Raw genomic sequence first — 54691 nt, forward strand, 5'->3', positions numbered from 1 at the left:
CCCCGCGTCCGGTCCTGCTGCCTGTTGCTATGCCATTGGTTGATTTGACTGAGGCATAATGCGCCCAGGCATTCTCTTTCGTGCGCTCATCCTTGCGCTGCTTGTCCTCCTGCCCATGGGCTCCGCGCAAGCGCAGGGGAAAGATAGCGGATCGCGCGATGCCCTGGCCCCGGGTTCCGTATTGTGGCTGAAGACCGAATGGCCGCCGGTTTTCACGTCGAGCGGCAAGGGCTTCGGGGACCAGGCCATGGCCTGGCTGATCGAACGCCTGCCGGCAGACTACAGCCACGAGATCCGCACCCTGCCGCTGGCCCGCCTGCTCAAGCAGATGGAAGACCCGCTTGCCACCATCTGCACCAGCAACCTGCTGCGCACACCTGCCCGGGAAACGCAGTTCCTGATCAGCCGCGATATCATGCGTATGCCGGCGCTTGGCCTTGTGGTGCGCAGCAGTGACGTGGCGGCCTTCGCGCCGCTCCGCGACAGCCGTGGTATGATCGAATTCCGTCGTGTATTGGAGCAGACCCAGCTCGACGGCGTGTTCAACGAAAACCGCTCCTACGGACCGGCGCTCGATGCCCTGTTGCGCGCGGCACCGCCATCAGCACCGGTCGCGCGGCTGCCGAAAACAAGCGGCATGGTTTCCATGCTCGCCGCCAACCGGGTCGACTGGGTTCTGCTTTATCCGTTTGAGGCGATCTGGCTGGCCCGGCAGGAGCAGACCGCGCCGGTGCTTGCCACCTTGCCGATCGCCGAGCTGCCACCTTTCAACGATGGTGGCGTCACCTGCAACCGTACACCGACGGCGGCACGGCTGGTCGCGGATATCGACCGCATTCTCGCGGCGCATCCCGATGAGCCCTGGCTGAAGCCGATGCTTGAATGGCTAGATCCTGAAACGCGCAAGCGGGTCAGCACCCGCCGCTGAGTGTCAGCCCCCGAAGCTGGCAGGATCGAGGCCCACCTGTTGCCACAGAGCGGCCGGCGTGACGCCGGCGGCGCGCTGGTCGCGCAGCGTCGGCGCATTCTTGCGCTTGGCCAGTCGTTCGCCGCTGTCATCCAGCAGCAGAGGATGATGCGCATAATCCGGCACCGGCCAGCCGAACAGGGCCTGCAGCAGGCGGTGCAGATGGGTGGCGGCAAACAGGTCGCTGCCGCGCGTTACCAGCGTGATGCCCTGCAGGACATCATCATGGCTGACGCAGAGGTGATAGCTGGCCGGGATCTCCTTGCGCGCCAGCACCACATCGCCGAAGCCCTGGATCAACAGATCCGGCGTTACGCTTTGCGCGCCTGCGGTTTCGTCATGCCAGTGCAGCGGCCAGCGGCCGGCCTGCTGACAGGCTGCTGCCATGTCGAGGCGCAATGCATAAGCCTCGCCGCCCGCCATGCGCGCCTCGCGTTCGGCACCGCTCAAATGCCGGCAGGTGCCGGGATAGACAGCGCCCTCAAAGCCATGCGGCGCCTGACCTGCTGCATTGATCTCGGCCTGGATTTGCTTGCGGGTGCAGAAACAGGGATAGAGCAGGTCGCGCTGGCGCAAACTGTCGAGCGCTGCGGCATACTCGGCAAAATGCTGCGACTGCCGGCGCACGGGCTGTTCCCAGCTCAGACCCAGCCAGGCGAGATCCTCGAAGATGGCATCGGTGAGTTCCGGCCGGCAGCGCGTGGTGTCGATATCCTCGATGCGCAGCAGGAAGCGGCCATGGGCCTGGCGTGCGCGCAGCCAGGCGATGCCGGCCGCATAGGCGTGCCCGGCATGCAGATAGCCGGTCGGGCTTGGCGCACAGCGTGTAACGGTGTCAGACTGCATGGGCGATTCTCATGCGATAGCTTATGGCAAACCTTCCGCCTCCCGCAAAGCCCGACATCCGCAAGCGCACCAAAGCGGCGCTGGAGCAGCTCTGTGCCCGTGAGCCACGGTTTGCCGAGGCTTTCTCTGCCGTCGGTTTTATTGCCGACCGTCGCCGGCCAGCCGATTTTGCCAATCTGTGCCGCATCGTCATCGAGCAGCAGATTTCAGTCGCCGCAGCCGCCACCATCTGGGGCCGGCTGGAAGCTGCCGTGCAAGGCCGTGCCAATGGCGTGTTCAGCCCGGAACGGCTTCTGAAACTGAGCGAGCCGCGCCTGCGCGCCTGCGGCCTGAGCGGCCCGAAGGTGCGCTATGTGCGCAACATGGCGCAGGCGGCAAAAAGCGGCGCGATCGATTTCAACCTCTTGCCAAAGCTGGAGGACAGCGCCGCGATGACGATGCTGACCGAAGTGAAGGGCATCGGCCGCTGGACGGCGGAGATTTTCCTGATGTTCGCGCTGGATCGTGAGGATATCTGGCCAGCGCATGATGTGGCCTTGCAGGAGGCCATGAAGCGGCTGTTCGGTCTGAAGACGCGGCCGGATGTGAAGAAGATGGATAAAATGGCCGAGGCCTGGCGGCCGCATCGCGGCGTCGCCGCCCGGCTGTTATGGCGCTATTACGCCGTGACGGCCAAACGCGCCACCACCGATCGAGTGGAGGAGAAGACGGCATGATCGACGGCCCCCGCCTGGCCCCGGCCAAAGGCCCCGCCCGCAAGCTGGTGGTGCTGATCCACGGCTATGGCGCCGATGGCGACGACCTGATCGAACTGGGGGCGCAATGGCGCAGCACATTGCCCGAGGCGGCCTTTGTCGCGCCGCATGCGCCGGCGATGATCCCCGGCTTTCCGCCCGGCATGGGCGGCGGCCGGCAGTGGTTTGCACTCGATGCCTATGACCCGAACCTGTTGCGCCGCGACCCGCACCAGACCGCGGCAGTCTATGCCACCATGCAGCGCGCCGCCGAACAGGTGGCGCCGGCGCTGGAGCAGTTTGTGGATGCCGAACTCAGTCGGCACCATCTCGGACCGGGCGATCTGGCCCTGGTGGGCTTCAGCCAGGGCACCATGATGGCCCTGCATCTCGGCCTGCGCCGCGCCCCCGCTCCGGCTGCCATCCTGGGCTATTCCGGGGCGTTGCTGGGCGGTGCCGGCCTGGAGCAGCAGATTCGCGGTCGGCCGCCGATCCTGCTGATCCATGGCGATGCCGACGAGGTGGTGCCGATCGAGGCCATGCATGCGGCACTGAACGCACTGAACGCGGCCGGCTGCCCCGCCCGTTTCCATGTCAGCCGGGGACTGGGCCATGGCATCGATGGCCCGGGACTGGCGCTCGGCGGCGCCTTCCTCGCCGAATCGCTGGCCCGCGCTACATAGACTCTGCCCGCCCGGTGTGGATAACCCGGCCAGCTTACAAAATAAGGTGGTTGTCATAACGCGGTAACCCCGCATATGGTAAGGGGAATACGTCGTAGCGGAACTGGGGAAGCAATGAACCCTGAGAGTTGTCCGGCGTTGGTTCTGAATGCGGATTATCAGCCGCTGTCTTACTTCCCGCTGTCGGTCTGGCCCTGGCAGGAAGTGGTCAAGGCGGTCTGCATGGATCGCGTGACCATCCTCTCCGAATACGATCAGGAAATCCGCTCTCCCAGCTTCCGCATGCGGCTGCCCAGCGTGGTGGCGCTCAAGCGCTATATCGCTCCGGCACGGCGGCCGGCCTTCACCCGGTTCAACCTGTTCCTGCGTGACCGGTTCTCCTGCCAGTATTGCGGCAGCCGGCATGAACTGACCTTCGATCATGTGATCCCGCGCTCGCGCGGCGGCCTCACCCGCTGGGACAATGTGGTGGCGGCCTGCGCGCCCTGCAATCTCACCAAGGGCGGCCGCATGCCCAACGACTGCCACATGCATCCGCGCATCCGTCCGCATATGCCGACCGTGCAGGAGCTGCAGCGCAATGGCCGCGGCTTCCCGCCCAACTTCCTGCATGAGAGCTGGCGCGACTTTCTCTACTGGGACAGCGAGCTGGAGCCGTAAGGCCCCAGAAAGAGCAACGGGCTTTAAACGCGCTCGGACAGCCAGATGGCGCCGCGCGTGATCGCCTTGATGCCGCGCGACAGCAGCGGATAGGCCGGCGCCTCGCTGGCGCCTTCGTTGCGCGCCGTATCGCGATGCTCGATCTCGTCGGCGCGGAATTTCTCGATCGTGGCGCGCAGTTCCGGCTCGGCATCACCGAGGGCTTCGACCTGCCGGGCGTAATGCGCGTCGATCACTTCCTCGACCGCCTCGGTGCAGGCCATCGCCGCCTTCTCGCCCAGCAGGGCGGTGGCTGCCCCCATGGCAAAGCCGCCGACATGCCACAGCGGGGTCAGCAGGGTGGGGCGCACCCGGCGCTGCGGCAGCAGGCGGTTAAACGTATCCAGATGCTCCAGCTCCTGCTTCAGCATATGGCGGATGGTCGGCGTCGAGGGCGCCGTCTTCAGTACGGAAAGCTGGCCTTCGTAAATCCGCTTGGCGCCATACTCACCGGCATGATCGACACGCAGGATACGCTCCAGCTGGGCGCGCGGATCGGGATCGCCAGCCAGTCGCCGTTTCTGCATCACGGGGTTCCTTGTGCGGCGCGCCTTGCGGCCAGCAGGGCGAAAGCGGCAAGGGCGGCCGACCACAGCGCATTCCAGCCGGCCATGGAGAGGCCCAGCACGCGGATCGCGGCCTCGTCGCAGCGCACCACAGGGGCTGCCATCAGCTGGGCGCGCAGGTCTTCCAGCGTGGTGGCGGTGGAGGTGCTGCTGCAGCTGGTCAGGCCCTGCCACCATTTCCATTCGACGCCGGCATGAAAAACGCCAATAGCCCCGGTGATGGCAAAGCTGAGGGCTGCCAGCCCGAGCAGAGGGGCGCGCCAGCGTGGCAGTGCCAGGGCGGCGAGGCCGAAGACCAATGCGGCAATATGCGGCCAGCGCTGCCAGTGGCACATCTCGCAGGGCGGCAGGCCGAAGCCATATTGTGCAATCAGCACCAGCGCCAGCGTGCCGCCGGCCGCCAGGGCGACCAGCAGGCCGGAGCGATCAGGTTTGAGCAGGCTGTCGATCATGATCAGAAGAGATAGCGCACGGCGACGAAACCGCCAACCAGCGCGACCACGAAGATGATGCCGAGGATATTGAGTCGCTTCTCGATGAAGTCGCGGATCGGTTCGCCGAAGGCCCGCAGCAGGCCGGCAACCAGGAAGAATCGCAGGCCGCGGGTCACGATCGAGGCGATGATGAACACGCCCAAGCTGAAATGCGCCGCGCCACTGGCGATGGTGACGATCTTGTAGGGGATCGGCGTCAGGCCCTTGATCAGGATGATCCACACGCCCCATTCGGCATAGGCTGCCTCGAAGGCCTGCCATTTCTCGCCATAGCCGTAGAGGTCGATCACCCAGCGGCCCAGCGTTTCGAGCAGGAAATAGCCGATGGCATAGCCGAACAGGCCGCCGATCACTGAGGCAACGGTGCAGATGAAGGCGTAGTAGAAAGCGCGCTGGCGGTTGGCCAGGCACATCGGGATCAGCATCACATCCGGTGGGATGGGAAAGATCGAGCTTTCGAGGAAGGACACCACGGCAAGCGCCCGGTTGGCATTGGGCCGGGCGGCCTGGCGCATGGTCCAGTCATAGAGGCTGCGGAACACGGTTCTGTCGATCTCCGGAGACGGGTATCGTGTATGCCGGAGGCTTGGCGGCTTGTCCATGCGCCGGGCAGTCGCAGGGCCATGACAAATCGGTGTTTACCGGGAGTTTTCGTCAGCGGTCCGGCAGTTGATTCAGGCGTGGCGTTCGGTAATATCCGGCCCGCGTTGCCCCAGTGGTGAAATTGGTAGACGCGACAGACTCAAAATCTGTTATCCGCAAGGGTGTGCTGGTTCAAGTCCGGCCTGGGGCACCACCAATCCTTCAATCATAAGTGCCTAGCGGGCCCTGGCCCGGAACCGCGCGATATCGGTCATCGCGGTGTCGCGCAGGCGCACCACGTCATTGTCCGCCGTCACCATCGTATAGCCCAGCGCGAACATATCGGCCCAGGTCATGCCGATGCGCGGCACGGTGCCGAATGGCTTGCCGGTCTTTTTCAGCGCTGCTTCGGCTTTCGCCAGCAGCGCAATCACATCGGGGTGGTCGAACTCGCCCAGATGGCCGATCGAACCCGACAGGTCGAACGGCCCGACAAACAGTGCATCCACGCCGTCCACGGCGGCGATCTCGGCAATGGCATCGACGGCCGTGGCGGTTTCGATCTGGCAGACGATCAGCAGGTTGTCATCGGCCGCCTTGCGATAGGCCGGGCCATCCAGGCCATAATTGGAAGCGCGGATCTGGCCGATGGCGGAGCCGCGTACGCCGCGCGGCGGATAGCGGCAGGCCGCGACCAGTGCCTTGGCCTCGCCAGCCGACTGCACATTCGGGATCACCACGCCCTCGACGCCAACATCCATCACCTTCTTCAGATAGACCGGGTCGTGGGAGGGCACGCGCACCAGGCAGGTCGTTGTGCTGTTCGACAGCGCCTGCAGATGCCCGACCAGGGTTTCCGGTGTGCCGCGGCCATGCTCCTGGTCGATGATGACGAAGTCGAAACCGGCAAGGCCGAAAATTTCGCTGGTCGCCGCATTATCCAGCGTCACCCAGGGGCCGAGCACCTGTTCACCGGCGAGCAGGCGGGGCTTAAGGCTGTTTTTTCTCAACACAACGGGCCTCGGTTCATTTCATCAGTTGCGGCAGCCACAGGCTGATCGCGGGGAAATAGGTTACCAGCCCGAGGCTGAGCAGCAAGGGTGCCAGCCAGGGCAGGATGGCCATTGTCGTGCGTTCGAGACTGAGATTGGCCACGCGCGCCAGCACGAACAGCACCAGCCCCATCGGCGGATGCAGCAGGCCGATCATCAGGTTCAGCACCATCACCAGGCCGAAATGCACCGGGTCGATGCCGAGCTTGAGCACGATGGGCAGCAGGATCGGTGTCAGGATGGTGATCGCGGCGGTGGGTTCGAGGAAGCAGCCGACAAACAGCATCAGGATATTGACCAGCAGCAGGAACATCATCGGGTTGCTGGTGAAATCGAGCACCCACTGGGCAATCATTTCGGTGGTGCGCGATGCGGCCAGCACCCAGCCGAAGACGGATGCTGCCGATACGATGAACAAGACCGTCGCGGTGGTCTCCACGGTCTCCTGCGATGCCTTGACGAACATCTTCCAGTTCAGGGTGCGGTACCAGACCAGGCCGAGGAACAGCGCCCAGACGCAGGCGGCGATGGCGCCTTCGGTGGCGGTGAACAGCCCCGAGGTCATGCCGCCGATCAGCAGGATGGGGGTCAGCAGCGGCAGGACGGCGGAAAAGCGGAAGACCTTGTCCATCACCAGCAGCAGGACCAGCGCGACGATCACGGTCGTCCGCGGCGGGGCACCCCAGTCGATGGCGAAGAAGACCAGCGTGGGCATCAGGATCAGCACGGCGAGTTCGGTGAAGACGCCTAGGATGCGGCGCCATTCAAACGGAATGTCGCCACCCCATTTGTTGCGCCAGGCAAAGAAACTGACGGTCAGCATCATCAGTGCCGCCATCACCACGCCGGGCAGGATGCCGGCCAGGAAAAGCTGGCCGATCGAGACGCTGGCCATCATGCCGTAGATCACGAAGGGCAGGGATGGCGGAATGATCGGCCCCAGCGTGGCAGACGCCGCGGTGATGCCGACGGCGAATTCCACGTCATAGCCATGTTCCTTCATGGCGCGGATCTCGATGGTGCCGAGGCCGGCGGCATCGGCCACCGCGGTGCCCGACATGCCGGCAAAGATCACCGAACCGACCACGTTCACATGGCCCAGGCCGCCGCGCATCCAGCCGACCAGACCAAGCGCGAAATTGTAGATGCGATTGGTGATACCGGCGGAATTCATCAGGTTGCCAGCCATGATGAAGAATGGTACGGCCAGCAGCGGAAAGCTGTCGAGGCCGGAAAACATCCGGTGGATCACCACGAAATCCGGTGCGATACCCGTGCTCATGATGTAGATCAGCGCGGCACCGGCCATGGCGATGGCGACGGGAATGCCCGATCCCATCAGGGCCAGGAACATCAGCTTGAAGGCGGTGGCACTCACGGCGGACCTCAGTTCGTATCGGGGCGTTCAAGCACACTGTAGCCCTGGCGCCAATGGGTGATGGCCACCTGCACGGCGCGGCCGGTCATCAGCACGAAGCCCAGCAGAACCACGCTGTAGACAATGCCCATCGGCAGATCGACCACCGACATCGGCTGGAAGCCGATGCGCTGAATCAGGTTCCATGTCATCCAGCAGGCATAGGCGAAGAAGCTGATGCGCAGCAGGTCGATCACGGTCGACATGCCCCGCACCAGCTTTGCCGGCAGGATGTGATAGAAGAAATCGACCTGGATATGGTTGTTCTTGCGCACGGCGCCGACGGCGCCGATGAAAACGACGCAGATCAGCAGATAGCGTGCGATCTCTTCGGTCCAGGCGGCGGAATCGTTGAGCAGGTAGCGGGTGAAGAACTGGTAGAAGACGGTGGCGCCGAGCACCCAGAAGATGCCCATGGCGAGCCAGTCCTCGAAGCGGTAGGGCTTCAGGTCGACTTCGGCATCGGCAATGTTGAACTGGCCGTGCTCGTCGAGCACGGCCTCTTCAATACCGGGAGGCGGCTTGGTCTCGGTCATGCCCGGCGCCCGCCTTACTTCAGCGCCAGGATGCGGTCGTAATCATTGCGCTGATAGCCGAAATCCTCCGGCTTGGAGTTGGCCAGCACCGCCTTGCGGAAGGCTTCCTTGTCGACGGTGTGAATGGTGGTGACATTCAGCTTCTTGATCTCGTTCATCAGCTGGGTGTCCTGTTCACGGATCTGCTGGCTGGCGAGCAGGGCGCCGGCCTGCATCGCCGCCACGAAGATCTTGCGGTCATCGGGCGAGAGTTTTGCCCACAGGCCGCCACTGATGATTGAGTTGAGCGAGTCGATCACATGCCCGGTCAGCATGATGTGCTTCTGCACTTCATGGAACTTGCGCGACCAGATGGTGTTGAAGGCATTCTCCTGGGCATCGACCACGCCGCTCTGCAGCGCCAGATACACCTCGGCCAGCGCGATCGGCGTCGGATTGGCACTCAGCGCCTTGGGGAAGGCCATGTAGGCGGCGGCATCGGGCACGCGAATCTTCAGGCCGCGCATGTCTTCAGGCTTGAGCACCGGCTTGTTGGAGGTGACCTGGCGCTCGGCGGCGTAGGTCAGTGCCACGATATGGTTGCCGGTGGCCTTGCGGTAATCCTCGGCGAATTCCTTGTAGATGTCGCTGCGGGCATAGGCCATCACATGGTCGAAATCGCGGAACACGAAGGGGAAGTAGGCGACACCGATACGCTTGGCGACCTGGGCCTGGAAGCTGGCGGCGCTGATCGTCATGTCGACAGTGCCGAGCGACAGGCCCTGGTTGAGGTCGGATTCCTTGCCCAGCACGGCCGAGGGGAAGAGCTGGATCTTGTACTTGCCGTTGGTCTGCTTCTCGATCTGCTCGGCGGCGAAAACCGCGCCCTTGTGATGCGGTTCGCCGGGTTCGTAGACATAGGCCCATTTCACCGTGGTCTGCGCTGCGGCAGGTTTGGCGAGGGCCACAGCGCCAAGCGCGGCGATGACGGCGAGCGACAGGCTGAGCGGGCGGAAAACGCGACGATTTAACATGGTCATGGCAGGCTCCGTGGGTTGGATCTTCGGATGACGCGTAATCAGGATGCAGCCAGCCATTGCCGTTCCGGGGCAAAGGCGGGATGCCGGGTGATGAACGTGCTGTAATCAGTAAATGCAGCGGTCAGATCGAGTGCGGGCTGCCAGCCAAGGGTCGCCATGCGCGCGATGCTCTGTGGTGCGCGGTCGAAGCCCGGATTGACGATCACATTGGCTTCACTGGCGGCGATCCGCCACTGGAAGTCGGGCAGGACTTGCGCGATCTGCTCACACCACTGTGACATCAGGAAACGTTGGCCGGAGCCGATATTGCAGACTGCAAACGGCACACTGGCCGCATCGGCCAGCATGAGCAGGGCGCGGCCGGCATCGGCGGCATAGAGCCAGTCGATGGTGACATCGCGCGGCAGTACCGCTTCACGGCCGCTGCGGGCCAGTGCCAGGCATTGCAGCAGGGCAGACAGTGCATCGCGCTTGCCGCTGCGCCATTCCCAGCGGCCGAACTGCGGGCTGAGCCGGGCGATGGTCAGGTTGAAGGGCTTGAGTTGCTGCAGCCGGGCCAGGCCGCGCTCCAGCGCCAGCTTCGACAGGCCATAAAGATTGAACGGCTTGAGCGGCGTGTCTTCATCGATGACTGCGAAATCGTCAGGCACCATGCCATAGGCCGATACCGACGAGACGGCGACGATGCGGGGAATGCCGCGCGCGACAGCCTCGCTGATGCAGTCCAGCGTGGCAGCTGTATTGACGGCAAAGACAGAGCCCGGCGCATCGCGCTCACGCGCGGCATCGGGCGTGATGGCGGCGGCCTGGATCAGGGCAGCAATGTTGGGTTCCGCCAGGAAGCGGGCGCGATCGGCTGCCATGGTGAGATCGCCGACATGTTCCACCAGTTTGCCGGGCAGCGCGGCAAATGCGTGTTTTGCGGCTTCAGGCAAAGGCTGCAGATCGAAGGCCACCACGCGGCGGCCAGCGGCAAGCGCCTGCTCGACCACATTCAGGCCGATGAAGCCACTGGCGCCGGTGATAGCCAAAGCCGGAGCGGACGCCGGGGCGGGAAGCGGAACTGACATGGGAAACGTGGCCTGGCTGGTTTTGTATGCAGGCTGTATACGCAAGAAAAGTGCCAGAGTTCAGCCACTTATTTTGAACGAGTCGCGCCGGATATGGCTCAGAATGGCGGCAATTGTTCGAATGCGGCTGCTGCCTAATTGGGCGTTTCACCCATCAACTGTGGGTGCGGGTAACAAGCAGGCAACAAAAAAACCGGAGCCCACAGGGTCCGGTTTTCTTGGATATCAAGGTCGAGGTTTAAGGCTCAGTGCTTTTTCACTGCGTCCCGCACGGCATCCTTGGCGCCGCCCACGGCATTCTGCAGTTTGCCCTCGATCTGATCGGCCTTGCCTTCAGCTTTCAGCTTGGCATCTCCGGTCAGGCGACCCACGCCTTCCTTCAGGTTGCCTTTGGCCTGCTTGGCCGTACCTGCGATACGATCCTTGTCCATGATGCGCTCCTGTCTGTTGCAGTGACGCAGATAAAACGCACTGCACCCCGGGATGTTCCGAATTGAAGCAGCGAAAGGGAGTTTGCTGCTCAGGTTACTGCTTTTTTCGCAGTTAATCAGACTGCGGCATTGTTTTTAGGAACATGTCGATGGCGAAAGAGTTGTAGGATTTGTGTGAAGCAAAGGGAGATGTCGCATGGCACAGACCGGGATGGAACGGCCGCTACAGATTGTCTTTCGCAACATGGAAAGCTCACCTGCCCTTGAAGCAGCGATCCGCCAGCGGGTCGAAAGGCTGCAGCAGCATGCCCATATCATTGGCTGCCGCGTGGTCGCTGAAATCCCGCATCGCAGTGCCGGTGGTGCCAAGCTGCCGCTGGCCATCTCGGTCGAAGTCGAATTGCGCGGCCGTCCGGTGATCGTCGTAAAAGACAGCGAAGCGCGGCGTGAATCCAAGGGCGACCAGTTGGCCGTGGTGACCCATGTTTTCGAGGCGGTCGAGCGGCAGTTGCGCGAGACCTCGCATTCCCGGAAGGGTGCCACCAAGCGTATCGCCGAGGATGGCTCCATCTCGCTGGGCTAGCGCCGCCAGATGGCCTGATCCACAGCCACTGGCCTGACGCCAGCCAGACGGCCTGCCAGCCAGACGGCCTGCCGGCCTGGCTGCGACCCCGGCACGCCATTTCATGAAAATTCAGCCCTGAAAATATGGGTTTTCAGGCGGGATTCTGCTGTCTTGCCATCCCGGCAGAAATCGTTATGCTTCATAACAATTATACATCAATCAAAAAAGATAAGCACCATGCGTCTCGATCCCGCCGACCGCCACACTGCTGCCAATCTCGGCCTGCCGCCAACGCTGTCGGTCAGCGTGGAAGGCGATATTGCCGTGCTGAAGCTGCAGCGCGTGGAAAAGCGCAACGCGCTGGACAATGTCACTGTGCTGGGCCTGCAGGCGTTTTTCCTGAATCCGCCAACCGGGGTGAAGGTGGTGGTGCTAGATGGCGAAGGCGAGCATTTCTCTGCCGGCCTCGATCTCAGTGCGACCCAGGAGCTGTCCTCCACCGACGGCGTCTTCCATTCGCGCATGTGGCATGAGTCCTTCCGCCATATCCAGTTTGGCAAGGTGCCGGTGGTCTCCGTGCTGCATGGCGCTGTGATCGGCGGTGGCCTGGAACTGGCGGCCTCCACTCATGTGCGGGTGGCCGAAGCCTCGGCCTTCTATGCACTGCCCGAAGGCCAGCGTGGCATCTTTGTCGGCGGTGGCGGCTCGGTGCGTATCCCCAAGCTGATCGGCACGGCCCGCATGATGGACATGATGCTGACCGGCCGGGTCTATAACGCCGAAGAAGGCCATGCGCTGGGTTTGTCGCAATACCTGGTCGGTCCGGGTGAGGGTATGGCCAAGGCGATGGAACTGGCGCAGAAGATTGCCGCCAATGCGCCGATGACCAATTTTGCCGTTATGCATGCGCTGCCGCGCATTGCCGACAGCTCACCAGAAGCCGGCTACATGATGGAGGCGATGATTTCCTCCATCGCCCAGGCCGATATCGAAGCAAAAACGCGCATCAAGGATTTCCTCGAGAAGCGCGCCGGCAAGGTCGGCAAGAAGTAAGTCTACCGGCCCGACCGCGCGTACCGCGGCGGCCATACCCCATCAGAGGGGCCCCGGCAGAGGGCGACAAAACAGACTCGGGAGGAGTCACTGCGTATGAGTCATCCGCATCGCCAGGTCAATTACGGCCGCGCCGATACTGAATTCACCCGGTTGCCGGATGGCACCATCCTGATGCGCTCACCAGAGCCGCTGGATGCCTATCCCGACAAGCTGACCGAGCGCCTGTTGCATTGGGCCAAGCTGACCCCTGAGCGCACTTTCATGGCTCAGCGAGCGGGTGATGGAACATGGCGCCGGCTCACCTATGCCGGCCTGCTGCGCAATGTGCGCGCCATCGGCCAGGCCCTGCTGGACCGCAAGCTGTCGGCCGACCGGCCGGTGGCAATCCTGTCCGACAACGATCTGGAGCATGTACAGCTGGCTCTGGCGGCGCAGTATGTCGGCGTGCCATCGGCGGCGATTTCCCCGGCTTATGCGCTGGTCTCGACCGACCATGCCAAACTCAAGCATGTGCTTGGCCTGCTGAAACCTGGCCTGGTCTTCGCCAATGACGGCACGCGCTATGCCGCCGCGCTCAATGCCGCCGTACCGGCCGATGTGGAAATCGTGGTGACGGTCAATCCGATCAGCGGCCGGGCCGTGACCGGGTTCGATGCGCTGCTGACATCGCAGCCGGCTGAAGCGGTCGAGCAGGCCCATGCCGCTGTCACGCCCGATACGGTGGCGAAATTCCTCTTCACCTCCGGTTCCACCGGCATGCCCAAGGGCGTGATCAACACCCAGCGCATGCTGTGCAGCAACCAGCAGATGATCGCGCAGTCGCTGCCGGTCTTTGCCGAGGAGCCGCCGGTCTTCATCGACTGGCTGCCGTGGAACCACACTTTCGGCGGCAACCATAATATCGGTATCACGCTCTATAATGGCGGTTCGCTCTATATCGACGATGGCAAGCCGGTGCCGGCCCTGATCGAGCGCACGGTGCGAAACCTGCGCGAGATCGCGCCGACGGTCTATTTCAATGTCCCCAAGGGCTTTGAGATGCTGGTGCCGTATCTGCGGGACGACCGGGCCCTGCGCGAAAACTTCTTCAGCCGCCTGAAGATGATCTTTTTCTCCGGTGCCGCCCTGCCGCAGCATGTCTGGACCGCGATGGAAGACCTGGCGGTCGAAACCATCGGCATGCGGATTCCGATCATCAGCGGACTGGGCTCCACCGAGACGGCACCCTTTGCGCTCTGTGCCAACTGGCCGGTCGACCGCTCCGGCATCATCGGTCTGCCGGTGCCAGGTCTTGAACTGAAACTGGTGCCGAACGGCCAGAAGCTGGAAGTGCGCGTGCGTGGCCCCAACATCACGCCGGGCTATTGGCGCATGCCCGAGGTCAGCGGCAAGGCCTTTGACGAGGATGGCTATTACAAGATGGGCGATGCCGCCCGCTTCATTGACGCCGACAAGCCCGAGAAGGGCCTGATGTTTGATGGCCGTATCTCCGAAGACTTCAAGCTCACCAGCGGCACCTGGGTCAGTGTCGGGCCGTTGCGCGGCCGCTTTATCGCCCATTTTGCACCTTTCGTGCGCGACGTAGTGATCGCGGGCCATGATCGCGACACGCTCGCCGGCCTGGTGATCCTGGATCTCGATAACTGCCGTGCGCTCTGTCCGGATCTGCCGGCCAACGCCGGTCTTGCCGAGGTTGCCCATGACCCGAATGTCCGCAGGCGTTTCGCCGAGCTGCTGGCGAGTTTCGCGCAGCAGGCCACCGGCAGCGCCAGCCGCATCGAGCGCATTGTCCTGATGGATGAGATGCCCTCGCTGGATGTCGGTGAAGTCACCGACAAGGGATCGATCAACCAGCGTGCCGTGCTCGATCACCGCGCCGCACTGGTTGCTGACCTGTATGCCGCCCAACCGTCTTCCCGCGTCATCACTGCCAAGGAAAGCATTGCCCATGTCGCCTAAACCCGGTCTCGCCCAAGCCTATGACGATATCTGGCTGCTCGATGGCATGCGCACGCCGTTTGCCGACTACATGGGCGCGCTGTCTGACGTGTCGCCGATTGATCTTGGTATCAAGGCGGCCAAGGAAGTGCTGAAGAAGGCCGAGATGCCGGCTGCAGATATCGGCACCGTGGTGGCGGGCAACATGGCGCAGGCTTCCTATGATGCCTATATGCTGCCGCGCCATGTCGGGCTCTATGCCGGCGTGCCGGTCGAAGTGCCTGCGCATCTGGTGCAGCGCGTCTGCGGCACCGGGATTGAGGCGATCATGCAGGCGGCCGGCCAGATTGCCATGGGCCAGACCGAGACGGGCCTGGTGGTGGGCGCGGAGTCGATGAGCCGCAATCCGGTTGCCGCCTATACCCATCGCAACGGTTTCCGTCTCGGCCAGGTCGAGTTCAAGGATTTCCTCTGGGAAGCCCTGATTGATCCGGCACCTGGCATTATGATGGGGGATACGGCAGAGAATCTGGCGCGGGAATACCAGATCACCCGTGAGGAAGTGGACTCTTACGCGGCCGAAAGCTTCGACCGCGCCGTGAAGGCAAAAGCAGACGGCTATTTCAGGGGCGAGATCGCACCGGTCGCCAGCGAGGAATTCGCCCTGCCGGGCTATAACAGCCGTGGCATCAAGATGAACCGCAAGGCCCCGGAGATCAGCGAAGACAGCCACGTGCGGCCCTCGCCCGTAGAAGCATTGTCCAAGATCCGGCCGGCTTTCGGCGGCGTGCAGACCGGTGGCAATTCATCCGCCGTGGTGGATGGTGCCGCCGCCGCCATTGTCGTGTCCGGCAATTACCTCCGCGCCAAGGGCCGCACGGCTTTGGGCCGCGTGGTGGCGGGCGCCAGTGTGGGGGTGCGGCCGGAAATCATGGGCATCGGTCCGGTGCCGGCGATCCAGGCGCTCTGTGCCAAGGTTGGCATCTCAGTGGATCAGATCGACCGCTTCGAGATCAATGAGGCTTTCGGCGCGCAGGTGATGGCCTGCATGCGCGCGCTCAACATCCCGCGCGAGAAGCTGAATGTGAATGGCGGTGCGATTGCCATTGGCCATCCGCTGGGCGCCACTGGCGTGCGCCTGTCGGTGACGGTGGCGCGGGAGTTGAAGCGGTCGGGGTTGCGCTATGGCGTGGCCTCGGCCTGCATCGGCGGCGGGCAGGGGATCGCCCTGCTGATCGAGAATCCCGACGCGGCCAAGAAACACTAGGCCGGAAACGCTAGGCCAGGGCCGTCAGTTTATCCAGAAGGCCGAGCAGCAGCTGCTTGTCGGCGCTGCCCAGCACGGCCTCGACCCGCTTTTCATGCTGGCCCACCAGGTGGCGATAGGCGTCCTTCAGGAAACCTTCGCCCTTGGGCGTCAGATACAATGCGTTCGAGCGGCGGTCCCCGGGTGCCGGGGCGCGGCGGGCCAGCTTGCGCTGCTCCAGTTCATCCAGCAGGGCGACGAAATTGGCGCGGTTGATGCCCAGTGCCTCGCTGACGCGTGACTGCTTCAGGCCCGGATTGGCGGCGATGATCGCCAGCACCGAGAATTGCGCCGGCCGCAACTCGAAACCTTTCATCGCGACCAGGAAATCCTGGAAGACGGCGAGCTGGGCGCGGCGCAGGCGATAGCCCAGCAGGTTGTCGAGCAGGCCGAGATCGACCGGCTGCTTTTCCTCAGGGATTTCGGCTGTGACGGGAGCGGACTTGCGGCGGGGAGCGGCCATGGCTTCCGGTTTAGACAATATCGGCCGGCCTGACAATCGACATGGCGAAATTCCGATAATCGGTTTCCAGTATTGTTGTCTTATATAACAAAAATGGACTGCCGGTCTTGACCGCGCAGGCCCGGCTGCCAGAATGCCTGAAATAGTTGGGAGGCAAACCAATATGAAAACCAGCATCCATCGCGTGCCCGTCGAATGGGGCGATGCCGATCCAGCCCGCATCGTGTTCTATCCGCGCTACTTTGCCTGGTTCGATGCCTCCACGCGGCATCTGTGGGAAAGCGTTGGCATCGATATGCGCACCATCTTCGACCAGCATGGCGTGGTCGGCATCCCGATTGCCGAGGCGAATGCCAAATTCCTCAGCCCGTCGAAATTCGGCGACGTGATCGAGGTGCATTCCTCCATTCCCGAATGGGGTGAGAAGCATTTCCTCGTCGTGCATAAGGTATTCAATGCCGGGGTGCAGGCGGTGGAAGGTTACGAGCGCCGCGTCTGGGCGGCGGAACGGCCAGACAAGCCGGGACGGCTCAAGGCCCTGCCGGTGCCGGATGCGATTCGCAAACTCTTTGAGTAAGGGTCAGGCCAGCGCCATGCGGATGCCTTCGGCGGCATACAGCAGCGGCGAGAGATAGCGTTGCTGCATCTCTTCCGCCGTGATGCGGCTGGCATGGCCGCTGACATTCATCGCTGCCAGCACGCGGCCGGACTGGTTGCGGATCGGCACGGCAATCGAGCGCAGCCCGATCTCCAGCTCCTGGTCCACCATGGCAAAGCCGTCGCGACGCGCCTCGTTGACGCGCTCGCGCAGCGCCGCCGGGTCGGTCACGGTATGCGGGGTGAGGGGCTTGAAGCTGCTCTCGCTGAAAAACTGCTCCAGTTCGCTGGGCCGCAGGTCGGCCAGCAGCACGCGACCCATCGAGGTGCAGAAAGCGGGCAGGCGGGTGCCAATGCCCAGTGCGACCGACATGATGCGCTTGGTCGGCACACGGGCGACATAAACGATGTCGCTGCCTTCCAGCACCGAGATCGAGCAGGATTCATTCACCTGCTCGGTCAGCCGCTCCATGAAGGGCTGCGCGCGTTCCCAGATATGCATCGAAGTCAGGAAGGCAAAGCCGAGTTCCAGCACGCGCGGGGTGAGGCGGAAATACTTGCCGTCGCCGGTGACATAACCGAGTTCGCACAGCGTCAGCAGATAGCGACGCGCGGCGGCACGCGTCATATCGGCGCGGCGGGCCACCTCGCTCAGGGTCATCTCGTCGTTGTCGCGGTCGAAGGCGGTGATGACGCGCAGGCCACGGGCAAGCGAGGTCGAGAAATCCCGGGCGTTGATGGTGGTTGACAAGGCCGCGTGGCCTCCCTGTAATGTTTGATTATATAACTATTGTGCGTTATCCGCACAATAAGTCAAGAAATTGTCGAACTCTTTGACACAGATCAGCGCAAGACCACCGGCGACCGGATATAGTCGCCAGCGGAGTATGACGGAGGAAACCATGTCCCAATTGATCGGCTATAAACGGCCGGCAGCCGGCACCCAGCCGAATTATCTGCACGCGCCTTACCAGTCTTCGATCAAGCGCGCCCCTGGCAAGCCGCTGGTCAAGATGACCCAGACCCTTTCCGAGATCACCGGGCCGGTTTACGGCCATGACCGGGTTGGCCCGCTCGACAACGATCTGACCAAGCAACATGCCGGCGAGCCGCTGGGCGAGCGTATCGTGCTGTCCGGCCGTCTGCTCGACGAGGACGGCAAGCCGGTGCCGCATTCGCTGATCGAGATCTGGCAGGCCAATGCCTGTGGTCGCTATCCGCATCCGGGCGATCAGCATGACGCGCCGCTGGATCCGAATTTCACCGGTTATGGCCGGGCCGTCACCGACTCGGAAGGCCGCTACCGCTTCGTCACCATCAAGCCCGGTGCCTATCCCTGGCGCAACCATCACAACGCCTGGCGTCCGCAGCACATCCATTTCTCGCTGTTCGGGCCCAGCTTCATGACGCGCCTGGTCACCCAGATGTATTTCCCGGGTGACCCGCTGCTGCCGTTTGACCCGATCTTCAACTGTGTCACCGATCAGCGCGCGCGCGACAGCATGGTCTCGAAATTCGATTTCGAAACCACGGTGCCGGAATTCGCGCTGGGCTATCAGTGGGACATCGTGCTGCGTGGCCGCGACGCCACCTACATGGAAAACAAGTAAGACGGCCGGAGATACCTGAAATGACCTTGATGCCCACGGCTTCGGCCACTGTCGGTCCCTACCTGCATATCGGCCTGGTGCCGCTTTCGGTGAACGACATCGCCAAGGACGCCAGCAAAGGCGAGACGATCGTGATCAGCGGCCGGGTGCTGGATGGCGAAGGCCAGCCGGTTCCCGATGCCCTGATCGAATTCTGGCAGGCCAATGCGGCCGGCAAATACGCCCATCCGGAAGACACCCAGGACAAGCCGCTGGATGGCAAGTTCACCGGCTTTGGCCGCGTGCCCACCGACAAGGAAGGCCGCTACAGCTTCACCACGGTGAAGCCGGGCGCCGTACCGGGCCCGGGCAACACGCTGCAGGCGCCGCATATCGTGATCTGCCTGTTCATGCGCGGCATGCTCAAGCACCTCTATACCCGCATCTATTTCTCGGACGAGGCGGCAGCCAATGCCAACGACCCCGTGCTGGGCGTGATCGAGGATGCGGCCCGGCGCCCGACCCTGATTGCCGATCGTGCATCCGGCAAGGCGGAGTATCGCTGGGACATTCGCATGCAGGGTGAAGGCGAAACCGTCTTTTTCGATTGCTGATCCGCGTCCGGGTCAGCAACATGCTGGCATGACCCATCCGGATTCCCCTGCATCCCTGAACCTGTTCGGGCCGCTGTTCCACAGCCCTGCCATGGCCGCGATCTTCACCGACCGCGGCCATCTGCAGGGCATGCTCGATTTCGAGGCCGCGCTGGCGCGCGCCGAGGCGAAAACCGGCGTGATCCCGGCAGCCGCAGCCGGCCCGATCGCCGCGCAATGCGATGCGGCGCTGTATGATCTGGCTGCCATTGCCGATGGCGCCACCCGTGGTGGCAACAGTGCCATTCCGCTGGTCAAGGCGCTGACGGCAAAAGTCGCGGCCAAGGACAAGGATGCGGCCGGCTTCGTGCATTGGGGCGCCACCAGCCAGGATGCCATGGATACCGGCCTGGTGCTGCAGCTGCGCAGCGCGATCGGTCTGATCGAAGCCGATCTCGCCAGACTTTCCGAAGCTTTGGCGGCGCTTGCCCAGAAACATCGTGAAACGCCCATGGTGGGCCGCACCTGGCTGCAGCATGCCCTGCCGGTCACCTTTGGCCTCAAGGCTGCCGGCTGGCTCGATGCCATTGAACGCCATCGCGAGCGCGTGATCGAACTGAAGCCGCGCCTGCTGGTGCTGCAATTCGGTGGTGCTGCCGGCACGCTGGCAGCCCTTGGCGACAAGGGCCTGGTGGTGGCCGAGGCGCTGGCCGCCGAGCTGAACCTCACCATGCCGGCTACGCCTTGGCATGGGGCCCGCGACCGCGTGGTGGAACTCGCCACGGTGCTGGGCCTGCTCACCGGCAGCCTGGGCAAGATGGCGCGCGATGTGGCGCTGCTGATGCAGACCGATGTGGGTGAGGCCTTCGAGCCAGCTGGCGAGGGGCGCGGTGGTTCGTCCACCATGCCACATAAGCGCAATCCGGTGGCCTCTGCCGCCGTGCTGGCCGCCGCCACCCGCGTGCCGCATCTGGTCGGCAGCCTGCTCAGCGGCATGGTACAGGAGCATGAGCGCGGCCTCGGTGGCTGGCATGCCGAATGGACCGTGCTGCCCGAACTGCTGCAGCTCAGCGCCGGCGCACTGGCGCATATGACCGAGACCATGGCCGGACTGGAGGTCGATGCGGCGCGGATGCGCGCCAATCTCGATGTCACCAATGGCCTGATCATGGCGGAAGCCGTGGCCATGGCGCTGGGGGCGCAGTTCGGCAAACAGGCCGCGCATCATCTGGTCGAAGCCGCCTCGAAGCGCGCCGTGGCCGAGAAGCGCCATCTCCGCGATGTGCTGGCCGAAGACCAGGCCGTGCAACCCCACCTCAAAGGCGAAGCGCTGACAAAGCTGTTCGATCCGCTGGGCTATATCGGTGTTGCCACCGCCCTGATAGATCGGGTGCTCGCCAAACGCCGTCGATAACACCAAAAAAACATATCGGAGGAGTCCATGCCGCAAATCGCCACTGATGATGGCGTCGCCCTGCATTACCGTTTCGACGGTCCCGAAGGGGCGCCGGTTCTGGTGATGTCGAATTCGCTGGGCACCGATCTCAGCATGTGGGAGCCGCAGATGCCGGCCCTGGTGCAGGCTTTCCGCGTGCTGCGGTATGACACCCGCGGCCATGGCCAGTCGGGACTGCCGCCGGCGCCCTATCAGGTCGACCGCCTGGGCAAGGATGTGCTGGCCCTGATGGATGCGCTGGCGATCCCCAAGGCGATGTTCTGCGGCCTTTCGATGGGTGGTATGACCGGGATGTGGCTCGGTGTGCATGCGCCGCAGCGCTTCACCAAGCTGGTCTTGTGCAACACGGCTGCCAAGATCGGCACGCCGGAGGTCTGGAACACCCGCATCGCCGCGGTTGAGAAGGGCGGCATGGCCGCCATCGTGCCGGGCGTGATCCAGCGCTGGTTCACCGAAGGTTTCATAAAGGCGCAGCCGGCTGAAGTGGAGCGGATTTCCGCCCAGTTGCTGGCGACCAGGCCGGAAGGCTATTGCGGTGCCTGTGGCGCCGTGCGCGACATGGATCAGCGCAGCAGCATTGCTGCCATCCGCACCCCCACCATGGTGATCGCCGGCACGCATGATCTGGCAACCACTGCGCTGGACGGGCGGTTTGTCGCCGAGACAATTCCCGGTGCCCGCTATGTCGAATTCCCGGCTGCCCATCTTTCCAATGTCGAGCTGGCGGCCGATTTCACCAAGACGCTGATCGGCTTCCTCGCCGGCTAGGAGAGACTGAAATGGATGACAAGGAGCGTTACGACGCCGGCATGAAGGTGCGGCGCAGTGTGCTGGGCGATGCCCATGTCGACCGCTCGCTGACCAAGATCAACGACTTCAATGGCGACTTCCAGAACTTCATCACCCGCTATGCCTGGGGCGAGATCTGGACCGATACCACGCTGGACCGCAAGACGCGCAGCTGCATGGTGCTGTCCACCATGATCGCGCTGAACCGCATTGACGAGTTCAAGCTGCATGTGAAGGCTGCCTTCAACAACGGCCTGACCAAGGCCGATATCCGCGCGGTGATCAAGCAGGCGGCCGTCTATTGCGGCGTGCCGGCCGCCAACAGCGCCACCCACTGGGCCGAGGAAGTCTTCGCCCAGATGGAGAAGGACGGCCATAAGTTCTAAGGCGGCGGAGCGTCGGCCAGTAAAGAAAAACGGCGCCGTGAGGCGCCGTTTCCATTTCAGACGATGCTGCTGGTTTTCAGTGCGTGGTCGCTTTGGCCTGCTGGCCGCTGCGCTGGCCACCGCCATGGGAGCGCTGCCCATGACCCTGGCCCTGGCGCTGCTGCCGCTGACCGTCGGAGCGGCCGCCTTCGGAACGCGGGCCGCCGTGACGCTGACCGTTGCCGCGCGGATTGTTGCGGTTCTGACCATGCGGACGCTGCTGCTGCGGCCGGCTTTCGTGACGCGGTTCGGCGGCGGTGGCTGCGGCCAGCTTCTCGTCGCCGCGACGGTCGGTGGCAGCAATGCGCTGGCGCGTCACCTTCTCGATGTCGCGCAGATAGGCGCGTTCGTCCTGCGAGCAGAGCGAGATCGCCATGCCGTCCTTGCCGGCGCGCGCGGTGCGGCCGATACGGTGCACATAGCTTTCCGGCACGTTCGGCAGTTCGAAATTCACCACATGGCTGACGCCGGTGACATCGATGCCGCGGGCGGCAATATCGGTGGCGACCAGCACGCGGATGCGGCCGGCCTTGAAGTCGGCCAGGGCGCGCTCGCGCTGGCTCTGCGACTTGTTGCCATGGATGGCTGCGGCCGGCACGTTGCCGCCGGCCAGATGGCGGGCGACACGGTCGGCGCCATGTTTGGTGCGGGTGAAGACCAGGGCGCGGGTGATGTCGGGGTTGGCCATGATCTCCAGCAGCAGGGCGCGCTTGCGCTCGGCTTCGATGAAGATCACCTGCTGGTCGATACGCTCGACCGTGGTGGCGGCCGGGGTGACCTCAACGCGCACCGGGTCCTTCAGGAAGCCGGCGGCGAGCTGGGCGATGTTCTGCGGCATGGTGGCCGAGAAAAACAGGCTCTGGCGCTGCTTGGGCAGGGCCTGCGAGATGCGCTTGATCGCATGCACGAAGCCGAGATCCAGCATCTGGTCGGCTTCATCCAGCACCACGGTTTCGACGGCGTCGAGGCGCAGGGTGCCCTGCTGCATATGGTCCATCAGGCGACCGGGCGTGGCGACGAGCACGTCGACGCCGCGGGCCAGGGCCTGCACCTGCGGGTTCATGCCGACGCCACCGAACACGGTGGCGACGCTCAGCTTGGAGTCGTGGCCGTAGGAGCGGAATTTCTCGGCAATCTGCGAGGCCAGTTCGCGCGTCGGGCTCAGGATCAGTGCACGGCAGGTCTTCGGTGCCGGGCGGCGGTTGCCGGCGGCCAGACGATGCAGGATCGGCAGCGCGAAAGCGGCGGTCTTGCCGGTGCCGGTCTGGGCGATGCCGAGCAGATCGCGGCCCTGCAGCACGGGCGGAATGGCCTGGGCCTGGATCGGGGTGGGCTGGGTGTATTTGCCGGCGGTGATGGCGGTGAGCAGGGCCTGGTTGAGGCCAAGATCATTAAAGCTGGTCAAAGGGAAATCCTTGAAACAAAGCATACGACGGCGCGGGGCGTGAATCGCCTGCAGCGCAACGGTCGGACGCGGGGACCGATGAAACGCCCCGCGTGACCTGGGTCGTAATGAAGAGAGACTGAAGGCACCCGGCAGGACGAAAGAGCAGTTGGAGCGCTCCTCGTTCACGCGGCCTGGCGCGAAAGGCTATCGACGCTGATTAGTCCGTGGACGGCAGCCGGTATATGGAGTCTCAAACGCCTGCCGTCAAGCGAAATAACCGGTAATTGTCAGAAACCGTACAATTCTGCTGGATTATCAACGAAGATTTTCTTGCGGTCGGCTTCGTTCGGCGCCCAGTCGAGCATCAGGTCGAGCAGGGCGGCTTCGTCCGGATAGCCGAATTTGGCGGCCTGGGCATGCGGGAAGTTGCTGGCCCAGATCATGCGCTGCGGCGCATGTTTGATCAGGGCCTTGGCCAACACGCCGACATCCTCGTAGTTCGGCTTGCCGCTCAGCGAGGTCTCGTAACAGCCGGCCAGCTTGACCCAGACATTGCCGGTATCGATCAGGCGCAGCAGGCACTGGAAGGACGGATGGTCCACCGGCACCGGCTCGATGAACTTGCCGATATGGTCGATGATGATCTTCACCGGCAGGCGCCTGATCATCGCTTCATGCTCGGGCAGCTCGCGACCGTTGAGCTGCAGCAGCATGCTCCAGCCGAACGGCTTGATGCGGGCGGCCATGTCTTCGGCCACATTCAGCCCCAGCGTGCCGCCGAGCAGGTTCATGATGCGCAGGCCGCGCGCGCCGCCCTTGGTCAGGCGCTCGAGTTCTGCATCGGCGACGCCCGGCTTCACCACCACCACGGCGCGGGCCTTGTCCGGCCCCAGTTCGGCGGTGGTGTCCATCACCAGGCGGTTGTCATCGCCATAGGCATTGGCCTGCACCACGATCACCCGTTCAAGCCCGAGCCAGTCCATCACCTGACGGTATTCTGGAACACCGACGGGCGGCGGGGTCGGCGTGTTGGGCACGGTGGCGTAGCGGTCATCGTAGAAATGGATATGGGTGTCGCAGGCGCCCCTGGGCATCTGCAGCTTCGGCTTCGGGCCGGTGAAAACGCGGGTGTATTCCATGGTGGACTCCAGAATCAGGCGACGCGATAGCGTTGCAATGTCTCGTCATCGGGGGTGAAGCCGATGCCGGGGGCATCGGGGATGGCGATGCGGCCCTGCTGCGGCAGCGGAATATCACGACCGCAATAGGCTTCGGGCTTCACATACATGTATTCAAACAGGCCGATTGGTTCGAGATGGGCGGCCAACTGGAGCGTTGCCCAATAGCCGGGTCCGAAATAGGGCGAGTGCGGCATCACCGTCTTGCCAAGTGCTGCGGCATGTTTGGTCGCTTTGACGAATTCGCTGACGCCGCCGATCTTGATCACGCTGGGCTGCGGGAAGGTCAATGCCGCCGAAAGCCGGGCGAACTCCATCGCCGTGCAGGCATTCTCGCCCGCCGACAGCGCGACACCAAAGCGGCTGAGCGCCTTGTGGGTTTCGTAATCCTCGGGCGGGAAGGTGGGTTCCTCCACCCAGTAGAGGTCGAGCGCCTTCATCTTCGGCAGCATCGCCTCGGCCTCCGTGAGGCTCCAGGCGCAGTTCACGTCGGTGGTCAGCCGGATATCCGGCCCGATGGCGGCGCGGGCGGCCGCAATCGGATCATAGGCGATTTCATGCAGCTTGATGTCGCGATAGCCTTCCGCCACCGCCCGTGCGGTCATGGCGGCTATCGGTGCGGCGCCGCCATAGCGCACCAGACTGGCATAGGCCGTTACGCTTTCGCGCACCCGTCCGCCCAGATGCGCTGCCAGGCTTTTGCCCGCCTGTTTGGCGGCAAGATCCCACAGCGCGATATCGATGCCGGAAATGGCGAAGATGGTGATGCCGTAGCGGCCCCAGATATGCAGATCCTGCTGCAGCTTCAGGGTGAAGGCGGCAACATCGGTGATGTTCTGGCCAATCACCAGCGGCGCCACCGTATCCTGCAGCAACGCGCGCACGGCGCTGGCACAGCCATAGGCAAAGGCCTCGCCCCAGCCGACCAGACCATCCTCGGTCTCAATGCGGATCAGCAGGGTATCGAATTCGGTCCAGCCGCGCCGCTTGGCGCGCGGCCCCTCATAGAGATCGCTGAATGGGATCTTCAGCGTGACCGTATCGACGCTCTTGATCCGCATCGGTTCAGGACAGCTTTTTCAGTTTCTCGAAATCGCCGGCGAATTCCTGGCTGCAGAACGGGCTGCCGCCCTGGAAGTAATCGCCCACCGGGTCTTTCGGCAGCTTCTTCTGCGCTTCCACCGCTTCGGCGGCGAAGTCTTCCGATTTCCCGCTCGGCTTGTAGCCCAGCGAAAGCGCGTGGCTGTTGTCCCACCAGGCGCGTTTGTTGTCAGACATGCCGTAAACGACCTCATACACCAGGCCGGGTTTTTCCAGGCCGATCCGGATCAGCTGCACAAGATCATCGGGCTTCAGCCAGATCGCCAGCCGGCGCTCGTCGATCGGCTTGTCGCCGAAATTGCCGATGCGGATCGAGAGCACGCCGATATTGTGCTTGTGCGCATAGAGCGAACCGAGGCCTTCGCCGAACAGCTTGCTGAGGCCATAGCGCGTATCGGGCTTCGGCACGGCTTCGATGCCGATCTTCTTGCTGCGCGGGTGAAAGCCCATCACATGGTTGGACGAGGCGAAGACAACGCGTTTGACGCCCTGCTTGCGCGCGGCTTCGAACAGGTTGTGGCAGCCGATGATATTGGCGCTGAGGATGGTTTCCCACGGGCCTTCGACCGAAAAGCCGCCCAGATGCACGATGCCGTCGACGTCTTCGCAGGCCTTCTCGATGGCGGCGGCATCGGCCAGGTCGGCCGGGATGAAGGTCTCGTCGCTGCGCAGGTCGGCGGGCGCCTTGAGATCGCTCAGGATCAGTTCGGGATACAGCGGCTTGAGCAGCTGGCGCAGCCGGGTGCCGACGCCACCGCTGGCGCCGGTAAGCAGAACACGCTTCATCGTCATTTCCTCCGTCGTCCCGCTTACTGCGGGCCCATCTTGTCGATCAGAACCTTGAGCATTTTATGCTCTTCTTCGCTGCAGTCGACCAGTGGCGTGCGGACCGGGCCGGCATCATAGCCGACCAGCTTGGCGCCGGCCTTGATGATGCTGACGGCGTAGCCGGGGCGGCGGTTGCGGATTGCCGAATAGGGCATGAAGAAATCGTCGAGAATCCTGGTCCAGGTCGCGGTGTCATCGGCTGCGATCGCGCGATAGAAGTCCATCGCCGTCTTCGGGATGAAGTTGAACACGGCCGAGGAATAGACCGGCACGCCCATCGCCTTGTAGGGCGCGGCAAAGAATTCGGCAGTCGGCAGACCGCCCAGATAGGAAAAACGGTCGCCCATCTTGCGGCGCACGGCGACCATCAGTTCCAGATCGCCGATGCCGTCCTTGAAGCCGATCAGGTTCGGGCACTGCTCGGCCAGTCTGGCGAGATGGTCCGGGCCGAGGCGGCAGACGCCACGGTTATAGACGATGACGCCGATCTTCACGCTCTTGCAGATCGCGGCGACATGGCGGCTGACGCCTTCGGCATCGGTCTCGATCAGGTAATGCGGCATTACCAGCAGGCCGGCGGCGCCTAGGCGCTCGGCCTCTTGGGCATAGGCGATGGCCTGGCGGGTGCCATAGCCGGTGCCGGCAATGATCGGCACCTTGCCCTTGCAGGTATCAACGGCGGTCTTGATCACGGCGCTGTATTCATCGGGCGCCAGCGAGAAGAATTCGCCGGTACCGCCGGCCGCGAACAGCGCGCTGGCTCCATAGGGCGCCAGCCATTCCAGGCGGCGGCGATAGCCCTTCGGCTCAAAATTGCCGGCCGCATCGAAATCGGTCACCGGAAAAGACAGCAGACCGGTCGAAATCGCGGCCTTGAGGGCATTGGGTTCCATCAGTTCACCTCTGTACCAAAGAAATAGCGTGGAGAAGGGGTCAGGCGCCTCTGGGCAGCGCGGGCGATGACTCGCGCGACTGCTCCATGGCCTTGCGCAGCCGCTCGCGGCTGTTGCTCAGATGCAGCCGCATGGCTGAGCGGGCGGCATCGGCATCCTGCCGGGCGATGGCCTGGTAGATGTCTTCATGTTCGCCGTTGACGCGGTTGAGATAGGCGCTGCGGTCATCGGCGAAGAAACGGAAGGTCTGCACCCGCGCACGTGGGATCATCAATGCGCCGAGATAGCCGAACAGATGGGTGAAATGCTGGTTGCCGGTCGCTTCGGCAATGGTGTGGTGGAAATCCAGGTCCGGCGCCACGGCATCTTCCGAGGCTTCGATCGCGAGCGCCATGCGGTCGAGCGCACCGCGCATCGCCTCCAGATGCTCCGGCTTGCGGCGTTGGGCGGCCAGCGCGGCAGCTTCGGCCTCCAGGCCGATGCGCAGCTCCAGCACGTTGATCACTTCGCGGATCAGGTCGAGATTGGTTTCGTCGATCCGGAAGGGCTGGTTCGCGGCAGCCGCCAGCACGAAAGCACCGACACCTTGCTGGGTCGCCACCAGCCCGGCGGCACGCAGCGACGAGATCGCTTCGCGCACCACGGTGCGGCTGACGCCGAATTCCTCGATCAGCTCCTGTTCGCTGGGCAGCTTGTCGCCGGGCTTGAGCGCGCCCTTGGCAACCCGCTCGGTCAGCGTCTTGGTCAGCTGCGAGGTCAGGGTCTCGCGTCGGCGGAGTGCCGTCACAGGAAGTCCTCCATTGGTCGGATTCGAGAATTATCATCCTTCAGCTTGTATGACAACTGATGGGTTATGGCTTTTTAGCCTGATGGCAGATACTCCAGGGTACGGACCGATTCGCTGCGGTGCAGCAGGTTAAATCCATATAATCAGCTGTTAAATCTGCAGGCTTGGTAAAATTTTACCAGCCCTCTGGATCGGCGTTGACTTCAATTCGCAGAAGTGTTGTATGATAACACGACGACTAACCTATGTCGTGAACGGGCCGGCACCAAGCCGTCCTGCAAGGGAGGAGACCAAAATGAAGACTCGTATTGTCGCTCGCGCTCTGCTCGGGCTGGCGGTGGCGGCCGGTTTTGCCGGCGTGGCCTCGGCCAAGGAATTCCGCTCATCGGACGTGCATCCGATGGACTATCCGACCGTCCAGGCCGTGGCCTATATGGGCAAGTTGATCGGTGAGCGCACCAACGGCAAGCACAGCGTCAAGGTGTTTGGTCAGAGTGCCCTCGGCTCGGAGAAAGACACGATCGAGCAGACCAAGCTCGGTGCGCTGGACATGGTTCGTGTCAACATCTCGCCGTTCAACAACATCGTGCCGGAAACCATCGTTCCCGCGCTGCCCTTCGTCTTCAAGTCGAAGGATCATATGCGCCGCGTGCTCGACGGCCCGGTCGGTGAAGACATTCTCAAGGCGCTGGAGCCCCAGGGTTTCGTCGGCCTCGCCTTCTATGACAGCGGCTCGCGCAGCTTCTACACCACCAAGAAGGCGATCAAGACCGTCGACGACATGAAGGGCATGAAGATCCGTGTCCAGCAGTCGGATATGTGGGTCGCCATGATGCAGGCGCTGGGTGCCAATGCCACGCCGCTGCCCTATGCCGAAGTCTATACCGCGCTCAAGACCGGTGTGGTGGATGGCGCGGAAAACAACTGGCCGTCCTATGACAGCTCGCGCCATTACGAAGTGGCCAAGATGTACAGCCAGACCGAACATTCGATGGCGCCGGAACTGCTGGTCTTCTCCAAGCGGGTCTGGGACGGCCTGGCCAAGGACGAGCAGGACATCATCCGCAAGGCGGCCAAGGAGTCGGTGCCCTACATGCGCAAGCTGTGGGACGATCAGGAAGCCAAGTCGCGCAAGACGGTCGAAGGCGGCGGCTCGCAGATCATCAGTGATATCGACAAGAAGTCGTTCCAGGACGCGATGAAGCCGGTCTATGCCAAGTTTGCCGGTGACGCCAAGCTGCAGGCTCTGGTCAAGCGTATCCAGGACACCAACTGACCGTCGCCTGAAACACTGCAGCACTGAGATTGCAAAGCCGGGAGTATCCATGCTGAGTTGGTTAAGCCCCATCAACGCCTGGATATCCCGGCTTTGTATGTATGTCGCCGTGACGGGTCTTCTGGGCATCGTCGCGGTCGTCACCTACCAGGTCTTCGGCCGCTATGTGCTGAACGACACGCCCACCTGGGCCGAGAGCCTGGCGCTGGTCTTCGTTCTCTACGTCACCATGTTCGGCGCCGCTGTCGGTGTGCGCGATGCCGGCCATATCGGCCTGGAATCGGTGCTGGTGATGGTGCTGCCCGAGCGGCACCGGATCTGGGTGGAAATCCTGATCCATCTGCTGGTCGGCACGTTCGGCATGGTCATGGGCTGGAATGCCTGGGTGCTGGCCGAGTCGGTGATGCCCTACAAGATTCCCACGCTCGGCCTTTCCGAGGGGCTCAACCACCTGCCGCTGGTGATTGCCGGCGTGCTGATCACCCTGTTCTCGCTTGAGCATATTCTGGCCCTGGTGCAGGGCGAAGAGGTTCGCCCGTCATGGCACTGACAATTCTGGCCGTCAGCTTTTTCGGCTTCCTGGTTCTTGGTGTACCCGTAGCCTTCGCCATCGGCCTCTCGGCCATTGCCACCATCGTCTATGAAGGCCTGCCGCTCGCCGTGGTGTTCCAGCGCATGGCCGCTGGCATGAACATCTTTTCCTTCCTGGCGATCCCGTTCTTCATCTTCGCCGGTGAACTGATGCTCTACGGCGGCGTTGCCGACCGCATCGTGCAGTTCGCCAAGAATCTGGTCGGCCATATCCGTGGCGGCCTGGGCATGTCGAATGTCGTGGCCTGCACGCTGTTCGGCGGCGTTTCCGGTTCGCCGGTCGCCGATGTCTCGGCGATGGGCGCGGTGATGATCCCGATGATGAAGAAAGAGGGATATGACGCCGATTACGCCGTCAATGTGACGACGCATGCCTCGCTGGTCGGCGCTCTGATGCCAACCAGCCACAACATGATCATTTATTCGCTCGCCGCCGGCGGCAAGGTTTCGATTGCTGCCCTGATCGTGGCCGGCATGATCCCGGCTGCGCTGCTCACGCTCTGCATGCTGGTCGCGGCCTATCTGGTGGCGATCCGGCGTGGCTATCCGGCCGGCACCTTCCCCGGCTGGCATGTGGTGCTGCGCTCGGGTGCGGCCGCGCTACCCGGCCTGTTCGTGGTGGTGATCATCATCACCGGCATCCTGACGGGCGTGTTCACCGCCACCGAGTCTGCCGCCATCGCCGTGGTCTATGCCATTCTGCTGGCCACACTGCTCTACAAGTCACTGACCTGGGAACATCTGATCAAGGCGGCGGCCAAGGCGGTGAAAACCACCGGCATCGTGCTGCTGCTGATCGGCGTGTCGAACACCTTCGGCTATCTGATCAGTCTCTACAGCGTCGCCGACCTGACCGGCCAGGCGCTCTCGGCCATCACCACCAATCCCTGGATGGTGTTCCTGCTGGTCAACGTGATCCTGTTCGTGCTCGGCACTTTTCTCGACATGGCAGCCACCATCTTGATCTGCACGCCGATCTTCCTGCCGATCTGCATGCAATACGGCATGGGGCCGGTGCAGTTCGGTATGCTGATGCTGATCAACTGCGCGCTGGGCCTGAACACGCCGCCGGTCGGCACCACGCAGTTCGTCGGCTGCGCCATCGGCGAGGTCTCCATCGGCCATGTGATGAAGACGATCTGGCCTTTCTACGGCGCCCTGATCGCGGCGCTGTTCCTGGTCACTTATGTGCCGCAGTTCTCGCTGTTCCTGCCCAACCTGATCCTCGGCCCGACCCACTAATTACACATAATTTCGTAAAAGGCTTGGCTCCGGGGTTCCTTCGGGCTATGGCTTAGGCCAGCCAGAAGGAACCCCGAATGTCTGCCGTTAAGTCCCGCGACTGGGTCAACGAAGCCCTGCGCCGCATCGATGCCGATTTCAACCGTTCGGCCGATACGCATCTATTTCGCCTGGAGCTGCCGGCGTTTCCCGGCCTGACGCTCTATTTCAAGGATGAGTCGAGCCATCCGACCGGCAGTCTGAAACACCGGCTGGCACGCTCGCTGTTCCTTTACGGCCTGTGCAATGGCTGGATCGGACCGCAGACCACCATTGTCGAAGCCTCCTCCGGTTCGACCGCGGTTTCCGAAGCCTATTTCGCCCGGTTGCTGGGCCTGCCCTTCGTCGCGGTGATGCCGAAGACCACCTCGGCGGAGAAGATCGCGCAGATCGCATTCTATGGCGGCCGCTGCCATCTGGTTGAGCAGGCCAGCCATGTCTATGCCGAGGCCGAGCGGCTGGCACGGGATTGCGGCGGCCATTACATGGACCAGTTCACCTATTCCGAGCGCGCCACCGACTGGCGCGGCAACAACAACATCGCCGAATCGATCTTCGAGCAGATGGCGCGCGAGGAAAACCCGGAGCCGGCCTGGATCGTGGTCGGTGCCGGCACCGGCGGCACCTCGGCCACCATCGGCCGTTATCTGCGCTACCACCGGCTGGATACCCGGCTGTGCGTGGTCGATGTCGAGAATTCGGTGTTTCACGATTTCTGGCATGGCCGCGATCCCGGGCTGGTCTGCCCGAAATCCTCGCGCATCGAGGGCATCGGCCGGCCGCGTGTCGAAGCCTCCTTCATGCCCGATGTGGTAGACCGCATGATCCGCGTGCCCGATGCCGCCTCGCTGGCCGCCATGCGGCTGCTGTCGGGCCTGCTCGGCCGCCGCGTCGGCGGCTCTACCGGCACCAATCTTGTTGGCGCCCTGACGCTGCTCTGCGAATTGAAGGCCCAGGGCGAACGGGGCAGCGTGGTGACGTTGCTCTGCGACAGCGGCGACCGCTATGCTGGCAGCTATTATGACGATGCCTGGCTCGCGGCACAGGGCATCGATATTGCCCCCGATCTGGCACGCCTGACCGGGATCGTGAACGATGGCTGCTGGCAGGGCTGAGCGGATCGCGTTAGTCTCGGGTGGTTTCTGAAAGGCTCCACCGATGTCCGAAGCTGCCCTGCCTGACTCCGTCGATCTGCTGATCGTGCCGCGCCTGCGCGACCTGGGGGATGGCTTCACCGTCCGTCGCGTGCTGCCCTATGCCAAGCGGCGCCATGTCGGCCCTTTCGTGTTTTTCGATCATATGGGACCGGTGCAATTCGCGCCCGGCCAGGGCCTGGATGTGCGGCCGCATCCGCATATCGGCCTGGCCACCGTTACCTACCTGTTCGAAGGCGAGATCATGCATCGCGACAGCCTTGGCGTGATCCAGCCGATCCGGCCCGGTGATGTGAACTGGATGGTGGCGGGTCGCGGCATCGCCCATTCCGAACGCACGCGCGATGAAATCCGGCAATCCGGCGCAGCGCTGCATGGCATCCAGTCCTGGTTCGCCCTGCCGAAAGCCCATGAGGAAACCGAGCCGACCTTCCATCACCACCCGGCCAGCAGCCTGCCAGAAATCGAGAAACCCGGCGCCCGCCTGCGCCTGATTGCCGGCAGTGCCTTCGGCGCCACGTCACCGGCCCAGGTCTTTGCACCGATGGTGTATATCGACGCCCAGCTCAGCCCTGGCGCGACGCTGCCGCTGCCCGATGATGAAGAGCGCGCCGTCTATGTTGCCATCGGCGAAGTCAGCCTTGACGGTACGGTTTATGAAAGCGGCACCATGCTGGTGCTCAAGTCCGGTGCGCAGCCCAAGATCGCCGCCCGCGGCGCGGCGCGGCTGATGGTCCTGGGCGGTGCGCCGCTCGATGGCGAACGGAATCTGTGGTGGAATTTCGTGTCGTCGTCCAAGGAGCGTATCGAACAGGCCAAGGCCGACTGGCGCGCAGGCAACTGGCCCAAGGTGCTGGGTGAGACGGAATTCATTCCGTTGCCTGAAGGAATGTAATGGAGGGCATGTGAAACGCGCGTCGCCCCGCAGTGAAGAGACCTATCGCACGCAGCTGCGCGCACTGCAGATTGAATTGGTGCGGCTGCAGCGGCACCTGATCACCAGCGGTGGCAAGCTGCTGATCCTGCTGGAAGGCCGCGACGGCGCCGGCAAAGACGGCGCCATCAAGGCGATCACAGAGCATATGAGCCCGCGTGAATCCCGTGTCGTCGCTCTCGGGAAACCATCGGATCGCGAGCAGACCCAGTGGTACTTTCAACGCTATGTGCCGCATCTGCCGGCCGCGGGTGAATTCGTCCTGTTCAACAGAAGCTGGTATAACCGCGCCGGTGTCGAGCATGTCATGGGCTTCTGCAGCAAGACGGCCTATGAGGAATTCCTCACCACGGTACCGGTTTTCGAAGACCTGCTGATCCGCGATGGTATCCACCTGTTCAAATACTATCTGGATATCGACAAGGCCGAGCAGAAGCAGCGCCTCGCCGACCGGCGTAAGGATCCGCTGAAACAGTGGAAGATCAGCCCGATCGACGAGGCGGCGCTGAAGCACTGGAAGGATTACAGCGCGGCGCGAGACGTCATGCTGTCGCGCACCAGCACGCCAGCCTCGCCCTGGACCGTGGTGCAGGCCAACGACAAGCGGGTGGCCCGGCTCAATCTGATCCGCGACCTGCTCAGCCGGGTCGACTATAAAAACAAGGGCAAGGCCAAGCTGCTGGCTCCAGACCGCAAGATCGTGTTTCCCTTCGAGGCCGCGGCGCTTGGCGATGGCCGGCTGGCGGCCTAGCGCCGCTCTACCCAGCGTTCGCCCTGCTTCTCATAGCGGCGCTTCACGGCGGCCCAGGCAATGCGATGGGCGATCGCTTCCCGCTCCGCGTCGTCGCTATGATCCCGCCAGGCATGGTTGAAGGCGGCGCGGAAGATATCCTGCGCGTGGGCAGGCAGTCTTTCGCGCAGATTCGCCGGCAGATCGGCATTGCTGGCATAAGGCATGCTCAGCGTCCCGGGTGGTCCGCCCGGCGTGGCACCGGCGGAACATACTCCACGCTGGGTGTCGTGCGCACCGGCTGCGGATAGAGCTGCATCAGTTCTGTTACTTCGTCCGGCAATTCGGTATTGACTGGCAGACCCAGTCTGAGGGCTTCATCCACCGTGATCGGATAGTCATGCGTCCACTGGCCCTTGCTCAACTGATCAGCCAGGTCTGCCGCTTTCTCGGGTGGCATGTGCCGGACCAGTAACTGCAGGGCTGCCTCGCGCAGCTGGCGTGTCGCCTTCTCGCCGATATCGGCCAGGATCACGGTCTGATCGTCGATTTCTGCGATTGGTTTGTCGCGTAGCACCCGCAATATCGACGCGGCCGGGAAACCGCCAACCTGCGGGTCGATCGGTCCCAGCATGGCATCCGGAGCCATAACGATTCTATCGGCGGCGAGCGCGATCAGGGTGCCGCCAGACATCGCCAGATGCGGCACGAAAGCGGTGACCGGGCCGGCATGACGACGCAGGGCGGCGGCGATCTGCAGCGTGGCGATGGCCAGCCCGCCCGGCGTGTGCAGGATGATATCGATCGGCGTGTCGGGATGGGTGTCGCGGATCACGCGGATCACATCCTCAGCGTCATCGATGTCGATATAGCGCACCAGAGGGAAACCGAGCAGACGCATGGTTTCCTGTCGGTGCACCAGAGTGATCACCTGGCTGCCGCGCAATCTTTGCAGCTGCATGATCTTGCGAGCGCGCAGCAGGATCAGGAACCGCTGCCGCAGCATCGGCTGCAGTGCCATGCCGATAAAGAAAATCCAGATTAGGTCACCGAGTGCCATCAGCCTGCCGGAGCCAGCGCGGTTTTGACGTGGTCCAGGATATCGGCCTGGTTCGCCTTCACCAGATCCTTGTTGATCTCCACGGCGATAATGTCGCGAACAGCGGCAGCGAAATCCTGACGCAAAGCGCCGAGCAGGCGCGGCGGCGCGATCACCACCAGTTGCACGAAGCGTTTCTCGCCACAGGCATGATTGAGGCGTTCGGCAATGGCTTCGGCGAAGCGGTCCTTGGCCAACTGGTGTGGATCATGGCGCGGCTCTACAGCGGCGCGACGGTTGTCGCTGCTGGCAAAGGCGCGGCCGGGACGATCGCTTTTCAGGTCGCGCGAGAAGCCGTGGGTATCCTCGGCTGTCATGGTGAAGTCCGGCACCGCGGCGAGCGGGCCGGCCAGGCTGCGCAGTTCGAAAACCCGGGCCTGGCTGGCATCGGCGACCAGTATCCAGGTGGGAGATGGCAGAGGGATCGCCATGGCTGTTCTCCTTGGTTCGACGCGTCACAATGGCACAAAGACCGCTAGCGGCTCTTGATATGCGTCAACACGGCCTTGGCTGATTGCGCAGCGGCAATACCCCTTCTGCGTGGGGCCCTTATATGAGCATGGCGGAGAAAGCCGGCGCGGGTATTGCCGGATCGCGCGCTGCGTATCAAAGTAACGCCCGGCTTTTGAGGAGGACGCCCGATGACCCATATCAAGCATGCCGATCTGCTGCGCCGTCAGGCCTATATCGACGGGACCTGGGTGGGGGCAGACAGTGGCAAAAGCTTCAAGGTCACCAACCCCGCCGATGGCAGCCTGATCGCCGAAGTGCCGGATATGGGCAAGGCAGAGACGCGACGCGCCATTGAAGCCGCGCAGGCGGCCTGGCCGGCCTGGGCTGCGCTCACCGCCAAGCAGCGCGGCGCGATCTTGCGCAAGTGGTACGACCTGATCCTGCAGAACCAGGACGACCTCGGCGCGCTGATGACCCTGGAGCAGGGCAAGCCGCTGGCCGAGGCCAAGGGCGAGGTGGTCTATGGCGCCAGTTTCGTCGAATGGTTCGCCGAGGAAGGCCGTCGCATCTATGGCGATACCATCCCCGGCCATGCGGCCGACAAGCGCATCGTGGTGATCAAGCAGCCGATCGGTGTGGTGGCGGCAATCACGCCGTGGAATTTCCCGATTGCCATGATCACCCGCAAGGTGGCGCCGGCCCTGGCCGCCGGTTGCCCGGTGGTGGTCAAGCCGGCCGAAGACACGCCACTCTGCGCGCTGGCGCTGGCCTGGCTGGCCGAGCAGGCCGGTATTCCGAAGGGCGTGTTCAATGTGATCACATCCTCTCATGGCGCTGAGGTTGGCTTGGAACTCACCACCAACCCGATCGTGCGCAAGGTGTCCTTCACTGGCTCCACCGAAGTCGGCAAGATCCTCGCCCGCCAGAGTTCGGATACACTGAAGAAGCTGTCGCTCGAACTGGGTGGCAATGCGCCCTTCATCGTCTTCGACGATGCAGATATCGATGCTGCCGTTACCGGCGCGATCATCTCGAAATACCGCAACACCGGGCAGACCTGCGTCTGCACCAATCGCTTCTTCGTGCAGGAAAAGGTCTATGATGCCTTTGCTGCCAAGTTGACGGAGGCCGTGAAGAAGCTGAAGACCGGCACAGGCTTCACCGATGGGGTCAACCAGGGGCCGCTCATCAACCAGGATGCGCTGGACAAGGTCGAGCGCCTGGTTGCCGATGCCAAGGCCAAGGGCGCCAAGGTTCTGGTCGGCGGTGATCGCCATGAATTGGGCGGTACTTTCTACCAGCCCAGCGTGATCGGTGATGCCACCACCAAGATGGATTCTGCGCAGGAGGAAATCTTCGGTCCGGTGGCGCTGCTGTATCGGTTCAAGGATGAGGCCGAGGCGATCCGGCTCGCCAATGACACACCCTACGGTCTGGCGGCCTATTTCTACAGCCGCGATATCGGCCGGGTCTGGCGCGTGGCCGAGAAGCTGGAATACGGCATGGTCGGCATCAATGAGGGCCTGATCTCCACGGCCGAAGCGCCATTTGGTGGCGTGAAGGAATCCGGCCATGGCCGCGAGGGCTCGAAATACGGCATCGACAGCTTCATCGAGCTGAAATACCTCTGCTTCGGCGGTGTTTGATCTGAAGACGGCACGGCGCAACATCGCGCCATGCCATGAAGGTATTGGTCGCGGTATGCGGCGATCATTATAGTCGGGGCTGCCGACGGCGCAAAAGATGCCGCGGCAGCCCCCGGACTTAGATGAGGATCGCATGGCGGATCGTTGTGACGTTGTGATTATCGGTGGTGGCATCGCCGGCGCCGGTGCCGGCTATGAACTGGCACGCGCAGGCAAAAAGGTTGTGCTGCTGGAACGCGAAAGCCAGCCGGGTTACCACACCACCGGCCGTTCGGCGGCGCTGTTCGCCGAGACTTATGGCAATGCGCCGATCCGCGCGCTCACTGTGGCCAGTCGCGACTTCCTGATGAATCCGCCAGCCGGCTTTGCCTCGGTGCCGATCCTCACCCCGCGCGGTGCGCTGCATATCGGCAGCACCGCCCAGGCCGCCGAGCTGGACAGCAAATACGACGACATGCGCAAGCTGGTGCCGACGGTGCAGCGGCTGGGTGCTGCCGAGACCCAGGCGATGATGCCGGTGCTGAAGCCCGAGGCCGTCAGCGGCGGCGCACTGGCCGAACCCGATGCCATGGATATCGAGGTGCATGCCCTGCATAACGGCCTGCTGCGCGGCATGACCGCGGCCGGTGGCCGCATGGTGACCGATGCGGAAGTCACCGGCCTGCAGAAGGTGGGCAACGACTGGCAGGTCGAGACCAGCAAGGGTGTGTTCGCCGCGCCGGTGGTGATCAATGCCGCCGGGGCCTGGGGCGATGTGGTGGGCGGCATGGCGGGAGCGAAGCCGATCGGCCTGAAGCCGAAGCGTCGCACGGCCGTGACCTTCGATCCGCCGAACGGCACGGATATTCACGCCTGGCCGATGGTGATCGACGCCGACGAGGAATGGTATTTCAAGCCCGATGCCGGCCGCATCCTGCTGTCGCCCTGCGACGAAACCGATTCCGAACCCTGCGATGCGCAGCCCGACGAGATGGACATCGCCATCGCCGTCGACCGGCTGGAAACCGTGTCCACCCTGCAGGTGCGCCGGCTGGCGGCCAAATGGGCCGGCCTGCGCAGTTTCGTCGATGACCGCACGGTGGTTTGCGGGTTTGACGCGGAAAAGGCCGGTTTCTTCTGGCTGGTGGCCCAGGGCGGCTACGGTATCCAGACCTCGGCTGCCATGGCCCGGGTCGCCGCGGCGCTGGCGCAGGGCCGCAGTTTGCCGCAGGATGTGGTCGATCTCGGCCTCGCCGAACACGACCTCAGCCCCAGCCGCCTCCGGTAAATGAACGCACCTTTCGCCCCGCCCGCCAAGACCAAGCCCAGGATCGGCCACAGCGCCTGCCCGCATGACTGCCCGTCGACCTGCGCGCTGGAAATCGAGCTGCTGCCGAATGGCACCATCGGCAAGGTGCGCGGGGCGGAGGAGAACAGCTACACCGCCGGCGTGATCTGCGCCAAGGTGGCGCGCTATGCCGAGCGCGCCAACCACACCGAGCGCCTGTTGCAGCCGCTGCGGCGGGTGGGCCCGAAGGGCAGCGGGCAGTTTGTGCCGATCTCTTGGACCGAGGCGCTGGACCGCACCGCGGAAGCGCTGCTGGCCGCCGAGAAAAAATTCGGCAGCGAAACCGTCTGGCCCTACTACTACGCCGGCACCATGGGGCTGGTGCAGCGCGACGGCATCAACCGGCTGCGACATGTGAAACGCTATTCCGGCCAGCATTCCACCATCTGCGTCACCCTGGCCCGCGCCGGCTATATTGCCGCCACCGGCAGCCTGCATGGCCCCGATCCGCGCGAGATGGCGAAGAGCGATCTGGTGGTGATCTGGGGCACCAATGCGGTGCATACTCAGGTCAATGTGATGACCCACGCGATCCGCGCCCGCAAGGAGCGTGGCGCCAAGATCGTGGTGATCGACGCCTATCGCAACGCCACCGCCGAACAGGCCGATCTGGCGCTGATCGTGCGGCCGGGCACTGATGGTGCGCTGGCCTGCGCGGTGATGCATGTGCTGTTCCGCGACGGCTATGCCGACCGCGACTTCATGGCACGCCATACCGATGTGCCGGCCGAGCTGGAGGCGCATCTGCAGTCGCACACGCCGGACTGGGCGGAAGCCATCACCGGCATTCCGGCGGCCGATATCACGGCTTTCGCCCATATGCTGGGCCAGACGAAGAAACATTACATTCGCCTCGGCTATGGCTTTGCCCGCAGCCGCAACGGCGCGGTCAACATGCATGCCGCCACCTGCATCGCCAGCGTCACCGGCGCCTGGCAGTATGAAGGCGGTGGCGCCTTTCACAATAACGGCGCGATCTTCCACTGGGACAAGACGCTGATCGAAGGCATGGATGCGGTCGACCCCAGCATCCGCCTGCTTGACCAGTCGCAGATCGGCCCGGTGCTGACCGGCGACGCGAAAGCGCTCAAAAATGGCCCGCCAGTCACCGCCTTGCTGATCCAGAATACCAACCCGATGGAAGTGGCGCCGGAATCGCGGCTGGTGCAGAAAGGCTTCGCCCGCGACGACCTGTTCACCTGCGTGCATGAGCAGTTCATGACGCCGACGGCAAAGATGGCTGATATCGTGCTGCCGGCCACCATGTTCACCGAGCATGACGACATCTACCAGGCCGGCGGCCAGCAGCATATCCTGCTGGGCCCCAAGCTGGTGGAGGCGCCGGGCGAGGCGCGCGAGAATCACTACGTCATTTCCGAACTGGCCAAACGCCTGGGCGCCGAGCATCCGGGCTTTGGGATGAGCGCCATCGAAATGGTCGAAGCGACGCTGAAGGCGTCTGGCTGGCCGGATGTGGCGACACTCCGCGAGCGCCGCTGGCATGACTGCCAGCCGGATTTCGCCACCGCGCATTACAGCAGCGGCTTCGGCTGGCCCGACAAGAAATTCCGCTTCAAGCCCGACTGGGCGGCCATGGGTCCGGATGCCGCCGGCATGCCGGCCTTGCCCGATCACTGGCTCAGCATCGAGCCGGCGACCGCCGAGCATCCCTTCCGCATGATCACCTCACCGGCGCGCAATTTCCTCAACACCAGCTTCACCGAGACGCCGACTTCGGTGAAGCGCGAAGGCCGGCCGACCCTGTTCATCCATCCCGAGGATGCCGCCGCCCTCAAGATCGCCGAAGGCGATCTGGTGCGGATCGGCAACCGGCGCGGCGATATCCGCATTCACGCCAAGCCTTACAGCGGTGTGCAGCGTGGCGTGGTGGTGGTGGAGAGTATCTGGCCGCATGCGGCCTTTGTCGACGGCATGGGCATCAACGCCCTGACCGGCGCCGATGCCGCGCAGCCCAATGGCGGCGCCGCCTTCCATGACAATGCTGTCTGGATTCGCCCCTCTGAGGCCTAAGCCTCTGGAATAGTGCGACATTGCGAGCCAAACGGCCGCCGGTGGGGCGCCAATGCCGTCCCATTCAGGGCCAAGGCGATCCCAGTGCAGGCCAATGCGATCCCAGTGGAGCCCATTCGATCCAATGCGATCCCAGTCGATCCGGTTCTATCCCGGTGCGGGCGCGCCTGATTCACGATCGCCAACAGCGACAGTCCTGAGATAGCACCAGCGCGCCATCCTTCAAGCGGGCAGGGTGACAATCGGCACAAGTGAGACAAGCGGGACAATATAATGTCTCCGCCGCGCTTGGCCGCGATGCGGGTCGCTGGCAGGCTGGCGTCATGCTGAAACTCTACGGCCATCCCAATTCCATCAATGTGCGCAAGGTGCTCTGGCTCTGCGCCGAGCTGGATCTTGCGCATCAGCGGATCGACTGGGGCGGCTATGGCCAGTTCGGCTCGGTCGATGCCCCGGAATTCCGCGCGCTCAATCCGGTGGGCATGATCCCGGCGATCGACGATGCCGGCACCCTGGTGTGGGAGTCGAATACCATCCTGCGCTATCTGACCGCAAAAGCCGGCCGCACCGACCTGCTGCCCGCCGACCCGGCCGGACGCGCGCGCATCGAGCAGTGGATGGACTGGCAGGCCTCGGACTTCAACAACAGCTGGCGCGCCTGTTTCATGGGGCTGGTGCGCCGCAACCCGGCCTTCAGCGCCGAGGCCATTGCCGCTTCGTTGCAGCAGTTCAATACGGCTGTCGGCCTCGTCGATGCGCAGCTGGCGCGCCAGGGCGGCTATATCGCCGCCGACAGCTTCACGCTCGCCGATATTCCGATCGGCCTGGCGGTGCATCGCTGGTATGCGGTGCCGATGGCGGATCGCCCCGGCTACAGCCATGTCGCCGCCTACTACGACCGCCTGAATGAACGGCCGGGCTATCGCGCCCATGGCCGCAACGGCGTGCCGTAAGCGAGAGCTTACGGTTTGCGCGTCTTCAGCAGGTCGACCACGTCATCGAAGACATAGGCGCCGGTGGCGATCACCGAAGGGTGGCGGTATTTCGCGCTGCCATAAACCAGCGGCAGGCCGTCGGCGGTGGTGACCCGGCCGCCGGCTTCGCGCACCAGCAGGTCGGCTGCGGCCACATCCCAGTCGCTTTTCTCGGTCAGGCTGATGGCGGCATCGAATTTGCCGGCGGCCACCAGCGCCATGCGATAGGCAATCGAGTTGCGATAAGCGAAATCGGCCTTGGCGGTGCGCGCGAGCCAGCCATGGCGTTCGAAAGTGCGTTTGGAGGCCAGGAAGCGCGCTTCCATCAGGCTGGCATGGCCAGACGCCTGGATCGGTTTGCCATTCAGCCGGGCGCCGCCGCCGGCGGTGGCATCAAACATTTCCTCGCTGGCCGGATTGTAGATTGCTGCCAGCATCGGCTGGCCATCCTGCACCAGGGCAATGCAGATGGTGAATTCCGGCTTGCGGTCGATGAAGGCGCGGGTGCCGTCAATCGGATCAATGATCCATTGCGTCGTGGTCTTGCCAGGCCGGCTGCCGCTTTCCTCGCTGAGCCAGCCGTAATCGGGCCGCGCGCCCGACAGGCGCTCGCTCAGCAGAGAATCGACGGCGATATCGGCTTCCGACACCGGATCATTGGGCTTCTTGTTCCAGGATTTCACATCGCCGCGGAAAAAGCGGAGCGCAATCGCACCGGCCTCGCGGGCTGCGGCCAGCGCAAGCTCATGATCCTGTTTGAACGAGACGGCCATCGCGCGGTACTCGCGATCAGCGGCCGGCGACGGTCATGCCGTCGATGCGCACGGTGGGTGCATCAGAGCCGAAGCGGATGGTGAGGTCATTGGCCGGCGCCAGATGCGCGAACATGTGCTTCAGATTGCTGGCAATAGTGATTTCCGACACCGGCTCGGCGATCTGGCCGTCGCGGATCAGGAAACCGGCGGCGCCACGGCTGTAATCGCCGGTCACGCCATTGACGCCCATGCCGATCAGCTCGGTGACATACAGCCCTTCCTTGATATCGGCCATCAGCTCGGCCGGCGTCTGCTTGCCGGGCTGCAGATGAACATTGGTCGGGGCAGGCGAGGGCGGCGAGGAGGTGCCGCGCGAAGCATGGCCGGTACTCTGCATGCCGAGCTGGCGCGCAGTGGCGCAATCCAGCAGCCAGGTGGTGAGCCGCCCATCCTCGATCAGTTCGCGGCGCGGCGCGGCGACGCCTTCCAGGTCGAACCAGCGCGAGCGGAAACCGCGCGGACGCAGCGGATCGTCGATGATGCTGACGCCTGTCGCGAACACCATCTCGCCCAGCTTGTCCTTCAGGAAGGAGGTACCGCGCGCCACGCCGGCGCCGTTGATGGCGCCGAGGAAATGGCTGATCAGGCCCGAGGACACACGCGGGTCGAACAGGATCGGCATGGTGCCGCTGTCCAGCTTGCGCGGATTGAGGCGCTTGACTGCGCGCTCGCCGGCCTTCCTGCCAACGCTTTCGGGCGAGGGCAGGTCGCTGAGATAGGCGCGGGCTTCGTAATCGCTGTCGCGCTCCATGCCGGTATCCTTGCCGGCGATCACCGAGGCCGACACGGTATGCCAGCCGATCCAGCCGGCACCGTTGAAGCCGACGGTGTTGGCATAGGCCGACATGCTGAAGGCGCGGCCGGTGCTGCCGCCCTCGGAATTGGTGACGCCCGGCACGGCCATGGCGGCGGCCTCGGCGGCCTTGGCGCGCTCCAGCAGCTGCGGCATTTCCAGTTCCACGCCATCGAAGAGGTCGAAATCCTGCGGCTGCTTTGCCAGCTGGGATGGATCGGGCAGGCCGCAGAATTTATCCTCGGGCGCCACTTTCGCCATGCTGATGGCGCGGCTGACCAGTTCGTCCAGGGTGCTCTTGGCAAAGTCGGTGGTGGAAACGCAGGCCTGGCGCTGGCCCAGCAGTACGCGCAGGCCCAGCTCGCGGCTTTCCGAGCTTTCGACATCCTCGGGCTCGCCCAGACGCACGCCGGCGCTGAGCGAGCGCGATTCATGATACAGCGCATCGGCATTTTCAGCGCCGGCCTTGCGGGCGGCGGCGATCAGGTCGGCAACCAGGGACTGCGCATCGGCTGCGCGCTTTGCAGTATCGGACATTGCACTCTCAAATCGGATGCGCATCGTGGCGGGAATGCGCGGCTGGGACAGGCCTGTCTCTACGTCTATAGGACATAGGACTAAAACCACGAACCGACAAGTAGCCGGCTCCGGTTTCGGGGCGCAGAGGTGTCGGAAATCCCGCAGGTTCCAGGGTTATCTCATCCCCGGGGCGGCGTGCGGCGTTTTCGCACGCGCTGCAGTTCCAGGCCGTGGATCGCCGCTTCGATAAACAGCTCGAAACTGTCGTCGAGTGGGGCCTCGACGCCGTTCTGCCAGCGGGTGATGAAGGCACGGTTTTCGAGCCGGGGCATATTGCGCGCCAGCAGGGGGAAGCGGGCAGCATCGACCGTGCGCAGGCTATGCTGGAATGTCTTTGCCCAACTGCCGTCGTCATCGGCAGGCGCCGGGCCGAATTCGAGTGTAACGAAACCGGCCATGGTGGCGATGACCGTGTTGAAGGCATGCACCATCTGGCGGTCGCTGAAGCCGGCACGGCTGAGAACGCCCAGGATCTGTTCGGGTAGGACAGGGTCGACGCCGGCATTCGACACCATCTGCGCGCCCATCAGGGCGGCCAGGTGCGGATGGCGGCTGACGGCCCGGCGATAGCGGCGGAATAATTCCTTTAACCAAGCTTGCCACGGTCTTTTCCGGGGCGATGGCAGCACATCCTGCATGGCGACAGTCACCATTTCGGCCAACAGCGCGTTGCGGTTCGGCACATACCAGTAGAGTGCTGTAGGGTAAACACCGAGCGCCTGGGCAAGGCCGCGCATGCTGAAAGCTTCCAGTCCATCGCGGTCAATGAGATCGAGTGCCGCGGCGACAATTGCTGGTTTGCTAAGATTTCCCGCGGCCTTCGGGCGACGCGTATTCGCGGATAGACTTCTGCCGGCCAAGCGCGCCCTCCTGTTGTGTGTACCACGGCACTATGATGTGCCGGTTTTGTAAGGTTGTTGCCTATTTTATAACCGGATCAATTCTGTTGCACGCGGAATTGTACGGTGTACATTAGTTCTCCTGTACGGAGTACAGGAAAGCTGGATTCGCCCCGCGCGAACGAGCGCCGTGCCCGTGACATGCAACGCGAGCAGGGGGATGTGTGATGTTTCGTGCGAATGCAGGACTGGGCCTGCTGGCCATCACGGCGCTGATTCTTGGCGGTGCCGCCATCGGGGATGCGTCGGCGGCATATCCCGAACGGCCAATCCAGCTGATACTGCCGTTTCCGGCCGGTGGCTCCGCCGATGTTCTGGGGCGCGTGCTGGCCAAGGAACTGGAGCCCCGTCTGGGCCAGCCGGTGGTGGTCATTAACAAGGCTGGTGGCGGCACGGTGATCGCGGCCCAGGCCGTTGCCAGCTCTGCGCCGGATGGCTACACGCTGTTTATCAGTTCGAACACCACCTTCAGCATCAATCCCGCGGTGCTGCCAAACCTGCCATATAATTCAGCGACCAGTTTCGACCCCATCGCCATGCTGACCCGCAGCGCGTTGGCCATCGTGGCGCATCCTAGTCTGCCATTTTCCAATGTCGGCCAACTGGTGAGCGCTGCCAAGGCGGCGCCGGACAAGTATTTCTATGCGTCCTTTGGCAATGCCACGGTGTCGCATTTTGCCGCCGAGATGTTCAAGGCTGCCGCGGGTGTCAAGCTTGAGCACGTGCCCTACAAGGGCAGCGGGCCGGCGATGACCGATCTGGTGGGCGGCCAGGTGCCGCTGCTGTTCGATACCGTAGTGGCGGCGCTGCCACAGCTTAAATCGGGCAGGGTCAAGGTTCTGGCTGTCACCACCGCAACCCGCTCGGCACAGCTCCCTGACGTGCCAACCATTGCCGAGAGTGGCTATCCCGGTTTTGAGATCGCCTCGCTGACCACCCTGGTCGGCCCGGCCGGATTGCCGGCCGAGGTGAAATCGCGACTGGACAAGGAGCTGAGCGCAATCATGCAGACACCGGATGTGCGCGAGCGGCTGATCGGTCTTGGCTTCGAGCCCGCTTATAGTCGGGTGACCGATTGGGCCAACATGGTCAACGCCGATATCGCCAAGATGAAGGCGATTGCCGTCAGCGCCAATATCAAGCCGGATTGAGTAGCCTGCCGCATGACTGAACCTGAAGGGTTGGTGGACTTATCCGCCGTTGAATTGCGCCGTCATATCGCCACGAAAGAGATTTCGCCGGTCGAATTGCTGGAGGCCTGCATTGATCGCATCGCTGCGATCAATCCTGCTGTCAACGCGGTGACGGCGACCTGTTACGAACGGGCGCGGCAGGAGGCCAGGGCGGCCGAGGCGGCGGTGCTGCGCGGCGATGCGCTGGGCCTGCTGCACGGCCTGCCCGCTGGCATCAAGGATCTGGAAGATACTGCCGGGCTGCTGACCACCTACGGTTCGCCGAATTTCCGCGGCCATGTACCGGCCCAGGACGGCGCTGTCGTCCACCTGCTGCGCCAGGCCGGTGCCATCGTGGTGGCCAAGACCAATGTGCCCGAGATGGGCGCCGGGGCGAATACGCGCAACGGCGTCTGGGGTGCCACGGGCAACCCTTTCGATCCGATGAAGAATGCCGGCGGGTCGTCAGGCGGTGCGGCGGCGGCGTTGGCCTGCGACATGCTGCCGGTCTGCACCGGTTCCGATACCGGTGGCTCGCTGCGCATTCCGGCGGCGCTGTGCGGCGTGGTCGGGTTCCGCCCGTCGCCCGGCCTGGTGCCAGTGTCGCGTCGCGCTCTCGGCTGGTCGCCGATCTCGGTGATCGGTCCGATGGGGCGCACGGTGGAGGAGGCCTGCCTGCAATTGGCAGCGACGGCGACCGGGCATGACAGCGATCCATTGTCCTATCCGGTCGGTGGCAGCGATTTCCTCAACCCGCCACCGGTCGATCTCGGCAGCCTGCGGGTCGGCTGGACCATCGATTTCGGCTTCTGCCCGGTGGATAGCGGTATCCGTGCCCTGTTCCTGCAGCGCATGGCGACGATCCGGCCACTGTTCCGCAGTTGCAGCGAAATCGCACTCGACATGGGCGAGGCCGACCGTTGTTTCGATATCCTGCGTGCCGGGGCCTTCGTAGCCGGTTTCCGCGAGGTCTATGAACGGGCGCCGGACACGCTCGGGCCCAATGTGCGCGCCAATGTAGCAATGGCGCAGGCGATGACGCTGGACGATGCCACCTGGGCGCATATGGAGCAGACGCGGATTTTCCGCCGTTTCCAGCAAGTCTTTCAAGAGGTCGATGTCATCCTGTCGCCGGTCACGCCGGTTTCGCCCTTCCCCTGGAACCTGCCATATCTCGACAGCATCAATGGGGTGCAGCTGGAAAACTATTACCGCTGGCTGGCGCTGACCTATGTGGTGACGCTGGCAACCAACCCGGCGCTGGCCCTGCCTTGCGGCGTCGACGGCGTCGGTATGCCATTCGGCCTGCAACTGACCGGGCGGTTCCGCGGCGATGCCGCATTGCTCGGCATTGCCCGGGCGATGGAGGCGGCATTTGCGCAGACGCCCGAGACCCGCCGGCCGCGCCCGGATCCACGGCGCTTGGCCCAGGCGACGCCGGCGCTGAAAGCGATCGTCACCCATCCGCCGATTTTAAACGCGACTGCCAGCAATGCAGGTGGCAAGGTCGCCGTCTAATCGCGGCTATTCGCGTCCATCCGATAGGACATGAAGGTGACGAAGGCGACGACCGCGCCGATGCCCCAGGCAAGCGGGCTGAGCGGGTCATGCCACTCCTTCCAGTCGCTGCCGGTGATCTTGGCCGCAATCTGGGCGGCGAGGTCGAGGGCGATGGCCCCGATGCCGACGCCCAGGGCCGCCGAAAAGGCCAGGTTCCAGGCGCCGCGCAGCAGGCTGGCCGGATGCCACCAGGGCAGCAGGTCGCGTTGGGCCGGTCGGGCTTTGCGGAACAGGGACAGGGGCTGGCGGAAGCGCATCGATCCGGTCAGTGAATGGTCGGCGTCGGCTCGGGTGCGTCGGCTTCGGCGGTGATCGCCGGGCGGGCCAGAATCCACAGCACCATGCGGTCGCGCAGGCCGCGGATCGGCTGCGGCTTCAGCGCCACCATGTCGCGCAGGGCGCCGACATCGCCGCGGGTTTCCTCCACCAGCTTGTCGACAAAAGCCTGACTCAGGCAGAGCTGGGCATTCAGCGTGCGGGTCATCTGCTCCAGCCGGTGCGCCACGTTCACCGTCTCGCCGATCAGGGCATATTCGACGCGGGTTTCATCGCCGATATTGCCCAGGGTGAGCGGGCCGTAATGAATGCCGACCGCCAGCTGCAGCGGCACCTGGCGCAGCAGCTTGCGCTGGCGGTTCAGCAAATCCATCTCGCGCAGCATGGCGCGCGCGGCCAGCAGGGCGGCAGAGGCATCGCGCGGGCCGGGTTTCGGCGTGCCGAACGAGGCCATGATGCCGTCGCCGAGATATTTATCCAGTGTGCCGGCATTGTCGGCCACGGCGCGCGACAGGCGCTGATGCACCTCGCGCAGGATGCCGATGGTCTGTTCCGGCGTATGGTCGTCGGCGAGTTGGGTGAAGCCGACCAGATCGGCGAACAGCACGGCGGCATCCAGCTGCTTCACCTGGCCGAGCGCATCGTCCATGCGCGAGAGTTCCTCGGCGATATGCGGCGAGAAATGCCGCGACAGGTTGCGGCGGGCGCGTTCGGTTTCGACCTGTCGCGCCAGCAGGGTGCGCGCGCGCATCACGGATACGGCGAGCAGCAGCCCGATCATGCCGATCAGGATGACGCGCGGCAGGAATTCGCCGAGCCGCACATTCCAGGGGTTGAGGATATAGTCGATGCGCTCCTGCATCGGCACAAGCAGCAGGTTGTCAAAGCGGCTGCCGAAAGTGACATCGGGTTGCATGGCGATATATATCGTGCCGACGCTCCAGCAGATGATCGCGGCCAGCGTGGTGAGCAGCACAGTGCGTGCCGACTGGCCCAGTGCCGACAGTACGACGAACAGCGCGACATAGAGAATCGTGTCGAAGCCGAGCCGCATCGGTGCCGGCAGGGGATTGGGATCGAACGGGTTGGGCAGCACGATGGCGGCCGTGAGCAGCGCCATGTCGATGAAGGGGAACAGCCAGTGCATCCATGGCCGGTCGAGTTCCGGCTTGCGCAGCAGCACCTGCAGATAGGCCGAGAAGGCGAAGGCGCCGAGATAGCCGTAGTAGTTCAGCGCCAGCGGCCAGCCCATCTCGATGCTGATGATGGTGGCGACAATGATGCAGACGGCGTAGCGCAGGCCGATGGTCAGCCGCAGCGCCTCGTATTCCTCATGACGGAAAGCCAGTGACAGGCGTTCGTTTTCCGCGGCGGGTTTTGCGTCCCCGCCGCAAATCTGTTCACGCAGGCCTTGCCATAGCCGCATGGTTCCGAGTGCCTCGTCCTGTCCTTGTTCGGCTGATTGTCGTGGGGAAGCCGGGGGCCGTCAATCCACGGCCCTGTGACTTAGGTCACAGGCGCCGTGGCAGGGAACGGCGGTTTTCTGTCAGGGCAGCAGGGCGGCAGCCGCGGCGCCGGCCTCGGTTTTCCAGGCCGCGATGGCGGAGCCGGCGCTCTTCGCCAGCAGGGCGCGCAGATCGGCCGACAGCTGGCTGTTGCCGGTGATGGTGACGCCATTGGCCTTCATGCGGGCATAATTCTCGGCCAGCCGGCTTTCCAGCAGGCGCCACTGGCTCACCTCGGTGGCGGCGGCGGCGCGATCGACCGCCGCGCGCAGGTCGGGTGGCAAGGCCTGGTAGGCGGCCTCGTTCACGGATGAGAGGCTGAGCGGCACGGCATAGTTGATCTCGGTGAAATGCGGCAGGAAGTCCCACAGCTTGCGGCCGGCGCCGCCATCGCCCGATGACAGCACGCCGACCACCGAGCCATCGGTGAGTTTCGGCATCGTATCGGCAAAGGACAGGTTGACCGCCGCCGCGCCGGCATCGCCCAGCACTTTCGTGCTGGTGGCGTCGTAGGTGCGGATGGCAAGGCCTTTCAGGCTGGCTGGCGTGGTGATCGGCGCCTTGGCCCAGATGCCGCTCGGCGGCCAGGGCGTGGCGTAGAGCAGGCGCTGCTTCTCGGCATTCAGGCGCGCCACATAGGCGGGCCGGGCGCGGTCATAGAGCTTGCGGGCATCTTCATTGGTGGCGGCGAGGAACGGCAGCGAGGAGAGCAGGAACAGCGGATCGACCTTGCCCATGGCACCGGCGAAGGCATCGCCCGCCGTGACCTTGCCGTCGCGCACGGCGGCCACCATGTCGGCCGATTTCACCCCGGCGCTGGCGTCAAAACTGGGTGTCACGGTGACGCGGCCACCGCTTTCTTTTGCCAGGTTCGCCGCGAAGCTGCGCAGGCCTTCGCCCGGCATCGAGGTGGCGGGATATTCGGTCGCCATCGTCCAGGCGATGGTCTGCGCCCAGGCGTGATTCCCGGCGGGCAGGGCGAGCAGCAGCGCGGCGGCGGCGAGGCCTCCGGTCAGATATCGACGTGTGATACGCATGGGAGACCTCTTTCGTTGGGGAGCTGTTATTTCCAGATCGGTTTGCCCGATCCGGGCAGGCCGAGCCTGGGCCATTTTTCGGTGACGGTGCGGATCACATCGTCATCCATGCGGATTTTCTCGCCCCACTCGCGTTTGGTTTCGGGCGGCCATTTGTTGGTGGCATCGAGGCCGATCTTGCTGCCCAGGCCTGACTCAGGCGAGGCGAAGTCGAGATAGTCGATGGGAGTGTGTTCGACGAAGGTGATGTCGCGGGCCGGGTCCATGCGGGTCGACATCGCCCAGACCACATCCTTCCAGTCGCGTGCGTTGATGTCGTCGTCCACCACGATGATCCACTTGGTGTACATGAACTGGCGCAGGTAGGACCACACGCCCATCATCACGCGCTTGGCATGGCCGGGATAGGCCTTCTTCATGCTGACCACGGCGACGCGATAGGAACAGCCCTCGGGCGGCAGCCAGAAATCGACGATCTCGGGGAACTGCTGGCGGATCAGCGGCACGAACACGTCGTTCAGTGCCTCGCCCAGCACGCTGGGTTCGTCCGGCGGCCGGCCGGTGAAGGTGCTCAGGTAGATCGGCGCCTTGCGCATGGTGATGGCGCTCAGCGTGAAGACCGGGAACTGCTCGATGGAATTGTAATAGCCGGTATGGTCGCCATAGGGGCCTTCGTCGCGGTAATCCTCCAGCGACACATGGCCTTCCAGCACGATCTCAGCCTCGGCCGGCACCTTCAGCGGGATGGTCTTGCAATCCACCAGCTCGACCTTCTTGCCACGCAGGAGTCCGGCGAACTGGTATTCCGACAGCGTATCGGGCACCGGCGTCACGGCGGCGAGAATGGTGCCCGGATCGGCGCCGATCACCACGGCCGCGGGAAACGGTTCGCGCTTGCCGGCCTGCTTCCAGCGCTGGTGCTGCTGGGCGCCGCCGCGATGCTTTAGCCAGCGCATCAGCGTCTGCGTCTTGTTCAGCACCTGCATGCGGTAGATGCCGAGATTGAAGCGGTCGGTCTTGTCGGTCTTGCTCGGGCCCTGGGTGACCACCAGCGGCCAGGTGATCAGGGGCGCCGGCTCGCCGGGCCAGCAGGTCTGGATCGGCAGTTTGCTCAGGTCGATATCGTCGCCCTGCAGCACCACCTCATGCACCGGCGCGCTGCTCACCGTTTTCGGCTGCATCGCCATCACGGTTTTCACCAGCGGCAGCAGGCTGAGCGCCTCGCGGAAGCCGCCGGGCGGCTCGGGCTGGCGCAGGAAGGCCAGCGTCTCGCCGACCTCGCGCAGGCCGGCCGGTTCGCGGTCCATGCCCCAGGCGACGCGCTCCACCGTGCCGAACAGGTTGACCAGCACGGGAATGTCGCTGGGCGAGCCATCGGCGCGCACCGGCTTTTCGAACAGCACCGCCGGCCCGCCCTCGGCCAGCAGGCGGGTCTGGATCTCGGTCATTTCGAGAACGGTGGAGACCGGCTCGGTCACGCGCACCAGCCGGCCGCGCTGCTCCAGCTGGGTCATGAAATCGCGCAGCGAGGCGTAGGGCATCAGGGCTTGTCCGGTTTATGCGTGGCGAAATAAAGGCCCGGCAGAACCAGCGCCGTGCCGAGCCAATGGTAGAATGCAAACACCTCGCCGAGAAGCAGCCAGGCCATGATGGCGGTATAAACCGGCGAGAGATACAGCATCAGGCCGGTGCGGTTGGGACCCAGATGCTTGGTCATGTAGCCAAAGGTGGCATAGGCGCCGACGCCGGGCACCAGGATCAGGGTGACCACAGCGGCAATGGTGCGCAGGTCGAAGCTGGGCGGACCGACGACGGCCAGTTCCAGGGCCTGGACCGGCAGCACCACCAGCACGCCGGCAAAGGCGATGGTGGCCAGCCGGGCGGAGACGCTGAGGCGGCTCGGCCAGTGCTTCAGCAGCACGCTGTAGAGCGCCCAGGAGGCGGCGGCGACCAGGATGATCAGGTCGCCGGGCGTAAAGGTCAGGTGCAGGATGGTGGCGGGGTCGCCGCGCAGGATGATCGCCAGCACGCCGGTCAGCGCCAGCGCGGTGCCCAGACCCTGGCGCAGGGAGAAGCGTTCGGCGAACAGCATGCGGCTGAGCAGGATGATCATCACCGGCGAGGTGGCGTAGATCAGGCCGATATTGGTGGCGGTGGTGGTGGCGGCGCCGTAATAGACGCCGCCGCCGCAGATGCCCATGCCGAGAAAGCCCAGCACGGCGAACTCTTTCCATTCGCGCAGGATAGCGGCCCGCGCGCGCCACAGTTCGCGGCCGCAGAAGGGCAGCAGCACCAGCACCACGCCGAGCCAGCGCAGTTCGGCCAGCGCGACGGGCGGGATCAGGCCGGCGGTGGCACGCGCCATCACCATATTGGTGGTGAACATGGCGGGTGTGATGAACAGCAGGATCTGCGCGATGCGCAGGTCGCGGGCGGAAGTGGCATTCTCCATTCCTGGCAGATTACGGCCCGCGCCTGCCGCAGACCAGTGCTTGACCCGATCCTGGCCAGGGCCTAAGCCGAGATCATGCGCCGCTTCCCTGCTGAATTCGCCGATCTGCTGACACCGAAGGGCACCGCCCTGCTGGCCGGCCGCCATGCCCAGGCCGGCGCGCTGGCCGCGCCGCGCACGCGCTTCCTGGCGCTGGGCGGCCTGGTCGATGCCCGCCCGGCCCGGGCGGTGGCCGCCCTGCTGGACAAGGCATTGCTGCCGCATGTGCGCGAGATGGCGCAGCCGATCCCGCCGGAGACGATCTGGGAGCAGACGCAGAATTATGCGGAAGTGCTGCCCAAGACGATGCGCCAGCGCACCGCCCATCTGGACAATGCGCGCTCGGCGGCGTTCAAGGCCGCCAGCGAGATCGGCCTGATCGCCATGCTGCGCTCAGACAGCTACCGCGCCTTTGCCGCCGCGTTGGCCGGGCGGCCGCTGAAAAAGAAATACGGCCTGCAGGCGATCGCCTATGGCGCCGGCGACTATGCCGGGCCGCATACCGACCATCATCCGGAAGAACCCGACGCCCGGCGCGGCTATCTCGACATGCATCTGAGTTTTGCCACGCCTGCCGTGCGCGACCAGTATCTGGTCTATGCGAAAACCGGGCATTTCACCGAGATGGTGGAGGTGACGCAGACGGCCGGGCTGGTGACGGCCTATCGCCTGCCGTTCTGGCATTACACCACCCCGCTGCGGGCCAAGCCGAAGAAAGAAAGCGATGCCCGGCGCTGGGTGCTGCTGGGGACGTTTCTCTTCGCCGATCAGGCGGCGAGATAGCCTTTCTTGGGGGCCGGCTCCAGTTTGCCGCCGGCCGCCTTCACCGCCTTGATATAGGCGGCTTCCGACTTGTAGGGCCCGAATTTCTTGAAATCGTCCGGCGTGCAGGCGGTCAGTTTGCCCTTGTCGCCCGGCTTGATCTTGAAATAGCCGCCATCGCGATGGATCACCGGAATGATCTTCTTCTTGCGGCTGAACACCCGGCGCATGTTGGCCGAATGGCTTTTCATGGTGTCGTATTCTTCCGGGTCGAGCTTGAAGATGCGCTCGAAGGCGGCAACCATCTCCTGCACGAACTTGCGCTCGACCACCTGCATGTTGGAAATGATCCAGCAGCGGTCCTCGAAATCCCAGTAATAGGTCAGGCCGATGAACTTTCCGGCCTTGTCGAGATAGGGATAGAAGGGGAAGGAGCGGCAGGCGATGGTGCGGTTGTCGCGCTCGCAGAAGGCGGCGCCCTTGCACTCGACCGCGCAGGCATGATCGTTCAGCTCATCCACAATGCGGCGCGACACGGCATCGTTCGGTTTGTAGTCGAACCACAGGTCGGTGCGGCTTTTCAGCAGCTTGTATTCCGCCTTGTCGACCACCGGAATGGCATTCTCGGTCGAGCAGCAGACCGGCTGGCCACCGTTCAGCGGCGCGCATTTGCGGCCACAATCCACGAAGGCGAGGTTGGCGTTGTATTGGCTGTACAGGCTCGCGAAGTCCTGCGGTGCGATTCGGCGCTTGGTCATGGGCGGAACATACGCGGCGTGCCGATCTTCGCCAAGCGATATGCTTCAGCCCAGCAGGAAAGCCGCAAACAGGATCAGGCCGGCATCGCGATTTGCCCGGAATTTGGTCAGGCAGTCGGCGCTGTCATCCGGTTTCAGCGTCAGGGCCTGCCAGGCGAAATGCACGGCCGTCAGGCCAAGGCCGATCCAGAAGGGCCAGCCCAGCCCCGCCATCCAGCCGACGATGCCCAGACCGAGCAGGGTGAGGTCGTAGAAGCCGGCGATCCACAGCCGGGCCTTGTCGCCAAACAGGCGTGCGGTGGATTTCACCCCGATCAGGGCATCGTCTTCCTTGTCCTGCAGGGCATAGATGGTGTCGTAGCCCAGCGTCCAGACGATGCCCGACGCGTAGAGTACCAGGGTGATCCAGTCGAGCCGGCCAGCCACCGCCGCATAGCCCAGCACGGCGCCCCAGTTGAAGGCGAGCCCCAGGAAGAACTGCGGCCACCAGGTGTAGCGTTT

The 54691-nt window shown here is 63.9% G+C and carries 58 protein-coding genes and 1 tRNA gene (1 of these 59 cut by a window edge); 28 read left to right on the forward strand and 31 right to left on the reverse strand.

What is annotated here, in order from left to right; genetic code table 11:
• Nucleotides 1-58: 58 nt before the first annotated feature.
• Complete coding sequence (locus AAG821_RS08100) at nt 59-928, forward strand: hypothetical protein (protein WP_341914511.1); 870 nt, start codon at nt 59-61, stop codon at nt 926-928.
• A 3-nt stretch (nt 929-931) separates the two neighbouring features.
• On the opposite strand, the gene gluQRS is transcribed toward AAG821_RS08100, so the two are convergent.
• Nucleotides 932-1813, reverse strand: a complete 882-nt coding sequence (gluQRS, locus tag AAG821_RS08105; RefSeq protein WP_341914509.1) for a tRNA glutamyl-Q(34) synthetase GluQRS — start codon at nt 1811-1813, stop codon at nt 932-934.
• Nucleotides 1814-1836: 23 nt separating this feature from the next.
• Here gluQRS and AAG821_RS08110 point away from each other — a divergent pair, with 23 nt between their 5' ends.
• The 3 genes from AAG821_RS08110 (at nt 1837) to AAG821_RS08120 (ending at nt 3890) form a co-directional block, all read left to right on the forward strand.
• The gene (locus AAG821_RS08110) at nt 1837-2529 is read left to right on the forward strand and encodes a DNA-3-methyladenine glycosylase (protein WP_341914508.1); all 693 of its coding nucleotides are present in this window, start codon (nt 1837-1839) and stop codon (nt 2527-2529) included.
• Nucleotides 2526-3230, forward strand: coding sequence for a dienelactone hydrolase family protein (locus AAG821_RS08115; protein WP_341914506.1), 705 nt, complete (start codon nt 2526-2528; stop codon nt 3228-3230). Before AAG821_RS08110 ends, AAG821_RS08115 begins: the two co-directional genes overlap by 4 nt.
• A gap of 114 nt (nt 3231-3344) precedes the next feature.
• On the forward strand, nt 3345-3890 hold the full coding sequence (locus AAG821_RS08120) for an HNH endonuclease (protein WP_341914504.1): 546 nt from the start codon (nt 3345-3347) through the stop codon (nt 3888-3890).
• Between the two features lie 23 nt (nt 3891-3913).
• Here AAG821_RS08120 and AAG821_RS08125 read toward each other — a convergent pair whose 3' ends face one another.
• From AAG821_RS08125 to AAG821_RS08135, 3 genes are read right to left on the reverse strand one after another with little or no spacing between them, the layout of a single operon-like run.
• The gene (locus AAG821_RS08125; RefSeq protein WP_341914502.1) at nt 3914-4456 is read right to left on the reverse strand and encodes a demethoxyubiquinone hydroxylase family protein; all 543 of its coding nucleotides are present in this window, start codon (nt 4454-4456) and stop codon (nt 3914-3916) included.
• The gene (locus AAG821_RS08130; RefSeq protein WP_341914500.1) at nt 4456-4947 is read right to left on the reverse strand and encodes a disulfide bond formation protein B; all 492 of its coding nucleotides are present in this window, start codon (nt 4945-4947) and stop codon (nt 4456-4458) included. Before AAG821_RS08130 ends, AAG821_RS08125 begins: the two co-directional genes overlap by 1 nt.
• Nucleotides 4948-4949: 2 nt before the next feature.
• Entirely contained in the window at nt 4950-5531 is a 582-nt protein-coding gene (locus tag AAG821_RS08135) for a YqaA family protein (RefSeq protein WP_341914498.1), read from the reverse strand.
• A gap of 167 nt (nt 5532-5698) precedes the next feature.
• Here AAG821_RS08135 and AAG821_RS08140 point away from each other — a divergent pair.
• Nucleotides 5699-5785 (forward strand) — tRNA-Leu (locus AAG821_RS08140).
• A 22-nt stretch (nt 5786-5807) separates the two neighbouring features.
• Here AAG821_RS08140 and AAG821_RS08145 read toward each other — a convergent pair.
• The 6 genes from AAG821_RS08145 to AAG821_RS08170 form a co-directional block, all read right to left on the reverse strand.
• Entirely contained in the window at nt 5808-6584 is a 777-nt protein-coding gene (locus AAG821_RS08145; protein WP_341914496.1) for an aldolase/citrate lyase family protein, read from the reverse strand.
• A 13-nt stretch (nt 6585-6597) separates the two neighbouring features.
• Nucleotides 6598-8001, reverse strand: coding sequence for a TRAP transporter large permease (locus tag AAG821_RS08150; RefSeq protein WP_341914494.1), 1404 nt, complete (start codon nt 7999-8001; stop codon nt 6598-6600).
• 8 nt (nt 8002-8009) lie between these two features.
• A complete protein-coding gene (locus AAG821_RS08155; RefSeq protein WP_341914493.1) occupies nt 8010-8576 on the reverse strand; it encodes a TRAP transporter small permease in 567 nt (188 codons plus the stop codon).
• A 14-nt stretch (nt 8577-8590) separates the two neighbouring features.
• A complete protein-coding gene (locus tag AAG821_RS08160; protein WP_341914492.1) occupies nt 8591-9595 on the reverse strand; it encodes a sialic acid TRAP transporter substrate-binding protein SiaP in 1005 nt (334 codons plus the stop codon).
• Between the two features lie 38 nt (nt 9596-9633).
• The gene (locus tag AAG821_RS08165) at nt 9634-10665 is read right to left on the reverse strand and encodes an NAD(P)-dependent oxidoreductase (RefSeq protein ID WP_341914490.1); all 1032 of its coding nucleotides are present in this window, start codon (nt 10663-10665) and stop codon (nt 9634-9636) included.
• Between the two features lie 245 nt (nt 10666-10910).
• A complete protein-coding gene (locus AAG821_RS08170) occupies nt 10911-11096 on the reverse strand; it encodes a CsbD family protein (protein ID WP_341914488.1) in 186 nt (61 codons plus the stop codon).
• 196 nt (nt 11097-11292) lie between these two features.
• Between AAG821_RS08170 and AAG821_RS08175 the strand changes: the two genes are divergently transcribed.
• The 4 genes from AAG821_RS08175 (at nt 11293) to AAG821_RS08190 (ending at nt 15922) form a co-directional block, all read left to right on the forward strand.
• Entirely contained in the window at nt 11293-11679 is a 387-nt protein-coding gene (locus tag AAG821_RS08175; protein WP_341914486.1) for an HPF/RaiA family ribosome-associated protein, read from the forward strand.
• Nucleotides 11680-11898: 219 nt separating this feature from the next.
• Nucleotides 11899-12714, forward strand: coding sequence for a crotonase/enoyl-CoA hydratase family protein (locus AAG821_RS08180; RefSeq protein WP_341914484.1), 816 nt, complete (start codon nt 11899-11901; stop codon nt 12712-12714).
• Between the two features lie 96 nt (nt 12715-12810).
• Nucleotides 12811-14676 carry a feruloyl-CoA synthase gene (locus AAG821_RS08185; protein WP_341914482.1) on the forward strand — a complete coding sequence of 622 codons (1866 nt, stop codon included), beginning with the start codon at nt 12811-12813 and terminating at the stop codon, nt 14674-14676.
• Nucleotides 14666-15922, forward strand: a complete 1257-nt coding sequence (locus AAG821_RS08190; protein ID WP_341914480.1) for a thiolase family protein — start codon at nt 14666-14668, stop codon at nt 15920-15922. Before AAG821_RS08185 ends, AAG821_RS08190 begins: the two co-directional genes overlap by 11 nt.
• Before the next feature lie 10 nt (nt 15923-15932).
• Here AAG821_RS08190 and AAG821_RS08195 read toward each other — a convergent pair whose 3' ends face one another.
• Complete coding sequence (locus tag AAG821_RS08195) at nt 15933-16424, reverse strand: MarR family transcriptional regulator (RefSeq protein ID WP_341914478.1); 492 nt, start codon at nt 16422-16424, stop codon at nt 15933-15935.
• A gap of 163 nt (nt 16425-16587) precedes the next feature.
• Between AAG821_RS08195 and AAG821_RS08200 the strand changes: the two genes are divergently transcribed.
• On the forward strand, nt 16588-17001 hold the full coding sequence (locus AAG821_RS08200) for an acyl-CoA thioesterase (protein WP_341914476.1): 414 nt from the start codon (nt 16588-16590) through the stop codon (nt 16999-17001).
• Nucleotides 17002-17004: 3 nt separating this feature from the next.
• Here AAG821_RS08200 and AAG821_RS08205 read toward each other — a convergent pair whose 3' ends face one another.
• Nucleotides 17005-17772, reverse strand: a complete 768-nt coding sequence (locus AAG821_RS08205) for an IclR family transcriptional regulator (RefSeq protein ID WP_341914474.1) — start codon at nt 17770-17772, stop codon at nt 17005-17007.
• A 151-nt stretch (nt 17773-17923) separates the two neighbouring features.
• Here AAG821_RS08205 and pcaH point away from each other — a divergent pair, with 151 nt between their 5' ends.
• The 5 genes from pcaH to pcaC are packed head-to-tail and all read left to right on the forward strand — an operon-like array spanning nt 17924 to nt 21834.
• Nucleotides 17924-18631: a protocatechuate 3,4-dioxygenase subunit beta gene (pcaH, locus tag AAG821_RS08210; protein WP_341914472.1), complete on the forward strand. Its 708-nt coding sequence runs from the start codon at nt 17924-17926 to the stop codon at nt 18629-18631.
• A gap of 20 nt (nt 18632-18651) precedes the next feature.
• The gene (gene pcaG, locus AAG821_RS08215; protein WP_341914470.1) at nt 18652-19224 is read left to right on the forward strand and encodes a protocatechuate 3,4-dioxygenase subunit alpha; all 573 of its coding nucleotides are present in this window, start codon (nt 18652-18654) and stop codon (nt 19222-19224) included.
• A gap of 28 nt (nt 19225-19252) precedes the next feature.
• A complete protein-coding gene (locus tag AAG821_RS08220) occupies nt 19253-20617 on the forward strand; it encodes a 3-carboxy-cis,cis-muconate cycloisomerase (RefSeq protein WP_341914468.1) in 1365 nt (454 codons plus the stop codon).
• A 27-nt stretch (nt 20618-20644) separates the two neighbouring features.
• Complete coding sequence (gene pcaD, locus AAG821_RS08225; protein ID WP_341914466.1) at nt 20645-21427, forward strand: 3-oxoadipate enol-lactonase; 783 nt, start codon at nt 20645-20647, stop codon at nt 21425-21427.
• A gap of 11 nt (nt 21428-21438) precedes the next feature.
• Nucleotides 21439-21834 carry a 4-carboxymuconolactone decarboxylase gene (gene pcaC, locus AAG821_RS08230; protein ID WP_341914464.1) on the forward strand — a complete coding sequence of 132 codons (396 nt, stop codon included), beginning with the start codon at nt 21439-21441 and terminating at the stop codon, nt 21832-21834.
• 76 nt (nt 21835-21910) lie between these two features.
• Here the strand turns inward: pcaC and AAG821_RS08235 are convergent, their stop codons facing one another.
• From AAG821_RS08235 to AAG821_RS08260, 6 genes are all read right to left on the reverse strand, one after another.
• Nucleotides 21911-23278: a DEAD/DEAH box helicase gene (locus AAG821_RS08235; protein ID WP_341914463.1), complete on the reverse strand. Its 1368-nt coding sequence runs from the start codon at nt 23276-23278 to the stop codon at nt 21911-21913.
• A 269-nt stretch (nt 23279-23547) separates the two neighbouring features.
• Nucleotides 23548-24399 (reverse strand): amidohydrolase family protein, encoded by an 852-nt coding sequence (locus tag AAG821_RS08240; protein ID WP_341914462.1) that lies wholly within the window; start codon nt 24397-24399, stop codon nt 23548-23550.
• A 14-nt stretch (nt 24400-24413) separates the two neighbouring features.
• Nucleotides 24414-25499, reverse strand: a complete 1086-nt coding sequence (locus AAG821_RS08245) for a mandelate racemase/muconate lactonizing enzyme family protein (protein ID WP_341914460.1) — start codon at nt 25497-25499, stop codon at nt 24414-24416.
• A 4-nt stretch (nt 25500-25503) separates the two neighbouring features.
• The gene (locus AAG821_RS08250) at nt 25504-26325 is read right to left on the reverse strand and encodes an NAD(P)-dependent oxidoreductase (RefSeq protein ID WP_341914458.1); all 822 of its coding nucleotides are present in this window, start codon (nt 26323-26325) and stop codon (nt 25504-25506) included.
• Between the two features lie 23 nt (nt 26326-26348).
• The gene (gene kdgD, locus AAG821_RS08255) at nt 26349-27260 is read right to left on the reverse strand and encodes a 5-dehydro-4-deoxyglucarate dehydratase (RefSeq protein ID WP_341914457.1); all 912 of its coding nucleotides are present in this window, start codon (nt 27258-27260) and stop codon (nt 26349-26351) included.
• Nucleotides 27261-27300: 40 nt separating this feature from the next.
• Nucleotides 27301-28047, reverse strand: a complete 747-nt coding sequence (locus AAG821_RS08260; protein WP_341914455.1) for a FadR/GntR family transcriptional regulator — start codon at nt 28045-28047, stop codon at nt 27301-27303.
• A gap of 295 nt (nt 28048-28342) precedes the next feature.
• Here AAG821_RS08260 and AAG821_RS08265 point away from each other — a divergent pair, with 295 nt between their 5' ends.
• From AAG821_RS08265 to ppk2, 6 genes are all read left to right on the forward strand, one after another.
• The gene (locus AAG821_RS08265; protein ID WP_341914453.1) at nt 28343-29323 is read left to right on the forward strand and encodes a TRAP transporter substrate-binding protein; all 981 of its coding nucleotides are present in this window, start codon (nt 28343-28345) and stop codon (nt 29321-29323) included.
• 49 nt (nt 29324-29372) lie between these two features.
• Nucleotides 29373-29873, forward strand: coding sequence for a TRAP transporter small permease (locus tag AAG821_RS08270; RefSeq protein ID WP_341914451.1), 501 nt, complete (start codon nt 29373-29375; stop codon nt 29871-29873).
• Entirely contained in the window at nt 29864-31156 is a 1293-nt protein-coding gene (locus tag AAG821_RS08275) for a TRAP transporter large permease (RefSeq protein WP_341914449.1), read from the forward strand. The genes AAG821_RS08270 and AAG821_RS08275 overlap by 10 nt, the downstream gene beginning before the upstream one ends.
• A 77-nt stretch (nt 31157-31233) precedes the next feature.
• The gene (locus AAG821_RS08280) at nt 31234-32310 is read left to right on the forward strand and encodes a PLP-dependent cysteine synthase family protein (RefSeq protein WP_341914447.1); all 1077 of its coding nucleotides are present in this window, start codon (nt 31234-31236) and stop codon (nt 32308-32310) included.
• 43 nt (nt 32311-32353) lie between these two features.
• Entirely contained in the window at nt 32354-33244 is an 891-nt protein-coding gene (locus AAG821_RS08285; protein ID WP_341914445.1) for a pirin family protein, read from the forward strand.
• Nucleotides 33245-33254: 10 nt separating this feature from the next.
• Complete coding sequence (gene ppk2 / locus AAG821_RS08290; RefSeq protein ID WP_341914443.1) at nt 33255-34034, forward strand: polyphosphate kinase 2; 780 nt, start codon at nt 33255-33257, stop codon at nt 34032-34034.
• On the opposite strand, the gene AAG821_RS08295 is transcribed toward ppk2, so the two are convergent.
• The 3 genes from AAG821_RS08295 to AAG821_RS08305 are packed head-to-tail and all read right to left on the reverse strand — an operon-like array spanning nt 34031 to nt 35543.
• Entirely contained in the window at nt 34031-34240 is a 210-nt protein-coding gene (locus AAG821_RS08295; RefSeq protein ID WP_341914441.1) for a ChaB family protein, read from the reverse strand. The two genes, ppk2 and AAG821_RS08295, sit on opposite strands and share 4 nt — an antisense overlap.
• Before the next feature lie 2 nt (nt 34241-34242).
• A complete protein-coding gene (locus AAG821_RS08300) occupies nt 34243-35073 on the reverse strand; it encodes an ATP-dependent Clp protease proteolytic subunit (RefSeq protein WP_341914439.1) in 831 nt (276 codons plus the stop codon).
• Nucleotides 35073-35543, reverse strand: a complete 471-nt coding sequence (locus AAG821_RS08305) for a host attachment protein (protein ID WP_341914437.1) — start codon at nt 35541-35543, stop codon at nt 35073-35075. The genes AAG821_RS08300 and AAG821_RS08305 overlap by 1 nt, the downstream gene beginning before the upstream one ends.
• A 210-nt stretch (nt 35544-35753) precedes the next feature.
• Between AAG821_RS08305 and AAG821_RS08310 the strand changes: the two genes are divergently transcribed.
• From AAG821_RS08310 to AAG821_RS08325, 4 genes are all read left to right on the forward strand, one after another.
• Nucleotides 35754-37211, forward strand: a complete 1458-nt coding sequence (locus AAG821_RS08310; protein WP_341914435.1) for an NAD-dependent succinate-semialdehyde dehydrogenase — start codon at nt 35754-35756, stop codon at nt 37209-37211.
• A 133-nt stretch (nt 37212-37344) separates the two neighbouring features.
• Nucleotides 37345-38478, forward strand: a complete 1134-nt coding sequence (locus AAG821_RS08315; protein WP_341914432.1) for an FAD-dependent oxidoreductase — start codon at nt 37345-37347, stop codon at nt 38476-38478.
• Nucleotides 38479-40569, forward strand: coding sequence for a molybdopterin oxidoreductase family protein (locus AAG821_RS08320; RefSeq protein ID WP_341914430.1), 2091 nt, complete (start codon nt 38479-38481; stop codon nt 40567-40569). It begins immediately after the preceding gene.
• Nucleotides 40570-40892: 323 nt separating this feature from the next.
• Nucleotides 40893-41522 carry a glutathione S-transferase family protein gene (locus AAG821_RS08325; protein ID WP_341914428.1) on the forward strand — a complete coding sequence of 210 codons (630 nt, stop codon included), beginning with the start codon at nt 40893-40895 and terminating at the stop codon, nt 41520-41522.
• A gap of 8 nt (nt 41523-41530) precedes the next feature.
• Here AAG821_RS08325 and AAG821_RS08330 read toward each other — a convergent pair whose 3' ends face one another.
• The 3 genes from AAG821_RS08330 to AAG821_RS08340 form a co-directional block, all read right to left on the reverse strand.
• Nucleotides 41531-42316 carry a 3'(2'),5'-bisphosphate nucleotidase CysQ gene (locus AAG821_RS08330; protein WP_341914426.1) on the reverse strand — a complete coding sequence of 262 codons (786 nt, stop codon included), beginning with the start codon at nt 42314-42316 and terminating at the stop codon, nt 41531-41533.
• 16 nt (nt 42317-42332) lie between these two features.
• Nucleotides 42333-43688 (reverse strand): TldD/PmbA family protein, encoded by a 1356-nt coding sequence (locus AAG821_RS08335; RefSeq protein WP_341914424.1) that lies wholly within the window; start codon nt 43686-43688, stop codon nt 42333-42335.
• 161 nt (nt 43689-43849) lie between these two features.
• A complete protein-coding gene (locus AAG821_RS08340) occupies nt 43850-44590 on the reverse strand; it encodes a TetR/AcrR family transcriptional regulator C-terminal domain-containing protein (protein WP_341914422.1) in 741 nt (246 codons plus the stop codon).
• Between the two features lie 206 nt (nt 44591-44796).
• Here AAG821_RS08340 and AAG821_RS08345 point away from each other — a divergent pair, with 206 nt between their 5' ends.
• Nucleotides 44797-45780: a tripartite tricarboxylate transporter substrate binding protein gene (locus tag AAG821_RS08345; RefSeq protein WP_341914420.1), complete on the forward strand. Its 984-nt coding sequence runs from the start codon at nt 44797-44799 to the stop codon at nt 45778-45780.
• A 12-nt stretch (nt 45781-45792) separates the two neighbouring features.
• The gene (locus tag AAG821_RS08350) at nt 45793-47319 is read left to right on the forward strand and encodes an amidase family protein (protein ID WP_341914418.1); all 1527 of its coding nucleotides are present in this window, start codon (nt 45793-45795) and stop codon (nt 47317-47319) included.
• On the opposite strand, the gene AAG821_RS08355 is transcribed toward AAG821_RS08350, so the two are convergent.
• The 5 genes from AAG821_RS08355 to AAG821_RS08375 all read right to left on the reverse strand — a co-directional run bounded on the left by AAG821_RS08355 (nt 47316) and on the right by AAG821_RS08375 (nt 52631).
• The gene (locus AAG821_RS08355; protein WP_341914416.1) at nt 47316-47618 is read right to left on the reverse strand and encodes a hypothetical protein; all 303 of its coding nucleotides are present in this window, start codon (nt 47616-47618) and stop codon (nt 47316-47318) included. The two genes, AAG821_RS08350 and AAG821_RS08355, sit on opposite strands and share 4 nt — an antisense overlap.
• A gap of 8 nt (nt 47619-47626) precedes the next feature.
• On the reverse strand, nt 47627-49063 hold the full coding sequence (locus AAG821_RS08360) for an adenylate/guanylate cyclase domain-containing protein (RefSeq protein ID WP_341914414.1): 1437 nt from the start codon (nt 49061-49063) through the stop codon (nt 47627-47629).
• 120 nt (nt 49064-49183) lie between these two features.
• Entirely contained in the window at nt 49184-50179 is a 996-nt protein-coding gene (locus tag AAG821_RS08365; RefSeq protein ID WP_341914412.1) for a TRAP transporter substrate-binding protein, read from the reverse strand.
• A gap of 26 nt (nt 50180-50205) precedes the next feature.
• Nucleotides 50206-51720, reverse strand: coding sequence for a UbiD family decarboxylase (locus tag AAG821_RS08370; protein WP_341914410.1), 1515 nt, complete (start codon nt 51718-51720; stop codon nt 50206-50208).
• On the reverse strand, nt 51720-52631 hold the full coding sequence (locus AAG821_RS08375) for a DMT family transporter (protein ID WP_341916243.1): 912 nt from the start codon (nt 52629-52631) through the stop codon (nt 51720-51722). The genes AAG821_RS08370 and AAG821_RS08375 overlap by 1 nt, the downstream gene beginning before the upstream one ends.
• Nucleotides 52632-52706: 75 nt before the next feature.
• Here AAG821_RS08375 and AAG821_RS08380 point away from each other — a divergent pair, with 75 nt between their 5' ends.
• Entirely contained in the window at nt 52707-53453 is a 747-nt protein-coding gene (locus AAG821_RS08380; RefSeq protein WP_341910887.1) for a hypothetical protein, read from the forward strand.
• Here the strand turns inward: AAG821_RS08380 and AAG821_RS08385 are convergent.
• Nucleotides 53438-54190, reverse strand: a complete 753-nt coding sequence (locus tag AAG821_RS08385) for a hypothetical protein (RefSeq protein WP_341910889.1) — start codon at nt 54188-54190, stop codon at nt 53438-53440. The two genes, AAG821_RS08380 and AAG821_RS08385, sit on opposite strands and share 16 nt — an antisense overlap.
• A 45-nt stretch (nt 54191-54235) precedes the next feature.
• Nucleotides 54236-54691, reverse strand: partial view of a 4-hydroxybenzoate octaprenyltransferase gene (gene ubiA, locus AAG821_RS08390; RefSeq protein WP_341910891.1) — the final stretch only. 471 nt of this gene lie beyond the right edge of the window; 456 of the gene's 927 nt are visible here — the last part of the coding sequence; its start codon lies beyond the right edge, outside the window — the gene reads right to left on this strand; its stop codon occupies nt 54236-54238.

Origin of the sequence: Ferrovibrio terrae (assembly GCF_943372915.1) — a bacterium.
GTDB classification, from domain to species: domain Bacteria; phylum Pseudomonadota; class Alphaproteobacteria; order Ferrovibrionales; family Ferrovibrionaceae; genus Ferrovibrio; species Ferrovibrio terrae_A.

Excerpts from the sequence above, each read along its gene's own strand:
- AAG821_RS08115 (WP_341914506.1), top strand. The coding sequence starts at position 2,526 with ATGATCGACGGCCCCCGCCTGGCCCCGGCCAAAGGCCCCGCCCGCAAG.
- AAG821_RS08300 (WP_341914439.1), bottom strand. The coding sequence starts at position 35,073 with ATGGCACTCGGTGACCTAATCTGGATTTTCTTTATCGGCATGGCACTG.
- AAG821_RS08270 (WP_341914451.1), top strand. The coding sequence starts at position 29,373 with ATGCTGAGTTGGTTAAGCCCCATCAACGCCTGGATATCCCGGCTTTGT.
- AAG821_RS08125 (WP_341914502.1), bottom strand. The coding sequence starts at position 4,456 with ATGCAGAAACGGCGACTGGCTGGCGATCCCGATCCGCGCGCCCAGCTG.
- AAG821_RS08180 (WP_341914484.1), top strand. The coding sequence starts at position 11,899 with ATGCGTCTCGATCCCGCCGACCGCCACACTGCTGCCAATCTCGGCCTG.
- AAG821_RS08110 (WP_341914508.1), top strand. The coding sequence starts at position 1,837 with ATGGCAAACCTTCCGCCTCCCGCAAAGCCCGACATCCGCAAGCGCACC.
- pcaG (WP_341914470.1), top strand. The coding sequence starts at position 18,652 with ATGACCTTGATGCCCACGGCTTCGGCCACTGTCGGTCCCTACCTGCAT.
- pcaD (WP_341914466.1), top strand. The coding sequence starts at position 20,645 with ATGCCGCAAATCGCCACTGATGATGGCGTCGCCCTGCATTACCGTTTC.
- AAG821_RS08325 (WP_341914428.1), top strand. The coding sequence starts at position 40,893 with ATGCTGAAACTCTACGGCCATCCCAATTCCATCAATGTGCGCAAGGTG.
- AAG821_RS08355 (WP_341914416.1), bottom strand. The coding sequence starts at position 47,618 with ATGCGCTTCCGCCAGCCCCTGTCCCTGTTCCGCAAAGCCCGACCGGCC.
- AAG821_RS08175 (WP_341914486.1), top strand. The coding sequence starts at position 11,293 with ATGGCACAGACCGGGATGGAACGGCCGCTACAGATTGTCTTTCGCAAC.
- AAG821_RS08370 (WP_341914410.1), bottom strand. The coding sequence starts at position 51,720 with ATGCCCTACGCCTCGCTGCGCGATTTCATGACCCAGCTGGAGCAGCGC.
- AAG821_RS08165 (WP_341914490.1), bottom strand. The coding sequence starts at position 10,665 with ATGTCAGTTCCGCTTCCCGCCCCGGCGTCCGCTCCGGCTTTGGCTATC.
- pcaC (WP_341914464.1), top strand. The coding sequence starts at position 21,439 with ATGGATGACAAGGAGCGTTACGACGCCGGCATGAAGGTGCGGCGCAGT.
- AAG821_RS08330 (WP_341914426.1), bottom strand. The coding sequence starts at position 42,316 with ATGGCCGTCTCGTTCAAACAGGATCATGAGCTTGCGCTGGCCGCAGCC.
- kdgD (WP_341914457.1), bottom strand. The coding sequence starts at position 27,260 with ATGGAACCCAATGCCCTCAAGGCCGCGATTTCGACCGGTCTGCTGTCT.
- gluQRS (WP_341914509.1), bottom strand. The coding sequence starts at position 1,813 with ATGCAGTCTGACACCGTTACACGCTGTGCGCCAAGCCCGACCGGCTAT.
- AAG821_RS08295 (WP_341914441.1), bottom strand. The coding sequence starts at position 34,240 with ATGCCTTATGCCAGCAATGCCGATCTGCCGGCGAATCTGCGCGAAAGA.
- AAG821_RS08240 (WP_341914462.1), bottom strand. The coding sequence starts at position 24,399 with ATGGAATACACCCGCGTTTTCACCGGCCCGAAGCCGAAGCTGCAGATG.
- AAG821_RS08185 (WP_341914482.1), top strand. The coding sequence starts at position 12,811 with ATGAGTCATCCGCATCGCCAGGTCAATTACGGCCGCGCCGATACTGAA.
- AAG821_RS08360 (WP_341914414.1), bottom strand. The coding sequence starts at position 49,063 with ATGCGGCTATGGCAAGGCCTGCGTGAACAGATTTGCGGCGGGGACGCA.
- AAG821_RS08305 (WP_341914437.1), bottom strand. The coding sequence starts at position 35,543 with ATGGCGATCCCTCTGCCATCTCCCACCTGGATACTGGTCGCCGATGCC.
- AAG821_RS08375 (WP_341916243.1), bottom strand. The coding sequence starts at position 52,631 with ATGGAGAATGCCACTTCCGCCCGCGACCTGCGCATCGCGCAGATCCTG.
- AAG821_RS08155 (WP_341914493.1), bottom strand. The coding sequence starts at position 8,576 with ATGACCGAGACCAAGCCGCCTCCCGGTATTGAAGAGGCCGTGCTCGAC.
- AAG821_RS08265 (WP_341914453.1), top strand. The coding sequence starts at position 28,343 with ATGAAGACTCGTATTGTCGCTCGCGCTCTGCTCGGGCTGGCGGTGGCG.
- AAG821_RS08310 (WP_341914435.1), top strand. The coding sequence starts at position 35,754 with ATGACCCATATCAAGCATGCCGATCTGCTGCGCCGTCAGGCCTATATC.
- AAG821_RS08275 (WP_341914449.1), top strand. The coding sequence starts at position 29,864 with ATGGCACTGACAATTCTGGCCGTCAGCTTTTTCGGCTTCCTGGTTCTT.
- AAG821_RS08160 (WP_341914492.1), bottom strand. The coding sequence starts at position 9,595 with ATGACCATGTTAAATCGTCGCGTTTTCCGCCCGCTCAGCCTGTCGCTC.
- AAG821_RS08320 (WP_341914430.1), top strand. The coding sequence starts at position 38,479 with ATGAACGCACCTTTCGCCCCGCCCGCCAAGACCAAGCCCAGGATCGGC.
- AAG821_RS08350 (WP_341914418.1), top strand. The coding sequence starts at position 45,793 with ATGACTGAACCTGAAGGGTTGGTGGACTTATCCGCCGTTGAATTGCGC.
- AAG821_RS08245 (WP_341914460.1), bottom strand. The coding sequence starts at position 25,499 with ATGCGGATCAAGAGCGTCGATACGGTCACGCTGAAGATCCCATTCAGC.
- AAG821_RS08195 (WP_341914478.1), bottom strand. The coding sequence starts at position 16,424 with ATGGCCGCTCCCCGCCGCAAGTCCGCTCCCGTCACAGCCGAAATCCCT.
- AAG821_RS08335 (WP_341914424.1), bottom strand. The coding sequence starts at position 43,688 with ATGTCCGATACTGCAAAGCGCGCAGCCGATGCGCAGTCCCTGGTTGCC.
- AAG821_RS08385 (WP_341910889.1), bottom strand. The coding sequence starts at position 54,190 with ATGACCAAGCGCCGAATCGCACCGCAGGACTTCGCGAGCCTGTACAGC.
- AAG821_RS08315 (WP_341914432.1), top strand. The coding sequence starts at position 37,345 with ATGGCGGATCGTTGTGACGTTGTGATTATCGGTGGTGGCATCGCCGGC.
- AAG821_RS08220 (WP_341914468.1), top strand. The coding sequence starts at position 19,253 with ATGACCCATCCGGATTCCCCTGCATCCCTGAACCTGTTCGGGCCGCTG.
- AAG821_RS08190 (WP_341914480.1), top strand. The coding sequence starts at position 14,666 with ATGTCGCCTAAACCCGGTCTCGCCCAAGCCTATGACGATATCTGGCTG.
- AAG821_RS08250 (WP_341914458.1), bottom strand. The coding sequence starts at position 26,325 with ATGAAGCGTGTTCTGCTTACCGGCGCCAGCGGTGGCGTCGGCACCCGG.
- AAG821_RS08380 (WP_341910887.1), top strand. The coding sequence starts at position 52,707 with ATGCGCCGCTTCCCTGCTGAATTCGCCGATCTGCTGACACCGAAGGGC.
- AAG821_RS08130 (WP_341914500.1), bottom strand. The coding sequence starts at position 4,947 with ATGATCGACAGCCTGCTCAAACCTGATCGCTCCGGCCTGCTGGTCGCC.
- AAG821_RS08170 (WP_341914488.1), bottom strand. The coding sequence starts at position 11,096 with ATGGACAAGGATCGTATCGCAGGTACGGCCAAGCAGGCCAAAGGCAAC.
- AAG821_RS08200 (WP_341914476.1), top strand. The coding sequence starts at position 16,588 with ATGAAAACCAGCATCCATCGCGTGCCCGTCGAATGGGGCGATGCCGAT.
- pcaH (WP_341914472.1), top strand. The coding sequence starts at position 17,924 with ATGTCCCAATTGATCGGCTATAAACGGCCGGCAGCCGGCACCCAGCCG.
- AAG821_RS08100 (WP_341914511.1), top strand. The coding sequence starts at position 59 with ATGCGCCCAGGCATTCTCTTTCGTGCGCTCATCCTTGCGCTGCTTGTC.
- AAG821_RS08120 (WP_341914504.1), top strand. The coding sequence starts at position 3,345 with ATGAACCCTGAGAGTTGTCCGGCGTTGGTTCTGAATGCGGATTATCAG.
- AAG821_RS08285 (WP_341914445.1), top strand. The coding sequence starts at position 32,354 with ATGTCCGAAGCTGCCCTGCCTGACTCCGTCGATCTGCTGATCGTGCCG.
- AAG821_RS08280 (WP_341914447.1), top strand. The coding sequence starts at position 31,234 with ATGTCTGCCGTTAAGTCCCGCGACTGGGTCAACGAAGCCCTGCGCCGC.
- AAG821_RS08365 (WP_341914412.1), bottom strand. The coding sequence starts at position 50,179 with ATGCGTATCACACGTCGATATCTGACCGGAGGCCTCGCCGCCGCCGCG.
- AAG821_RS08345 (WP_341914420.1), top strand. The coding sequence starts at position 44,797 with ATGTTTCGTGCGAATGCAGGACTGGGCCTGCTGGCCATCACGGCGCTG.